General features: G+C 30.6%; 51 protein-coding genes and 1 pseudogene. 36 read left to right on the forward strand and 16 right to left on the reverse strand.

All coding sequences use genetic code 11. The features are described from left to right. Positions 1–74 precede the first annotated feature (74 nt). The 4 genes from GFJ99_RS12290 to GFJ99_RS12305 form a co-directional block, all read right to left on the reverse strand. Positions 75–377: a cytochrome c gene (locus GFJ99_RS12290; protein ID WP_153209195.1), complete on the reverse strand. Its 303-nt coding sequence runs from the start codon at positions 375–377 to the stop codon at positions 75–77. Between the two features lie 86 nt (positions 378–463). Further along, entirely contained in the window at positions 464–1,189 is a 726-nt protein-coding gene (locus tag GFJ99_RS12295; RefSeq protein ID WP_153209198.1) for a carboxypeptidase-like regulatory domain-containing protein, read from the reverse strand. Between the two features lie 16 nt (positions 1,190–1,205). Beyond that, on the reverse strand, positions 1,206–1,823 hold the full coding sequence (locus GFJ99_RS12300; protein ID WP_153209200.1) for a hypothetical protein: 618 nt from the start codon (positions 1,821–1,823) through the stop codon (positions 1,206–1,208). A 139-nt stretch (positions 1,824–1,962) separates the two neighbouring features. Next, positions 1,963–2,895: a peptidylprolyl isomerase gene (locus GFJ99_RS12305; RefSeq protein ID WP_153209202.1), complete on the reverse strand. Its 933-nt coding sequence runs from the start codon at positions 2,893–2,895 to the stop codon at positions 1,963–1,965. A 73-nt stretch (positions 2,896–2,968) separates the two neighbouring features. Here GFJ99_RS12305 and GFJ99_RS12310 point away from each other — a divergent pair, with 73 nt between their 5' ends. The 4 genes from GFJ99_RS12310 to GFJ99_RS12325 all read left to right on the forward strand — a co-directional run bounded on the left by GFJ99_RS12310 (position 2,969) and on the right by GFJ99_RS12325 (position 7,344). Then, entirely contained in the window at positions 2,969–3,778 is an 810-nt protein-coding gene (locus GFJ99_RS12310) for a class I SAM-dependent methyltransferase (protein WP_162523975.1), read from the forward strand. Positions 3,779–3,795: 17 nt separating this feature from the next. Continuing rightward, positions 3,796–4,473: a tRNA (guanosine(37)-N1)-methyltransferase TrmD gene (gene trmD, locus GFJ99_RS12315; RefSeq protein ID WP_153209206.1), complete on the forward strand. Its 678-nt coding sequence runs from the start codon at positions 3,796–3,798 to the stop codon at positions 4,471–4,473. A gap of 136 nt (positions 4,474–4,609) precedes the next feature. After that, a complete protein-coding gene (gene rplS, locus GFJ99_RS12320) occupies positions 4,610–4,966 on the forward strand; it encodes a 50S ribosomal protein L19 (protein ID WP_153209208.1) in 357 nt (118 codons plus the stop codon). A 155-nt stretch (positions 4,967–5,121) separates the two neighbouring features. After that, complete coding sequence (locus tag GFJ99_RS12325; RefSeq protein ID WP_153209210.1) at positions 5,122–7,344, forward strand: NADP-dependent isocitrate dehydrogenase; 2,223 nt, start codon at positions 5,122–5,124, stop codon at positions 7,342–7,344. Between the two features lie 53 nt (positions 7,345–7,397). On the opposite strand, the gene GFJ99_RS12330 is transcribed toward GFJ99_RS12325, so the two are convergent. Then, positions 7,398–8,060: a hypothetical protein gene (locus tag GFJ99_RS12330; RefSeq protein WP_153209212.1), complete on the reverse strand. Its 663-nt coding sequence runs from the start codon at positions 8,058–8,060 to the stop codon at positions 7,398–7,400. A gap of 126 nt (positions 8,061–8,186) precedes the next feature. Between GFJ99_RS12330 and GFJ99_RS12335 the strand changes: the two genes are divergently transcribed. The 7 genes from GFJ99_RS12335 (at position 8,187) to GFJ99_RS12365 (ending at position 15,311) form a co-directional block, all read left to right on the forward strand. Beyond that, positions 8,187–10,556, forward strand: a complete 2,370-nt coding sequence (locus tag GFJ99_RS12335) for a TonB-dependent receptor (RefSeq protein ID WP_153209214.1) — start codon at positions 8,187–8,189, stop codon at positions 10,554–10,556. 2 nt (positions 10,557–10,558) lie between these two features. Further along, complete coding sequence (locus GFJ99_RS12340; protein ID WP_153209216.1) at positions 10,559–11,398, forward strand: DUF4249 domain-containing protein; 840 nt, start codon at positions 10,559–10,561, stop codon at positions 11,396–11,398. Positions 11,399–11,435: 37 nt separating this feature from the next. Next, the gene (locus GFJ99_RS12345; RefSeq protein WP_153209218.1) at positions 11,436–12,098 is read left to right on the forward strand and encodes a thiamine diphosphokinase; all 663 of its coding nucleotides are present in this window, start codon (positions 11,436–11,438) and stop codon (positions 12,096–12,098) included. 32 nt (positions 12,099–12,130) lie between these two features. After that, entirely contained in the window at positions 12,131–12,361 is a 231-nt protein-coding gene (locus tag GFJ99_RS12350; RefSeq protein ID WP_153209219.1) for a hypothetical protein, read from the forward strand. Further along, positions 12,346–12,642, forward strand: coding sequence for a type II toxin-antitoxin system RelE/ParE family toxin (locus GFJ99_RS12355; RefSeq protein ID WP_153209222.1), 297 nt, complete (start codon positions 12,346–12,348; stop codon positions 12,640–12,642). The genes GFJ99_RS12350 and GFJ99_RS12355 overlap by 16 nt, the downstream gene beginning before the upstream one ends. Continuing rightward, positions 12,643–14,631: an excinuclease ABC subunit UvrB gene (gene uvrB / locus GFJ99_RS12360; protein ID WP_153209224.1), complete on the forward strand. Its 1,989-nt coding sequence runs from the start codon at positions 12,643–12,645 to the stop codon at positions 14,629–14,631. It abuts the gene before it with no gap. Positions 14,632–14,840: 209 nt separating this feature from the next. Further along, positions 14,841–15,311: a DUF4375 domain-containing protein gene (locus GFJ99_RS12365; RefSeq protein WP_008256988.1), complete on the forward strand. Its 471-nt coding sequence runs from the start codon at positions 14,841–14,843 to the stop codon at positions 15,309–15,311. Here GFJ99_RS12365 and GFJ99_RS12370 read toward each other — a convergent pair whose 3' ends face one another. Beyond that, positions 15,312–15,713 carry a hypothetical protein gene (locus GFJ99_RS12370; protein WP_008256986.1) on the reverse strand — a complete coding sequence of 134 codons (402 nt, stop codon included), beginning with the start codon at positions 15,711–15,713 and terminating at the stop codon, positions 15,312–15,314. It lies immediately after the preceding gene. 43 nt (positions 15,714–15,756) lie between these two features. Here GFJ99_RS12370 and GFJ99_RS12375 point away from each other — a divergent pair, with 43 nt between their 5' ends. From GFJ99_RS12375 to GFJ99_RS13475, 3 genes are all read left to right on the forward strand, one after another. Beyond that, positions 15,757–16,545, forward strand: coding sequence for an alpha/beta hydrolase (locus tag GFJ99_RS12375; protein WP_153209225.1), 789 nt, complete (start codon positions 15,757–15,759; stop codon positions 16,543–16,545). An 82-nt stretch (positions 16,546–16,627) separates the two neighbouring features. Beyond that, entirely contained in the window at positions 16,628–17,077 is a 450-nt protein-coding gene (locus tag GFJ99_RS12380; RefSeq protein WP_153209227.1) for a DUF1456 family protein, read from the forward strand. A gap of 106 nt (positions 17,078–17,183) precedes the next feature. Further along, the gene (locus GFJ99_RS13475; protein ID WP_008256981.1) at positions 17,184–17,639 is read left to right on the forward strand and encodes a hypothetical protein; all 456 of its coding nucleotides are present in this window, start codon (positions 17,184–17,186) and stop codon (positions 17,637–17,639) included. A 96-nt stretch (positions 17,640–17,735) separates the two neighbouring features. Here GFJ99_RS13475 and GFJ99_RS12385 read toward each other — a convergent pair whose 3' ends face one another. The 5 genes from GFJ99_RS12385 to prfA form a co-directional block, all read right to left on the reverse strand. Further along, entirely contained in the window at positions 17,736–18,518 is a 783-nt protein-coding gene (locus GFJ99_RS12385; RefSeq protein WP_008256978.1) for an alpha/beta fold hydrolase, read from the reverse strand. Positions 18,519–18,574: 56 nt separating this feature from the next. After that, positions 18,575–19,375, reverse strand: a complete 801-nt coding sequence (locus GFJ99_RS12390) for a helical backbone metal receptor (RefSeq protein WP_162523974.1) — start codon at positions 19,373–19,375, stop codon at positions 18,575–18,577. A 3-nt stretch (positions 19,376–19,378) separates the two neighbouring features. Continuing rightward, positions 19,379–19,774 (reverse strand): hypothetical protein, encoded by a 396-nt coding sequence (locus GFJ99_RS12395; protein ID WP_153209229.1) that lies wholly within the window; start codon positions 19,772–19,774, stop codon positions 19,379–19,381. A 106-nt stretch (positions 19,775–19,880) separates the two neighbouring features. Beyond that, positions 19,881–20,696, reverse strand: a complete 816-nt coding sequence (gene pyrF, locus GFJ99_RS12400) for an orotidine-5'-phosphate decarboxylase (protein WP_153209231.1) — start codon at positions 20,694–20,696, stop codon at positions 19,881–19,883. An 80-nt stretch (positions 20,697–20,776) separates the two neighbouring features. Further along, positions 20,777–21,850, reverse strand: a complete 1,074-nt coding sequence (gene prfA, locus GFJ99_RS12405; RefSeq protein ID WP_153209233.1) for a peptide chain release factor 1 — start codon at positions 21,848–21,850, stop codon at positions 20,777–20,779. Positions 21,851–22,047: 197 nt separating this feature from the next. Here prfA and GFJ99_RS12410 point away from each other — a divergent pair, with 197 nt between their 5' ends. The 5 genes from GFJ99_RS12410 to GFJ99_RS12430 all read left to right on the forward strand — a co-directional run bounded on the left by GFJ99_RS12410 (position 22,048) and on the right by GFJ99_RS12430 (position 27,081). After that, on the forward strand, positions 22,048–24,216 hold the full coding sequence (locus tag GFJ99_RS12410) for a TonB-dependent siderophore receptor (RefSeq protein WP_153209235.1): 2,169 nt from the start codon (positions 22,048–22,050) through the stop codon (positions 24,214–24,216). Positions 24,217–24,222: 6 nt separating this feature from the next. Next, the gene (locus GFJ99_RS12415) at positions 24,223–24,774 is read left to right on the forward strand and encodes a PepSY-associated TM helix domain-containing protein (protein WP_153209237.1); all 552 of its coding nucleotides are present in this window, start codon (positions 24,223–24,225) and stop codon (positions 24,772–24,774) included. Between the two features lie 100 nt (positions 24,775–24,874). After that, positions 24,875–25,327 (forward strand): hypothetical protein, encoded by a 453-nt coding sequence (locus GFJ99_RS12420; protein WP_153209239.1) that lies wholly within the window; start codon positions 24,875–24,877, stop codon positions 25,325–25,327. Positions 25,328–25,427: 100 nt separating this feature from the next. Beyond that, the gene (locus GFJ99_RS12425) at positions 25,428–26,048 is read left to right on the forward strand and encodes a hypothetical protein (protein ID WP_153209241.1); all 621 of its coding nucleotides are present in this window, start codon (positions 25,428–25,430) and stop codon (positions 26,046–26,048) included. A 61-nt stretch (positions 26,049–26,109) separates the two neighbouring features. Beyond that, complete coding sequence (locus GFJ99_RS12430; protein ID WP_153209243.1) at positions 26,110–27,081, forward strand: hypothetical protein; 972 nt, start codon at positions 26,110–26,112, stop codon at positions 27,079–27,081. A gap of 151 nt (positions 27,082–27,232) precedes the next feature. Here GFJ99_RS12430 and GFJ99_RS12435 read toward each other — a convergent pair whose 3' ends face one another. Both GFJ99_RS12435 and GFJ99_RS12440 read right to left on the reverse strand, forming a co-directional pair. Continuing rightward, positions 27,233–28,699 (reverse strand): aminoacyl-histidine dipeptidase, encoded by a 1,467-nt coding sequence (locus GFJ99_RS12435; protein WP_153209245.1) that lies wholly within the window; start codon positions 28,697–28,699, stop codon positions 27,233–27,235. A 63-nt stretch (positions 28,700–28,762) separates the two neighbouring features. Further along, positions 28,763–28,963, reverse strand: a complete 201-nt coding sequence (locus GFJ99_RS12440) for a hypothetical protein (protein WP_153209247.1) — start codon at positions 28,961–28,963, stop codon at positions 28,763–28,765. Positions 28,964–29,098: 135 nt separating this feature from the next. On the opposite strand from GFJ99_RS12440, the gene GFJ99_RS12445 reads away from it, so the two are divergent. Beyond that, positions 29,099–30,121, forward strand: a complete 1,023-nt coding sequence (locus tag GFJ99_RS12445; RefSeq protein ID WP_162523973.1) for a DUF3810 domain-containing protein — start codon at positions 29,099–29,101, stop codon at positions 30,119–30,121. A 52-nt stretch (positions 30,122–30,173) separates the two neighbouring features. Here GFJ99_RS12445 and GFJ99_RS12450 read toward each other — a convergent pair whose 3' ends face one another. Further along, positions 30,174–31,478, reverse strand: a complete 1,305-nt coding sequence (locus tag GFJ99_RS12450) for an NAD(P)/FAD-dependent oxidoreductase (protein WP_153209249.1) — start codon at positions 31,476–31,478, stop codon at positions 30,174–30,176. Between the two features lie 337 nt (positions 31,479–31,815). On the opposite strand from GFJ99_RS12450, the gene GFJ99_RS12455 reads away from it, so the two are divergent. Genes GFJ99_RS12455 through GFJ99_RS12465 form a run of 3 tightly spaced genes read left to right on the forward strand, consistent with a single transcriptional unit; the run spans position 31,816 to position 33,785 of the window. Then, positions 31,816–32,310, forward strand: a complete 495-nt coding sequence (locus tag GFJ99_RS12455; RefSeq protein WP_008256960.1) for an RNA polymerase sigma factor — start codon at positions 31,816–31,818, stop codon at positions 32,308–32,310. Positions 32,311–32,313: 3 nt separating this feature from the next. After that, positions 32,314–32,931 (forward strand): hypothetical protein, encoded by a 618-nt coding sequence (locus GFJ99_RS12460; RefSeq protein WP_008256957.1) that lies wholly within the window; start codon positions 32,314–32,316, stop codon positions 32,929–32,931. Further along, the gene (locus tag GFJ99_RS12465) at positions 32,931–33,785 is read left to right on the forward strand and encodes a TraB/GumN family protein (protein ID WP_153209251.1); all 855 of its coding nucleotides are present in this window, start codon (positions 32,931–32,933) and stop codon (positions 33,783–33,785) included. The genes GFJ99_RS12460 and GFJ99_RS12465 overlap by 1 nt, the downstream gene beginning before the upstream one ends. Positions 33,786–33,811: 26 nt before the next feature. Here the strand turns inward: GFJ99_RS12465 and GFJ99_RS12470 are convergent, their stop codons facing one another. Next, positions 33,812–34,621: a 1-acyl-sn-glycerol-3-phosphate acyltransferase gene (locus tag GFJ99_RS12470; RefSeq protein ID WP_153199792.1), complete on the reverse strand. Its 810-nt coding sequence runs from the start codon at positions 34,619–34,621 to the stop codon at positions 33,812–33,814. Between the two features lie 95 nt (positions 34,622–34,716). Next, complete coding sequence (locus tag GFJ99_RS12475) at positions 34,717–35,358, reverse strand: CoA pyrophosphatase (RefSeq protein ID WP_153209253.1); 642 nt, start codon at positions 35,356–35,358, stop codon at positions 34,717–34,719. A gap of 68 nt (positions 35,359–35,426) precedes the next feature. Here GFJ99_RS12475 and GFJ99_RS12480 point away from each other — a divergent pair, with 68 nt between their 5' ends. The 13 genes and pseudogenes from GFJ99_RS12480 to GFJ99_RS12540 all read left to right on the forward strand — a co-directional run bounded on the left by GFJ99_RS12480 (position 35,427) and on the right by GFJ99_RS12540 (position 48,951). Further along, positions 35,427–35,870 carry a DUF4268 domain-containing protein gene (locus tag GFJ99_RS12480; protein ID WP_153209254.1) on the forward strand — a complete coding sequence of 148 codons (444 nt, stop codon included), beginning with the start codon at positions 35,427–35,429 and terminating at the stop codon, positions 35,868–35,870. A 5-nt stretch (positions 35,871–35,875) separates the two neighbouring features. Further along, the gene (locus tag GFJ99_RS12485) at positions 35,876–36,574 is read left to right on the forward strand and encodes a Crp/Fnr family transcriptional regulator (protein ID WP_153209267.1); all 699 of its coding nucleotides are present in this window, start codon (positions 35,876–35,878) and stop codon (positions 36,572–36,574) included. A 60-nt stretch (positions 36,575–36,634) separates the two neighbouring features. Beyond that, positions 36,635–37,096, forward strand: coding sequence for a YHS domain-containing (seleno)protein (locus tag GFJ99_RS12490; RefSeq protein WP_153209269.1), 462 nt, complete (start codon positions 36,635–36,637; stop codon positions 37,094–37,096). 3 nt (positions 37,097–37,099) lie between these two features. Next, positions 37,100–37,507: a DoxX family protein gene (locus GFJ99_RS12495; protein ID WP_153209271.1), complete on the forward strand. Its 408-nt coding sequence runs from the start codon at positions 37,100–37,102 to the stop codon at positions 37,505–37,507. Then, positions 37,504–37,980, forward strand: coding sequence for a peptide-methionine (R)-S-oxide reductase MsrB (gene msrB, locus GFJ99_RS12500; RefSeq protein ID WP_203228793.1), 477 nt, complete (start codon positions 37,504–37,506; stop codon positions 37,978–37,980). Before GFJ99_RS12495 ends, msrB begins: the two co-directional genes overlap by 4 nt. 4 nt (positions 37,981–37,984) lie before the next feature. Next, a complete protein-coding gene (locus GFJ99_RS12505) occupies positions 37,985–38,473 on the forward strand; it encodes a DinB family protein (protein ID WP_153199786.1) in 489 nt (162 codons plus the stop codon). Further along, the gene (locus tag GFJ99_RS12510; protein ID WP_153209273.1) at positions 38,461–39,135 is read left to right on the forward strand and encodes an NRDE family protein; all 675 of its coding nucleotides are present in this window, start codon (positions 38,461–38,463) and stop codon (positions 39,133–39,135) included. The genes GFJ99_RS12505 and GFJ99_RS12510 overlap by 13 nt, the downstream gene beginning before the upstream one ends. Positions 39,136–39,139: 4 nt before the next feature. Then, on the forward strand, positions 39,140–40,180 hold the full coding sequence (locus GFJ99_RS12515; protein ID WP_153209275.1) for a D-alanine--D-alanine ligase: 1,041 nt from the start codon (positions 39,140–39,142) through the stop codon (positions 40,178–40,180). 91 nt (positions 40,181–40,271) lie between these two features. Continuing rightward, complete coding sequence (locus GFJ99_RS12520) at positions 40,272–43,532, forward strand: toxin-antitoxin system YwqK family antitoxin (protein WP_153209278.1); 3,261 nt, start codon at positions 40,272–40,274, stop codon at positions 43,530–43,532. Beyond that, a complete protein-coding gene (locus GFJ99_RS12525; RefSeq protein ID WP_153209280.1) occupies positions 43,507–45,441 on the forward strand; it encodes a DUF3857 domain-containing protein in 1,935 nt (644 codons plus the stop codon). The genes GFJ99_RS12520 and GFJ99_RS12525 overlap by 26 nt, the downstream gene beginning before the upstream one ends. A 13-nt stretch (positions 45,442–45,454) precedes the next feature. Then, positions 45,455–47,422 (forward strand): DUF3857 domain-containing protein, encoded by a 1,968-nt coding sequence (locus tag GFJ99_RS12530; RefSeq protein WP_153209281.1) that lies wholly within the window; start codon positions 45,455–45,457, stop codon positions 47,420–47,422. A gap of 176 nt (positions 47,423–47,598) precedes the next feature. After that, positions 47,599–48,429 (forward strand): annotated as a pseudogene (locus GFJ99_RS13915) (RHS repeat-associated core domain-containing protein); the annotation flags it as partial. A 3-nt stretch (positions 48,430–48,432) separates the two neighbouring features. Then, a complete protein-coding gene (locus GFJ99_RS12540; RefSeq protein ID WP_008256931.1) occupies positions 48,433–48,951 on the forward strand; it encodes a hypothetical protein in 519 nt (172 codons plus the stop codon). The last annotated feature ends 426 nt before the right edge of the window (positions 48,952–49,377 follow it).

Below are 49,377 nucleotides of genomic sequence, written 5' to 3' on the forward strand. Positions count from 1 at the left end.
TTCTACTCCTTAAATTATTGCAATTATTATTTAAAGGAACTTTTTCAGTGCCCTCCATATGACGGATACTTTTTTTATTTTGTCAGATAAGCGTAAATCATTTCTCTTTCTTCATCTGAAATTTTAGCTTCTTTTTGCATTCTTAACATGATAGGCTTCCATTGTTCTGCATTAAAATCTTTAGGACTATATAAATCGTGACATTTAGCACAATTGCTTTCAAAAAGGAGTTTGCCTTCTGCTAATTCAGCCGTTAGAGGCGCTTCAATAACAATAGGAGCATCATCAACTTTTGGTACTTCTGGTTGAATAACTTTTGGCGAACAAGCATAAAAAACAGCTAAAACAAAAGCAATTGAAAATAATTTAATCTTCATAATTTGTTGTGTTAATTTGAGTTTAAGATTATTTTTGAAGCCATATTTACTATATATTCAGAAATATCGTTTTTTAAATTTAATTTTTAAGGAACTACAAAGGAAACCGCATTTGCAGAAACCGTATTTAGATTTGGGAATACTTTTTTATTCAAATTAACATCTAAATATTCATTACTCCAATAGGATTCTCCGTAAGCTTTTACGTAAACTGTTTGCCCAGAAGTAAATCCAGCATTAATTAACTCAGTTTGTGTTAAAGTTGATTGATATGGATTGATTTGAGAAATAAAAGTTAGAGAATGGTACATGTAATTTGAATTACTAACTGTAGCACTGGTTGATAAAAAATATCTAACATATCTTCTGTTTGAATTATTTCCAGCTGGACTAGTTGTAATAGAAAAAACTACTTGTCCATTAACTATATTAACTAGTAAATCTGTTATCTCTGTGGAAGATGTTTTTCCTAAAGAAGGTATTTCTGTTATTGCATTTGCATTACCTTGATGGCTAAAATTAAACTTTTTAAAAACACCATATTGTGCTTTTTCATATTCAATAGTATACGTTCCAAATGGTACGTCTTCTAACACAAACTGTCCGTTACTATTTGTTAATGCTGTAATTAATGGATTTGTTCCAACCACTTTTACCAACATATTCGATTCATCTAAAAGCGTTGTTCCTTCGTCATATAAATTAACAGAACCTGTAATATTTGCTTTGGTGATAGGATCATTATTTGAATCATCACTACTGCATGATACCGTTGCAATCGCAAGGATAAACATTAAAATTTTAAATTTCATATCTTACTATTTTAATTTATTTTACAACAATACTTTCTTCATCAAATAATGGTGCCTCTTGTCCAACTTCAACAAAAATAGCTTTATTCTTATTGCTTTCATGAATTTCAAAATACCTAATTCCGCTATTCCCTGAACCCCAAATAGCACACGTATGGGTAACAGGACCTTCTTCTGTTTGTTTCTGATAAGCAGCAAGTGATTCTCCAGAAGGTCTTAATTCATAGCGCGTTACCCCTTTTCGATTACATGCAATCTTATGAAAAATACATTTATCCGTTTGTTTCCAATTTTCATCATCTTGCAATGCTTCAAATACATCTTCAATTTTTTGATTTTTTAAATGAAATACTTGAATAACAAGACCTAAAGCAACCGGACTTCCGTCTACTTGTTTTTCTATAAATGCACCAGGCAAAGTTTCACTTATTCCAATACTAAATTCTTTACTTCTTTGAGCCCAAAACTCAATACCTGCACCAGAAACTTTTTCCCAAACAAAACCGGAATACGCTTCTCTTGTTGGCTTATAAACGGATGTTTGAGTATTTTTAATTTCTTCTTTAGAAATATTTGTTGTTTTACAACTAGATAAAAACGAAAGTAAAAATAAAAAGAGACCGATTTTTTTCATGGCTGTAAATTGATTTTCAACTATTAAATATCAAATTTATTGATTTTATTGTAAAAAAAATAATTATTTTTTGATAATTGAATGGACAAAAAAAATCCTGAAACAATGTTTCAGGATTTCTATTATTTATTTTGGTGTTTTATTTTACATCCATTAATTCAACGTCAAACACTAAAGTTGCATCTGGTGGAATTACTCCTCCAGCACCTCTAGAACCGTATCCTAAATAAGAAGGAATCACAAAACGAGCTTTGTCTCCCACTTTTAATAAAGCAATACCTTCGTCCCATCCTTCAATAACTTGCCCAACTCCTAATTGAAATTCAATAGGTTGTTTTCTTTTATAAGATGAATCAAAAACTTGTCCGTTTTCTAAAGCTCCTTGGTAGTGAACAGATACTTTTTTACCTTTTTCAGCTTGTTTACCACTACCTTTTTGAATGATTTGGTAACGTAATCCACTTTCAGTCTTTTGAAAACCAGCGGCTAATTTTTCCAAAGCTTCCTCTGCCATTTTTTTTTGCTCAGCAATTCTTTTCGCTCTAGAACCTTCAAATGTTCTGAAAGCTTCCACTGCATTCCATTTTTGTGCCTCTTCACCTACTCTAATGATTTCAATAGTTTCCAAAGCATCGTCACCTTCAACAGCATCAACAACCTCTTGTCCTTCAATTACATGACCAAAAACAGTGTGCTTTCCATCTAACCAATTCGTAGGAACGTGAGTAATAAAAAATTGAGAACCATTTGTTCCAGGCCCAGCATTAGCCATAGATAAAACACCTGGTTTTTCGTGTTTTAAACTTGGGTGAAACTCATCGTCAAAGTTGTAACCAGGACCACCTGTTCCTTGCCCTTGAGGACAACCACCTTGTATCATAAAATCAGGAATAACACGGTGAAATTTTAATCCATCATAATAAGGTTTTCCCATTGGACGAGCCGAATTTTCTAATTGACCTTCTGCTAATCCTACAAAGTTACCTACTGTACCTGGTGTTAAATCGTGTGTTAATTTTACTAAAATAGCACCTTTAGCCGTGTTAAATTTAGCGTATATTCCGTTTTCCATTGTTTTGTTTTTTAATTTGAAAGTGCAAAATTACAAAATAAATAGTAGATTTGATATACAAAAATTGAATACTGTGGAAGCGAAAGATTACATCAACATCAACAAAGAAACATGGAACAACAAAGTCGATGTGCATATTGACTCCGATTTTTATGATATGGAGGGTTTTCTGAACGGAAAATCAACCTTAAATGCTATAGAATTGGAATTACTTGGCGATGTAAAAGGAAAAAAGATTTTACACTTACAATGTCATTTTGGTCAAGACACCATGACATTTTCAAGAATGGGCGCAAAAGCAACAGGAGTTGATTTATCAGATAAAGCTGTTGAAAGAGCAAGAGAAATCAATGAAAAATTAAATTTAGATACCACGTTCGTTTGTTGTGATATTTATGACGCTCCCAATCATTTAGATGAAAAATTTGATATTGTTTTTACCAGTTATGGAACCATTGGTTGGTTACCCAATCTAGATCAATGGGCTAAGGTAATTTCACACTTTTTAAAACTAGGCGGAAAATTTGTTATGGCTGATTTTCACCCCGTAGTTTGGATGTTTGATAATGATTTCAAAGAAGTTTTTTATAATTATTTCAATACCGAAGAAATTATTGAAGATGAATCGGGCACATACGCAAATAGAGAAGCTGAAATTTCAACACAAACCATTACTTGGAATCATCCCACCTCAGAACTTTTAAACGCCTTGATTACAAATGGCTTGGAACTAAATTGCTATAACGAATTCGATTATTCTCCTTATAATTGTTTCAACCAAACGGAAGAATTTGATTCCGAAGGTTCGGGAAAAAAATTTCGAATTAAACATTTGGAAAACAAAATTCCAATGGTGTATTCCCTTTCGGCAACTAAAAAATAATCTATTATCTTTGCACCATGCGAATTGATATTATTACAGTTTTACCCGAATTAATGCGAAGTCCGTTTGAGGCTTCTATTATGAAACGTGCCATTGAAAAAGGTTTGGTCGAAGTTCATTTTCATAATTTAAGAGACTACACTACCAACAAACAAAGGAGTGTAGACGATTATCAGTTTGGTGGCGGTGCCGGAATGGTGATGTCTGTACAACCCATTGACGCTTGTATTTCGAAACTAAAAAACGAAAGAACCTACGACGAAATCATCTACATGACGCCAGATGGAGAAACCTTAAACCAAAAAATGGCCAATTCGATTTCGATGTATGAGAACATAATAATTTTATGTGGACATTATAAAGGTGTCGATCAACGTGTTCGTGATATGCATATTACCCGAGAAATTTCAATTGGCGATTATGTGTTAAGTGGTGGCGAAATTGGTGCTATTGTATTTTGCGATGCGATTATTAGATTGATTCCCGGTGTTTTGAGTGATGAAACTTCGGCGTTGACAGATAGTTTTCAAGACAATTTATTATCTCCACCTATTTATACACGTCCTGCAGATTACAACGGGATTAAAGTTCCTGAAATTTTATTGAGTGGTAATTTTCCTAAAATTGAAAAATGGCGTGAGGATATGGCATATGAACACACTAAAAACAGAAGACCTGACTTATTGGATGAATAAATTTAGTTTTAAACTTAAAAAAAATAATTATTAAATTGTTAATTATTAATTTTTTACTACTTTTGCATCCACTTTGAATCAACCTCTGGCGATAGACGTGTATGTTGCTTTGAATCAAACATTTATAATAAAGACTATGTCAAATTTAGTTGATTTCGTTAATAGCGAATTTGTTACAAAAAAAGATTTCCCTGCATTCGGAGCTGGTGATACTATCACTGTTTACTACGAAATTAAAGAGGGTGAAAAAACTAGAACTCAGTTCTTCAAAGGAGTTGTAATCCAAAGAAGAGGTACTGGAGCTACTGAAACTTTTACAATTCGTAAAATGTCAGGTGCTGTTGGTGTTGAGCGTATCTTCCCAATCAACTTACCAGCTTTACAAAAAGTTGAAGTGAACCAAAGAGGTAAAGTTCGTAGAGCTCGTATCTACTACTTTAGAGATCTTACTGGTAAAAAAGCAAAAATCAAAGAAAGAAGATACAAAAACTAATTTGTACTTTCTCAAGTATAAAAAGCCACGACAATGTTGTGGCTTTTTTATTGAATTTTATGCAAGATTTAAGCAATTATCCTAAATTATTTCTTTCAAAATCCCTATATTTGGCAGATTTAACAAACTATATTCAAACATAATACATAACATTCATGTCTAATCAGTCTAAAATAATGTATACCATTACGGATGAAGCGCCAATGCTGGCAACACATTCGTTTTTACCTATTGTAAAAGCCTTTACAAAGCCTGCGAATATTGCTATAGAAACTAGAGATATTTCATTAGCAGGTAGAATTTTATCTAACTTTCCTGAATTCTTAAAAGAAGATCAAAAAATTGGTGATGCTTTATCTGAATTAGGACAATTAGCTACTACTCCTGAAGCAAATATTATTAAATTACCCAATATTTCAGCCTCTGTTCCTCAATTAAAAGAAGTAATTGCTGAACTTCAATCGCAAGGATATAACATTCCAAACTTCCCAGAAGAAGCTACTACAGAGGAAGAAAAAGCGGTTAAAGCAAAATATGCAAAAGTTTTAGGCTCTGCAGTAAACCCCGTTTTACGTGAAGGAAATTCTGACAGAAGAGCACCAAAAGCAGTTAAGAATTACGCAAAAAACAACCCACATTCTATGGGCGCTTGGTCTGCTGATTCTAAAACTGAAGTTGCTCACATGACAGATGGCGACTTTTATGGCAGTGAAAAATCGGTTACAATTACCGAAGCTTCTCAATTTGTAATTGAATTTGTTGCTGATAACGGAACTTCATCTATTTTAAAAGCAGCTTCTCCATTAAAAGCGGGTGAAATTATTGACTCATCTGTAATGAGCTTAAATGCTTTAAAAACATATGCGGCAAAAGAAATTGCTGATGCAAAAGCAAAAGGATTATTACTATCAGTTCATTTAAAAGCAACAATGATGAAGGTTTCGGACCCAATCATTTTTAGCGCAATTGTAAATGTTTTCTTTGCCGATGTATTTGCAAAATATGCTGATTTATTTGCAGAATTAAACGTAGATACCAAAAACGGATTAGGAGATGTTTATGCTAAAATTGCTGGACATCCTATGCAAACCGAAGTTGAAGCTGCTTTAAATGAAGCATTTGCTAACGGACCTGCAGTAGCCATGGTAAATTCTGAAAAAGGAATTACTAATTTCCAAATCCCTTCTGATGTTATTGTTGACGCTTCAATGCCTGCAATGATTAGAACTTCTGGTCAAATGTGGAATGCAGCCGGAAAACAACAAGATACTAAAGCATTAATTCCAGACAGATGTTATGCTGGTTTATATGTTGCAACTATTGATTTCTGCAAGAAAAATGGAGCTTTTGACCCAAAAACAATGGGAAGCGTTCCAAACGTAGGTTTAATGGCTCAAAAAGCTGAAGAATATGGTTCACACGATAAAACGTTCCAAATGTCTGCTAATGGTACTGTAAAAGTTACTGATGCCAATGGAAAAGTTTTTATGGAACAAAAGGTTAAAGCTGGCGATATTTTTAGAATGTGCCAAGTAAAAGATGCTCCTATTCAAGACTGGGTAAAATTAGCTGTTAACAGAGCAAGATTATCAAATACTCCTGCTGTTTTTTGGTTAGACGAAAACAGAGCACATGATAGAGAAGTAACTAAAAAAGTAACAACCTATTTAAAAGATTTTGACACTACCAGCTTAGATATTAGAATCTTAAATCCAATTGCTGCTACTCATTTTACTTTAGAAAGATTAAAAGCAGGTTTAGATACTATTTCAGTGACTGGAAACGTATTGCGTGATTATTTAACTGATTTATTCCCTATTTTAGAATTAGGAACTTCTGCTAAAATGTTGTCAATTGTTCCTTTAATGAATGGTGGCGGATTGTTTGAAACTGGCGCTGGAGGTTCTGCTCCAAAGCATGTGGAACAATTTATTGAAGAAGGTTATTTACGTTGGGATTCTTTAGGAGAAATTTTAGCTTTAGGAGTTTCATTAGAACATTTAGGTCAAACATTAAACAATGCTAAAGCCATAATTTTATCTGAAACATTAGACGAAGCAACTGAAAAGTTTTTAGCTAATGATAAATCTCCAGCAAGAAAAATTGGTCAATTAGACAATAGAGGTTCTCATTTTTACATTGCATTGTATTGGGCTCAAGCATTAGCTGCTCAGGACAAAGATTCCGAATTAAAAACAATCTTTACTCCTATTGCAACTGAGTTAACAGCAAACGAAGCAAAAATTAATGAAGAGTTAATTGCAGCGCAAGGAAAACCACAAAATATTGGTGGTTATTATCATCCAAACTTTGAATTAACAGACAAAGCAATGCGTCCGAGTACAACTTTAAATACTATTTTAGCAAAATTGAGTTAAATCTTAGTAACAAGTTTAAAAATAAAATAAGCGACCAAATTTGGTCGCTTATTTTATTTTTTATCCATAGGTTTAATATATTCTATAGTAAATTTTGCAGATACTCCTGTATTTAGATTCCAATCATTTGTTGTTATCAAATTGTCGTTTTCATCATAAATAGCAAAAGTAGCCGTATTAGGCCCTGCTAATCCTTGGTTTAAAGCCAAAATATCGATGTTATTTTCTCCTTCTCTTAATTCAATGTAACTTGTTTTAAAATTAGACTCTAAATAAATCATATTAAAGGCAACTGCACCATTAAGTAATATTCTTATTTTATCTCCGTCAGGATCCATATGATCCCTTGTCATTATTTTTAAAACCGGAGAAGTGACTTTAAATCTTCCAAAAAAAATATCTTCCCAACTTCCTTTTTGAACTTCTTTATTCAATCTTTTTTGAACTTCCTCACCAGGATTTTTAAATTCTGACTTTTTAATCATTACACTTTCTTCCCCTTTTTTCTGATTCAAAATTGAATATCTTTTTAAATAATCATCATTTTTATCAAAAATACTTTTATAGGGTAAGGTTATAGTTTTGGATTCCGTGTCTACTTTTGCAGGCTCATCCCAATTCAACTTCAATTTAGAATTTTTAAAAGGATTATCCTTTTGTGCCATTACCGACACAAATTGAAAAAGAAAAAGGAATGCAAATAATTTAAATTTCATTAATAATCTTTTGAAAGTTGTAAAATTAAAACAATAATTGATTTTTAATTATAAATTAACATATGTTTTAAACTTTTACTTATATTTTTTGTGAAATTTGTATTACAAAATCTATACCAAAAAATAATGCTAAAACAAAAACTTTACTGGTGTTTATTCTTTTTTTCTTTATTAGGATTTGGACAAGAAAAAGTAATTTTAAGTGGAGTTGCTTCAGATACCTACAATAACGAAACTTTAATTGGAGTCTCTGTCTACATTTCTGAACTTAATATAGGAACTTATACTAACGAGTATGGCTTCTATTCTATTTCTGTACCTCAAGGTAATTATACAGTTCAAGTAAGTTATGTAGGATTTGAAACTATTTTAGAAAAAATAGAAATCAATCAAAATGTAAAAAAGAACTTTAGTTTAAAAGAAAGTAATCAAGAACTAAAAGAAGTTGTAATAACAAAAAACATATACAGAACGAACATAAAAAAACCAGAAATGAGTGTTAATAAACTTTCTATTAACACCATCAAACAAATGCCTGCAATTCTAGGAGAAACCGATGTTATAAAATCGATTTTAACATTACCTGGTGTTACAAATGCCGGAGAAGGACAATCTGGATTTAATGTTCGTGGCGGTTCTGCAGATCAAAATTTAGTTTTACTTGACGAAGCTACGATATACAATACATCGCATTTATTTGGTTTCTTTTCTGTATTTAACACTGACGCAATTAAAGATCTTAAACTCTACAAAGGTGGCATCCCATCTCGTTTTGGAGGTCGAGTTGCTTCTGTGTTAGAAATTTATCAAAAGGACGGGAATAATACTGATTTTCATATGAATGGAGGTATTGGTATTATTTCTAGTAGATTATTAGTTGAAGGACCAATTGTGAAAAACAAAGGATCGTTCTTGTTTGCAGGAAGAAGTTCTTATGCGCATTTGTTTTTAAAACTTACCGATAATAAAAATTCGGCTTATTTTTATGATTTAAACACCAAATTAAGTTATAAACTTAATGAAAACAACAACTTATATGCTTCTGGATATTTCGGAAGAGATGTTTTTAGTTTAAATGAAAGTTTTGTAAATACGTATGGAAATTCGGTATTTAATTTAAGATGGAATCATTTATTTTCAAATAAGCTTTTTTCAAACCTATCCTTAATATATAGTGATTATTACTATGGGTTAACATTAGATTTCATAGGATTTAATTGGGATAGCGGAATTAAAAATTACAACTTAAAATATGATTTTAAGCATTACCTTTCAGATAAAGTAAAATTATTTTATGGCGCCAATGCTATTTATCATGATTTTAATCCTGGAAAAATTGAACCAACAAATGATACTTCGGGAATTAACCCTGATCAATTGGCTAAAAAATATGCATTTGAACCTTCTGTATATATTGATGTTGAGCAGCAAATTACAAATAAATTAGCAATCAATTATGGTTTACGTTACAGTAAATTTTATCGCTTAGGAGACGAAGAAATTAATTTATATGCAAACAATCAGGCGGTTGTTTATAATGAAGATTTTCAAATTTATGAAAAAGCTACTCCTATAGGCTCAGAATATTTTGGAAAAAACAAAACAATTGCACAATTTGGCAATCTAGAACCTCGTGTTTCAATTGCATACACTTTAAACGAAAGCAGTTCAATTAAAGCAAGTTATAACAGAATGTCGCAATATTTGCATTTAATTTCCAATACACAATCTCCAACTCCGCTAGATGTTTGGGCGCCAAGTGATGATTATTTAAAACCACAAATTTTAGATCAAGTGGCATTTGGTTATTTTAAAAACTTCCAAAATGATGATTATACACTTGAAGTTGAAACTTTCTTTAAAAAACTTAAAAACAGACTTGATTATATAGATGGAGCCGATTTAATTGCAAATGACGATATTGAGCAAGTAGTTTTAAACGGAGAAGCAAGAGCGTATGGTTTAGAAATTTTAGCTCGTAAAAATAATGGAAAACTTAATGGATGGATTTCCTATACTCTTTCTCGTTCCGAACAAAGAACACCAGGAAGAACAGCCGTGGAAACCGGAATCAATAATGGAGAATGGTATAAAACAGGTTGGGATAAACTACACAATATTGCTATTACTAGCATGTATAAACTAAATGAAAAATGGAGTTTTAGTAGCATTTTTTCACTTCAGTCTGGGCAACCAGTTACGTATCCAAATGGACAATATCAATATCAAGGAATTAGCGTTCCTACGTATGGATTACGTAATGAAAACCGATTACCAACTTACCATCGTTTAGATATATCGGCAACTTTAGTTCCTGAAAAAAATAAAACCAGAAACTGGCATGGTGAATGGGTTTTTGGAATTTACAATGTGTATAGTCGGAAAAATGCTGCTTCAATTAGTTTTAGACAAAATCAAGATTCTGGAAATAACGAAGCGGTTCGATTGTCTATTTTTGGTATCGTACCAAGTGTAACCTATAATTTTAAATTTTAGTTATGGCAAATAAATTATTAAAAATAGTATCGTTATTTCTTATAACATTCATAACTTCATTTACATTTATCAGTTGTGAAGATGTCGTTGAGATTGACTTACCAACCGCAGCACCAAGATTAGTAATTGATGCTTCTATAAAATGGCAAAAAGGAACGCTAGGAAATGAGCAAACCATAAAATTAAGCACAACTACCGATTTTTATTCTTCAACAATTCCAACTGTTAGTGGAGCTACTGTTTATATTACTGATGGAAATGCAATTCAATATGACTTCAATGAAATTCCTGGCACAGGTAATTATGTATGCACAAATTTTAATCCAGAAATTAGACAATCTTATACTTTAACTGTTATTTATGACAGTCAAATATATATGGCTACAGAAGCATTAATAGAAGTTCCAACCATTGATTCTGTGGAACAAACCGAAGATGGAGGCTTTACCGGAAATGAAAAAGAGGTAAAATTCTTTTATCAAGACAATGGATTAGTTTCTAATTTTTATTTAGAAGAATATAATTCGTCTTTTACAACGTTACCAGAATATGATGTTATAGATGACAGCTTTTTTCAAGGAAATCAAATGTTTGGCTTGTACACTAATGAAGACATGAAAACAGATGACACTTTGCAATTTACACTCCACGGAATTTCGGAAACCTATTACAATTATATGAATATTTTATTAGGTATTGCTGGAGGAAATGGTGGTAGTCCATTTCAAACTCCACCTGCAACGGTTAGAGGTAATATCGTTAATCAAACTAATTTTAATAATTTTGCATTAGGATTTTTCAGATTATCAGAAATTGATACTATGAATTATATTGTTGAATAATTTTATATAAATTCGTAATCCTTAATTCTAAAACTAAATGTCTTCACATCACATTGTTCGCGACGATCAAGAACCTGCTTTAATTATTGCTAATGGAGCAGCCTGTAGTGAAGAACTAATAGGACAATTACTAGAATGGTCGCCATTAGTGATTGTTTTAGATGCTGCAATTGAACGCGTACTAGAACTTGGCATAAAAGTAGATGTTTTATTAGGTGATTTTGACAGAGGATTTAATCCTGAATATTATTTAGAAAAACAATATCCATTAAAAATTGTTCATACACCCAATCAAGATAAAACAGATTTAGAAAAAGCTTTTGATTACCTCATAGAAGAAGGTCATAAAGCTGTAAATGTTGTTTGGGCCACCGGAAAACGTGCCGATCATACGATAACTAACATTACGAATATAGTAGCTTATCGAGATAAGTTGAAAATTGTAGTACTCGATGACTATTCTAAAGTTTTTTTACTGCCTGTAAAATACAATAAATGGTATTTAGCTAATACCGTGTTATCATTAATTCCGATTGGAAAAGTAAGCGGAATTACAACAAAAAACTTATTTTATCCACTAAATAATGAAGAATTAACTATCGGTTATCGCACCGGAAGCAGCAATCATGTAACCGAAGACGGCATTGTTTCAATTGAACACATTAAAGGTGATTTATTGCTAATGGAATGTTGGGATTAACTTTTTTCGTATCTTCGTAAAAATGTTTAATTATGAATACATTGGAACTAAAAAACATTCTAAAATTTAAAATTGACCGCATAAACGATAAAAAGTTTTTAGAGGCATTAACTATTTTGATAGAATCTAAAACTGACCCAATTATGTCGCTATCCAATGAACAAAAAAACAAATTAGAAGAATCTAGAAATGAATATCTTTTAGGGAATTTTGAGAACAACAATGTTGTTAACGAAGAAATGGAAAAATGGCTGAAAGAATAATTGTTTGGTCTTCAAAAGCAAAAATTGATTTAATAAACCTTTATGAATTTTACAACTATCGAAATAAAAGCAAAACCTATTCTCTTAAATTACATAGAAAAATTCAAAAAGAAATTAAACTATTGCTTAAACAACCCGAAATTGGTAAAAAAACAAATAAAATTAGAGTTAGAGGCTTATTAATTGACAACCATTACCTTTTCTACGAGATTTTTCAAGAACATATTGTTGTTTTAGCCGTATGGGAAAACAGCCAAAACCCTTCAAAATTAAAGCTTTAAATGAAATTCCAAGTTGTTTCAGAATACAAACCTACAGGTGACCAACCACAAGCCATTGAAAAACTTTCAAAAGGCATTGTAAATGGAGAAAAATATCAAACTTTACTTGGTGTTACAGGTTCTGGAAAAACATTTACGGTTGCTAATGTAGTTCAGGAAGTACAAAAACCTACTTTAGTTTTAGCACATAATAAAACTTTAGCGGCTCAATTATACTCGGAATTCAAGCAATTTTTTCCAAATAATTCGGTGCAGTATTTTGTATCGTATTACGATTATTATCAACCCGAAGCCTTTATTCCTGTTACAGGAACCTATATTGAAAAAGATTTATCTATTAACGAAGAATTAGAAAAATTGCGTTTAAGTACTACTTCTGCCCTACTTTCGGGACGTAGAGATATTATCGTAATTTCTTCTGTATCTTGTTTATACGGAATAGGAAATCCCGTTGAGTTTCAGAAAAATGTGGTGAATTTAGAAACTGGTCAGCAAATTTCTCGAACCAAATTATTACATCAATTGGTGCAAAGTTTATATTCGAGAACCGAAGCCGATTTCAATCCTGGAAATTTTAGAATTAAAGGCGATATCGTGGAAATTTTTCCAAGTTATGGCGACGAACCTTTCCGAATTCACTTTTTTGGAGACGAAATTGAAGAAATTGAAGCATTTGATGCTCGAACAGCGCAGGTTTTAGAACGCTATGAAAAACTAACGATATATCCGGCAAATATGTTTGTGACTTCGCCAGATGTATTACAAAATGCTATTTGGGCTATCCAACAAGATTTAGTAAAACAAGTCGATTATTTTAAAGAAATTGGAAAACATTTAGAAGCCAAACGATTGGAAGAACGAACTAATTTCGACTTAGAAATGATTCGCGAATTAGGCTATTGTTCAGGAATTGAAAACTATTCGCGTTATTTAGATGGAAGAGAACCTGGAACAAGACCTTTCTGCTTATTAGATTATTTTCCAGATGATTTTTTAATGGTTGTGGATGAAAGTCACGTTACGATTTCGCAAGTGCATGCCATGTATGGAGGTGATAGAAGCAGAAAAGAGAACTTAGTAGAATATGGTTTTAGATTGCCTGCTGCCATGGACAATCGTCCGTTGAAGTTTGAAGAATTTGAAGCTTTACAAAATCAAGTAATTTATGTATCAGCAACGCCTGCCGACTATGAATTAGAAAAAACAGAAGGCGTTTATGTAGAACAAGTAATTCGTCCTACTGGATTATTAGATCCAATTATAGAAATTCGCCCTAGCGCCAATCAAATTGATGATTTAATTGAAGAAATTCAATTGCGCTGTGAAGCAGACGAACGCGTTTTAGTGACTACTTTAACCAAAAGAATGGCAGAAGAATTGGCCAAATACCTTACCAAAGTAGCCATTAGATGTCGTTATATTCATTCTGATGTAGATACATTAGAGCGTGTAGAAATCATGCAAGATTTAAGAAAAGGTGTATTTGATGTGCTAATTGGTGTCAACTTACTTCGTGAAGGTTTAGATTTACCTGAAGTTTCACTGGTAGCTATTTTAGATGCCGATAAAGAAGGTTTTTTACGTAGTCATCGTTCATTAACGCAAACTGTAGGTCGTGCTGCACGTAATGTAAACGGAAAAGCCATTATGTATGCTGATAAAATTACAAAAAGCATGCAAAAAACAATAGATGAAACCACCTACAGAAGAGAAAAACAAACTAAATACAACACCAAACACGGATTGGAACCAAAGGCTTTGAACAAAAGTTTAGGAAGTGCTTTAAGTGGTAATTCGGTTTCAACAGGCTATTTTGAAAAAGAAGCATTGAAAGCCGCAGAGCCAGAAAGTTTGTATTTATCAAAACCGGAAATAGAAAAGAAAATAAGAGACATGCGTAAACTAATGGAAAAAGCCGCTAAAGAATTAGACTTTATGCAAGCTGCCAAATTACGCGATGATATAAAAGCATTGCAGGATAAATTGTAATTGAATGACTAATAAACGAAACGTCACTTCGAGTGATTTTATGTTTTAAAAACCCTAGTTTTTGGAATATAAAATTGTATCGAGAAATACAGAAACGAATTTTTCTTCTACAGTTCTCGATACATTTTTTATAAAATAGTTCAGACAATTTTATAAAAAAAACTCGAAGTGACGAAGATGATAAAATTAAAACCAGTAATAAAAAACATATGAGCAAAATTAACAACATTTTAAAACTAGAAGACGAAGTAGCCATCATTGAAGCTGTTGGGACATTAATTTGGGATAAAAAAGAAGAAACTGAAGACTTTTCATCATTAACAGATGAAGAAAAAGTATTTGTTTTTATCGATATTTTTGAAGGTGCTATGGGAGAAGGCGGATTTGAATTCTTCTTTTCTTCAGAATCTGGAAATTTTGTTGAAGAAATAATTACTTCTTATCAAGAAATAAAAGCGATTAAAACGGCTGAATTAATTTCAAATGCAGTTAAAATTTTTCCAAAAGGATACGATACTAACCTAGAAAATCGTATTGCTGCCATAGAAAAAGCTGATGAAAACACAATTTCTGGTTGGGAAGATTTAGACGAACTTTTCTTTACCAATGAAACTGAAGAAGATGTGGTTACACTTATTGTAAATTATATTAAAGACAACGAAAATCAGTTTGGAAACTAACTAATTATGTTGCTCACTAAAAACAGATAATAAAACTTCGGCAGGAACCATTCTTTCTGGCGAAGTTTTCATTAAATGCAATACACGTTTCATAGCAAATGGATTTAATCCCATATTAATACCAATTTCATTGATTTTAATTTGCTCTCTTTCGTGTAATACACCATCACAATGCATTAACAAAGCCAAACGATAGAACTGACAAATTCTATTGAATTCGTCTTTAATAACCACTGTTTTGTTACTAGTTTGAAACAATTTCAAAAACGTTTCCTTTTCTATTTCAAGTTCTTGAGATACAATTTCTAAGAAATCATACTCTCTGTCGTGCAATTCGCCATCTATTAATGCAAACGCAATCATTTCTTGCAATAAACTTATTTTTTCTTGGTAACTGTCCATCAAAATAGTAATTTTATGTCTTAGATATATTTCAAATATAAAAATGAAAAAGCACTATTTACTTGTTTCTGTCTTTTTTTTATTAACATACTATTGTGGATGGTCGCAAGGCAGCATTTCTACTTTTGAAATAAAAGCACCACAATTACAGACTTCAAAGAAAATTTGGGTGTATTTACCCTACAATTACGAGTCGTCGCAAAAGAAATTTCCAGTTATTTATATGCACGATGCGCAAAATCTGTTTGATGCCAAAACTTCTTATGCTGGAGAATGGCGTGTAGATGAAACTTTAGATAGTTTAAAAGCCGAAGTAATTATAATAGGTATTGAACACGGAAATGAAAAACGAATAAACGAACTTACTCCTTTTACCCATACAGAATATGGCGGAGGAAATGCCGATGCTTATTTAGATTTTATAGTAACCACATTAAAGCCTTATGTTGAAACAACATACAGAACTAAAACCGGAAAATACAATACAGCAATTGCAGGAAGCTCATTAGGTGGACTTGTTTCCTATTATGCCATTTTAAAATACCCAAAAGTGTTCGGAAAAGCAGCCGTTTTTTCGCCTTCATTTTGGATTAATCCCGAATTGTATACCCTTACAGAAAAGACGAAAAAAATAAACACTAAACTGTATTTTATGTGTGGCACATCAGAAAGTGAAACCATGGAGTCAGATATGGATAAAATGATAGCTCTAGTAAACGCAACTCGTTGTTCATGCTTGCACTTAACAAAAACTCAAAAAGTGAGTAACGGAAAGCATAACGAAAATTTATGGGCTAAAGAATTTGGAAAAGCGTACCTTTGGCTGTTTTAAAATTAGAATTTAGAATTTTTGAACTTGAACTTGAAATTGAAATTGAAATTGAAATTGAACTAGAATAATAAAATAGATACAAATGAATAATAACGATATTTTTAAAAAGTTACGCGTGGCGTTGCAATTAAGAGATGACCAAATTATTGAAATAGTAAACTTGGTTAATTTTAGAATTTCTAAGGGTGAATTAGCAGATATTTTTAGAAGCGAAGACCATCCTAATTACATGGAATGTGGCGATCAATTGTTGCGTAATTTTTTAAACGGATTAATTATTCATTTGCGTGGCACTAAAGAAGAGCCCAAAAACCCTAGAGAAGTACTGAGCGAAATTGCAAAGAACAAAACTTCGTTGTTTAAAGAAGATAAAAAGTCCGATTTTAAGAAAGAAGGCGAAAAAAAAACATTTAAACCCAAAGGCGCACCTGCTAAAAAACCTTTTGGACAAGGAAAACCATCTGACAAAAAACAAAAACCAGAAAGCCCAGTAGAACGCTTTAAGTTTAACTCAGGTAAAACTAAAAAGTAAACAGAATCCTCAAGCAATTGGGGGTTTTTTTTGTAGGAATTTTATATTTATTTTATATATATTTGACAAATGCAACTCTATTGCGCATATAAATTAGACAATAATTATGAAAATCAGATTATTAAATATATTAATCTTATTATTAACCTCTAAATTGGTGTTTTCGCAATCCATTTCAAATAAAGAATTCAGAAAGTCAGAGTGGTTTATTTCTAATAAAGACAGTGTTTTCTTTAAATCTGATACTCTAAAATTTATAAAGTATTCAAATCCAATAAAAGGATTTAACAATTTATATGAGGAGTCAGATTATTTTGATGATACTGAATCAATTATTTTAAAATTTACACAAAAAAAGTATTTGAATTTTTACGATAAAAAATTTCATTTGTATTCTCTTTCTTTAGAGAAATGGAACTTGAACAAAAAAGATTCAATTTTGAAAATAAGTAACAAAAAAGAAAATGACCTGGTATTTAAGATTATTAAAATTAAAAAAATACTTTACAAAAAAGGCCAAAAGGAATTTGAAACGACCGAAATGTTAGTTGTAAAAAAATAACTAATAACAATTCAGATTCATTGCTTATGACATTACTTGTGGAAAATCCTCATAATTTTTTTTATAAAGAAGCCAAAGCCTAAAATTTCAACTATCCTACCTCCTCTTCAAATACCCAATCACTGTTTCATTAAATATAGCCGGTTGTTCTACATTAACAACATGTCCACAGTTTTGAACAATGAAAAGTTCGGCCGTTTTTACATGATTGGCTACAACTTGCTTTACCGATGGTAAAAACATATAATCTTCTTCGCCCATTACGTAAAGCGTGGGGATATTTAATTCTTTTTGTCTAAACCAACGAAGAATCGGATTTATTTCTGCAGTTAGCTTAAACCATTTAATAAACTCTTTTTGGTATAATTTCTTGGCTTCGTTAATAAAAAGTAAGCGCGATTGTTTGTGGTTCTTTTTTGGCATTATCACAAAAGCAAAAAACTTGTACAAAACCAAATAGGGCAACACATATTTAAATGTATTTCCTAATCGCATTAAAACTTGTGAACGAAAGTTCATTTTTAAAATAGCGCCGCCTAAAATCATGCTTTTTACACGATTGGGGTGCATTTCTGCCAATTGACGAATAACTATAGAACCTAAAGAAATTCCAACAAAATGAGACGATTCGATTTTTAAGTGCTCAATAACCTCAACAATATCTTCGGCAATAGCTTTAAACGTATATTTTTGCTTGAATGCCGCTTTTAATGGTTCTTTTGAATCTCCATGACCTCGTAAATCTAACAGTAATACATTAAAATGCTTTTGAAAATCGCGAATTTGTTTGAACCACACAGACGAACTTCCTCCTGCTCCATGAACAAAAGTAACCCATTCTGAACTCGATTCGTTTTTATAAATTGTATAGGAAATCAAAGCTTTATTTTTGCCAAATGTACTGCTTTTCAGAAGACTTACAAGTTGAACAAAATTTAAATTTTAGTATGCAGTAATTTAAAATAATCAAAGGCTTTTAATAATCGGCTTCCGTACCATGAAAACATTTCGCCATCTACAAAAACAGTTTTCGCATGATGTGTAAAACGGCCTATTTCAAAGGCATGTTCGTCTTTAAACGGAAAAGGTTCTGAGGATAAAAATACATAATCGGGATCGCCTTCTAATCGTATTTTCTTCAACTCAATTTCAGGATAACGTTCTTCTTTTTCTTTGTAAATATTCTCAAAACGATTCAATTGCAACAATTCGTTGATAAATGTACTATTTCCGGCCACCATGTGCGGATTTGCCCAAATGAAATAAGCGGCTTTTTTAATCGGTTTATCTTTGATAAATTGATTAAAATCTTGGTAAGCAAAATTAATTTTATCAATCCATTTTTGTGCTTCAGTACGTTTATTAAACAATTGACCAAAATCATGAATCATTTGTAAATTATCTTCAATCGTTATAATATCAGTTACCCAAACAGGACAAATAGCGCTTAATTCATCCACAATTTCTTTGGTATTTTCTTCTTTATTGCAAATGATAATATCGGGTTGAAGTGCTTTTATTTTATCAAATTTTATATTTTTTGTACCTCCAACAATGGCTTTAGTCGATTTAAAATGAACAGGATGCACACAGAATTTGGTAATTCCAATGATGTTGTCTTCTAAACCTAAATCATAAAGTAATTCGGTTTGCGAAGGCACTAATGAAACAATTCGAAATGGTGAAAATTCAAAAGTGTGTTGGATTCCTAACTGGTCTGAGTAAGTTTTAGCCACGAGTTAATTTTTATCTAAAAATTTAGCTATTGATTTGCAATTAGAAATAATCAAATAGCCAAAAAGGTGGTTAAGAAATCGTACTCCGAACCAAAAATAATCAACTTCATGACCTTCCATATATTGATAGGATGATTTAAATTTAAATTCATTTAAAATATCCATCAAAAACTGAGGAAAATTATCTACAATCATAAAACCACCAATTAAAATTATAGAGATTTTAAAAATAGCTTGATTATTTAAATTCCCAAGAACTATGCTTTCTTCATCAAATCCTTTGTCTAATTTTAGAAAATCGATAATTTTATCAGTAAATTTTACCATAAAAACTGAAAATGCAACAAGTACTAAAACGCATCCTACAAAAACTAGACTTAATGAAATATTATCTAACATTTGATTAAATGAAAGTAATTGCGGAAACAAAGTAAATATTGATATTATTACAGAATATAGAGTAAAAACTTTGATTAATATTCGAAAAAAATCTCTTTTAGTCATATTATTTATTTAAAATTTGCTCCATTTCTTGTTGCAATTTTAATGCTTCTTCCCTAGCCTTTTCAGCAAAATCAGTTCCGTTTGAAGCATAAATTATACCTCGAGAAGAATTAATTAAAAGTCCAACATTATCGCTCATCCCATATTTACAAACCTCAGCTAAACTTCCGCCTTGAGCGCCAACTCCCGGAACTAATAAAAAACTATTGGGAACAATTTTTCTAATTTCAGTGAAATATTCGGCTTTTGTTGCCCCAACTACATACATTAAATTCTCTGAATTTTTCCATGATTTTGATGTTTCTAAAACCACTTTGTATAATTCTTGTCCGTTAATATTTTGCGTCTGAAAATCAAATGCTCCTTCGTTTGAAGTTAATGCTAACATTATGGTATGCTTATTTTTAAAAGCCAAGAAAGGTTCTACTGAATCTTTTCCCATATAAGGAGCCACAGTAACCGAATTAAAGTTTAAATCTTCAAAAAAAGCTTTTGCGTACATAGATGATGTATTCCCTATATCGCCTCGTTTTGCATCGGCGATGGTGAAAATTTCTGGATACTTTTCGTTGATGTAAATAATTGTTTTTTCAAGCGATTGCCAACCTTTTATTCCGTAAGCTTCATAAAATGCGGTGTTTGGTTTGTAGGAAACACACAAATCGTGAGTAGCATCTATAATGGCTTTATTGAATTCAAAAATAGGATCTTCAAATGCTAATAAATGTTGTGGAATTTTAGTTAAATCGACATCTAATCCAATACATAGAAATGATTTTTTAGCTTGGATTTGTTCTTGTAGTTGTTGTGTTGTCATGGTATTGTCGTTTGTCGCAAATTTGCGAAATATTTTTGATTTAAGATATAAAAAAAGCCTCAATAAATGAGGCTTATATTTTAGAAAACTTCGTTCTCTTTTAATTTTTCCATGTTGTTTACCAACTGAAGTTCGTCAACAAATTTTTGAATTTTACCATTCATAACACCATCCATATCAAAAACGTCTAAACCAATTCTATGATCAGTCACACGACCTTGCGAATAGTTATAAGTTCTAATTTTTGCCGAACGGTCACCTGAACTTACTTGTGAAGTACGCTTAACCGCATCTTCTGCTTGTTTTATTGCTAATTCTTTTTCATACAAACGAGAACGCAATACATCCAATGCTTTGTCTTTATTTTTATGTTGCGATTTTTGATCCTGACATTGCGCCACTAAACCTGTTGGAATGTGCGTTAAACGAACCGCAGACTTTGTTGTATTTACCGACTGACCTCCAGGACCAGACGAACAGAAAAAGTCCACACGAACATCATTCATATCAATTTGCACATCAAATTCTTCTGCTTCAGGTAAAACCATTACCGTTGCTGCCGAAGTATGCACACGACCTTGTGTTTCGGTTTGAGGAACACGTTGCACACGGTGAACGCCTGCTTCAAATTTTAATGTTCCGTATACATCTTCACCTGTAACTTCAAAAATTACCTCTTTAAAACCACCAGATGTTCCTTCACTAATATCAACCACAGAAGTTCTCCAACCACGAGCTTCGCAATATTTCGTATACATACGGAATAAATCTCCTGCAAAAATAGAAGCTTCATCTCCACCCGTACCCGCACGAATTTCCACCATAACGTTTTTCGCATCTTCTGGATCTTTAGGAATCAACATAAATTTGATTTCTTCTTCTAGTTGCGGTAAACGGTCTTTAGCTTCGTCTAATTGCATTTTGGCCATTTCAACCATTTCAGCATCAGAACCATCCGCTATAATTTCGTTTGCTTCTTTTATATTTCCGTCAAGAGTTATATATTCTTCACGCTTTTCAACCAAACCTTTTAGGTCTTTGTATTCTTTGTTTAATTGTACGTAACGCTTTTGATCGGCAATTACATCAGGCTGAATAATTAAGTCTGAAATTTCGTCAAAACGTTGTTTTACATATTGTAATCTATCTAACATAGCTGTTATTTATTTTGGAGTGCAAAGTTACAATTTTAGTTTAAAGTTTAAAAATTTAAGTTCTGAAACTTCGGAATAAAAGTTTTACCTGAAAATCAATTCTTTATAAATATTATTTAAAATAAGTCTAAATAAATTTTGTAGTTTCATTTCGACTTGATATTTTTGCATCGTTATTTTAATTAAATCTAAATAAGATGTATAAAAACATATTCAAATCTATAGTAATACTGTTTTCATTAGAAGCTGCAGCACAACAAAATCTAAATGACATAAGCTTAAATGAAAACTATTTAACAGAAAACGATACTGTTAAAAGATTAAAAGAAGTAGTGATACAGGGAAATCCTTCAAATACTATACCTAGTGCTGGTAAAGGAGGAATAAAAGCAATGGATTTACCACAAGCAACTACCGTAATTTCTAAAGAAGAATTAAAAAACCAACAAGTGGCATCTGTTTCTGATATTTTAAAAAATGCCAATGGAGTTTACATTATGGGCGCTACCGGAGGATATCAGGAGGAAATTGCATCTAGAGGTTTTTCATTATCAAGTAATAATACTTTTAAAAATGGAATTCGTTATTATAACGGAATGATGCTTGAAACCAGCGGATTAGAAAAAGTAGAATTCTTAAAAGGTAGTGCAGCTATGTTGTATGGTAATGTTTCGCCAGGCGGAATTTTAAATATGGTGACTAAAAAACCACGTTATGAATTTGGTGGCGAAATAGGTTTTACAAATGCTAGTTTTAACACCTACAAACCAACTTTTGATGTTTATGGAAGCCTAAACAAGTCAAAAACTATTGGATTTCGATTTAATGGTACTTATGAAAATGCAGCTAGTTTTAGAAACAATGTAAACTCGGAACGTTATTATTTTAATCCGTCTTTTGAATTTCAATTGGGAAAAAATACCGATTTATTAATTGAAACTGATTTTACTAACGATAGTAGAACACCTGATTTTGGAGCTGGAATTATTGATTATAAAATTGTTTCTATACCTAGAAATCGATTTTTAGGAGTAAGTTGGGGGCATTATGACAGCGAACAATTATCGAATACTATTACAGTTTCCCATCGTATTAATTCCAATTGGAACCTTAAATTCGTGAATGGAATTCGTTATTATACTACTGATTTGTTTTCAAATACACGACCAAACTCGGGCTCAAATGGAGCTGTGCAATCAAATGGAGATTGGAACAGAAGCATACAACGTACTGACGCAAAAGACAATTACTTTATTCAGCAATTAGATTTAACTGGTGAGTTTGAAACAGGTAAAATAGAACATAAAGTCTTATTTGGTGGCGATGTTGAAAACTTTAAAACACAAACAACAGCTTACAATCAGTTTGCAAATTACGACACTGTAAATATATTTGAAGATTATGATGCAGCAGCAGAACCTGCAATTCCTACTTTAAGCAAAAACACCTTAACAACTGCGCCTATTAGCCGTTTTGGAATTTATGCTCAAGATTTAATTTCATTCTCTGAAAATTGGAAAGCATTGGCGGGAATTCGTTATAGTTACCAAGATACAGAAAGTAATGTATATAAATATTCAGATGGTTCTAATACCTTAACTGTAAATCATGACGGTGCATTTTCGCCAAGAATTGGAATTATTTATCAACCTACAACTAATCATACTTTATTTGCAACGTATTCCAATTCATTTGAGTTAAACTCGGGTCAAGATGAAAGTGGAGCCGGATTAAACCCTTCAATTATTGATCAATATGAAGTGGGATTAAAAAATATTTTATTCAAAAATAAATTATTCTTAAATCTTACGCTGTACCAAATATCGAATGATAAATTTTACCAACAATCGCTTTCAAACGGAAACACCTATTCTTACATTAAAGTATTGGCTGGAGAGGTTACGAGTAAAGGAGTTGAGATTGACATTACTGCAAATCCAATAAACGGACTAACTATTATTGCTGGTTATAGTTTTAATGAAACTAAATTTGGTTCTAGTGAATATTATATTTCGGGAAGTCAGTTGCGTTATAATCCTAAAAACACGGCCAACTTAAGTGCTAATTATCAAATTAAAACCGGACGATTCAAAAATCTAAACTTTGGCATCATCAACACGTATTTTGGAGAACGTTATGCAGGAAGATCGACACGTGCACAGGTTGCTAATGATAGTAGACAATTGATTTATTTAACCGATTTTTTTCAAACTGATATAACTTTAAGTTACTCCTTTAATAAATTTACATTACGTTCTAAATTAAGTAATATTTTTAACGAATTAAATTACAATGTACATGATGATAATAGTGTAAATCCAATTGCGCCAAGAAACTATTCCTTGTCTTTAAACTATAATTTTTAAAACACCATGAAACAACAAAAATTAGTTAGAGATTTACATCGCGATTTTGGCTACTTCTATGTAGGATTGATTATTTCGTTTGCATTTTCAGGAATTTTAATGAACCACAGAGAACATTGGCATCCTGAAAAATACACGGTTGAAACAAAAAAAATTGAAGTACAGCTTCCGGAAGAAAACCAAATTACAGAAGAATTTGCTGAAAATTTAGGAAAACAATTGGGCATCGACGATAAAATGCGTCGCCACAACGTTAAGAAAGGCACATTCAAAATTTCGTATGAAAAACACGATGTAGAAATCGATATGAAAACAGGGAAAGGAGAAATTGTTGCTTTCAATAAAACCCCAATTATTAGCCAAGCGATGAAATTACACAAAAACACCTCGAACTGGTGGATTTACTATTCTGACATTTTTGGAATTTCATTAATTGTAATTGCTATAACAGGAACTATGATGCTTACCCACGGCAAATACACTTTTAAACGCAGAGGTTGGAAACTGGCCTTAGCTGGAATTATTTTTCCACTTTTAGTTTTACTGATTTTGAGTTAATAAAGGAGAAGGTTCACGAAAGTGAGCCTTTTTTGTTTATAAATTATATGGGGTGTAATAATGTTTTGGTATTTTTGGCAAATATTTAAAATTAAAATTCATGAAGTTAAACATTCTTTTATTGCTTTTGATATCATCATTATTTTCCTCATGTGCATTAAAACCTATACAATCAGAATTCAAATTACAAAGAACGTTTTCTGATCCAGTAATAATTGGAGAATTTGATAATGGAAAAATATTAATATATAATGGAGCAGGATTTAATCATAAAATAGATAACTCATCATTTATAAATGTATGGATTAACAATAAACCTCTAGGGCAACTTATGTCAAATGAATTTGCCGTAATTTATTTATTACCTGGGAAATATGAATTCAAATTAGTTCACAAAGACATTAAAAATTTCACATCTATACATACAATTGAAATAGATAACGACACCAAAATAATTTGCGTAAAACCAACAATAACTTCAAACAAAGCTGAAATAACAAATATTATTCCTAATAACTTTCATTTATTTAGAAATATAATTAGACAAAAATAGCTATAAAAGGTTCGCGAAAGTGAGCTTTTTTTGTTTAAATCAATAATTTCAAAATAGATTAAAATAGTATATTTGAAGCAAGAAACATCAATTCATAAAAATGAAATTATTCACTCTTAAACTATTTTTTTTCCTGCTCCTAAACAACTTTTTTGCATTTTCTCAAGACCAAGAATGTATTATATACTTTAAAGATGGAACTTCTCTTGAAGGATATGGAATGCTAAAAATTGTAAATATTTTAGATCCTAAAGAGAAAATTAAATTTAGATTAACAAAAGAAGAAAAAGGTGATTTTTGGGATTTCGAAGACATTTCTAAAATTACATTTATTGGCTTTGAAATGACTAAAACATTTGAATATATAAAAACAAGCAAGTACGAATATCCTAAATTACTAGAAATTTTAGTTGATGGCGAAGTAAAACTTTATAGAAGCCCTGAAACTATAACCTATAGATTATATTTTGATAATAATGATCTAAGTAAAAACCCTTTTCCTAAAACTTCTGAAAAAATTATACAAAACAATTATTTAAAAAGAGATAAAGAAGAAATTGCAACTTGTATTGATTGCTATCCTTTAAAAAGTTGGGCAAAACAAGTTTCTGAATATTTTTCCGATTGTGAAACATTAGTATATGACCTCAAAAAACACAAATACACTTTTGCAGAACTTGAAGATGCTATTATTTTTTACAATGATTTTTGTTCGGAATAAAACAAAAAAGGTTCACTTAAGTAAACCTTTTTTGTTTAAATTTGAAAATAAAAATAATAAAATGCGTTATCTATTTATCATTTTAATAACTTCTATTTCCTTTGGACAATTAAAACCAAAAGATTTGACCCAATTAGAATTACTTCACAATTATGAAGAAATGATTGTTTCAACTTGTAATTATATTGGCGGAGTTAAAAACCTTGCAGAGTTCTGTTGTAACATTGATAAAGCAATCAAAGCAAACAGCAATAATGAAACTACTGTAAAAAAATTATATGAAATTTTTTTTAAAGCAAAAAAATGGGAAAAGAGAGAAATAAATGATAGAAGTTATCTAGGTGATGGTTACATAGAAAACCGATATATTATAACATACAATGCATTCAAAGATACTATTTATACATCAAAAAAAAATAGGAGTATTATTTACAAAGGTGGTTTATTTGAATATATAGATGAAAAACAAGAAATTAATAATGCTCTCGATGATGAATTAAAAGCATTTTTTAAAAGCAATTTTATTGAAAAAAAAGCAATTGTTGAAAATCTTAAAAATGATAGTTTAGATGTTTCATTAGTCTTATTGAACAATAAAAATTTATATAAAATTAAAATAAATGACTTTGAAAATAATTTTAAAAACTTTACTAATTACATAACAGATTCTACTTTACCATATTTCTCTGAAGAAGAATATTCAATTGAGAAAACATACAGATATTTCGATACAAATTTTTATTTTCGGGATGAAGAAAAGTTAAAATATTTTTCAATAAAAGACAAGATTGATGAAGATAAATTAAAGATTACAATCGACAATACAGCCCTTCAAATTGGAGATTCTTTAGAAAAATTCGAAGCTCACTTTAAGAATTCTATTCAAAAAGAAAAAGAAACAAAAAAACTTTATAACACTAGTAAATATGAAAATTATGATGTACTCATAACTTTTAAAAACAATAAAGGTTATTTGTTTTTAATTTTCTCTCCAAAAAATGAATTAATTGAAATTAACGTTTCATATAATTGAAAAAAATCTCACGTGAACATCTTGACCCGATAGCGAGGAATTGCATTGCGAGCCCTTCTAGCGCTAGCGTCATACCCGTGAACACAATGTAAAGCTGATAAAAAATCCCGAGTTTCCTCGGGATTTCCTCTTTATTCTATTTTCTAATTTCTTATTTCTTCTCTGGAATATTCTCTAAAATTTCCAAAACAAACTTCCAAAATTTCTGAGACGATTTAATCGATGCTCTTTCATCTGGACTGTGTGCGCCGTGAATGGTTGGTCCAAAAGAAATCATGTCCATGTTTGGATAATTCGTTCCTAAAATACCACATTCTAATCCGGCATGACACGCAACTACTTTTGGTTTTTCACCGTTTTGTTTTTCGTAAATTGAAGTTAAAACATCTAAAATTTCTGAGTTTACGTTTGGTGTCCAACCTGGATAACTTCCTCCAAATTCTACTTCGCAACCAAACAACTCATAAGCCGAACGCAAGCTATTTGCTAAATCCATTTTAGAACTTTCTACAGACGAACGCGTTAAATTCTGAATAGAAATTTGTCCTTCTTTTACAATTACGCGTGCAATATTATTTGAAGTTTCTACCAAGTCTTCCATGTCAGCCGACATTCTGTAAACGCCGTTGTGTGCTGCATAAATAGCTCGTAACAAACCTTCTTGTACGCCTAAATCCATTACTTTCGCTGGAACAGTATCGTTTTTAACAATCTCAATCGTTAAATTTGGTTCCATCGTTTTGAATTCGGTTTTGATGTCTCCAATTACTTCTTGCATGTCAAAAACAAAGGCTTCGTCATACATTTCAGCAATAATAACTTTCGCTACACTTTCTCTCGGAATCGCATTACGCAAACTTCCACCTGAAATTTCGGCAATTTGTAAACCAAAATTCTCAAATCCGTCAAATAACAAACGGTTCATGATTTTGTTTGCATTTCCTAATCCTTTATGAATATCCATTCCCGAGTGACCACCTTGTAAACCTCTCACAGTAATGGTGTAACCTACAGAAGCTTCTGGTGTTTCTTCTTCGTTGTAACCTCTTGTAGCGGTTACGTCAATTCCTCCCGCACAACCGATATCGATTTCATCATCTTCTTCGGTATCCATATTCAACAAGATTTCACCTTGTAACACACCGCCTTTTAAGTTCAAAGCACCTGTCATTCCGGTTTCTTCATCGATGGTAAACAAAGCCTCAATTGCTGGATGTTTAATATCTGTAGACTCTAAAATCGCCATAATCATCGCAACTCCTAGCCCATTGTCGGCGCCAAGTGTCGTTCCTTTTGCACGAACCCAATCGCCATCGACATACATATCGATTCCTTGTGTATCAAAATCAAAATTAGTGTCGTTATTTTTTTGGTGTACCATATCCAAATGTCCTTGAAGAACAATTGGTTTGCGGTTTTCCATTCCTGGCGTTGCTGGTTTGCGAATGATTACGTTTCTGATTTCGTCTTCAAACGTTTCTAATCCTAAACTGGTTCCGAAGTTTTTCATGAATTCAATCACACGCTCTTCTTTTTTAGATGGACGTGGTACCGCATTCAAATCGGCAAATTTATTCCAAAGTGGCTTTGGTTCCAGATTTCTAATTTCTTGGCTCATTATGTTAGTTTGTGTATTTTTTTGTTTCAGGTTTAAAGTTTCAGATTCAAGAAATGAAGTTTATTAACAGTTAATCTGCTTTTTTGCTTCTTCCCAAGGAACAAAATTTTCCATTTTTGAAGACGCTCTTCTTTCATCTAAAACAACTTTCATCTCTTCAGAAACGGAGATATCATTAACTACTGTTTCGTAATTAAACTTTTCAATCAATTTCATAAAGAAAGTCAATTCGTTATCCGGAATATTTAAAGTTATTTTTGTCATTATTCCTAATTTAAACAACAAATTTACAAAAAAAGAAATGCGCTATTCTATATTATTAGTTAATTTTATGGCAAATATAAATTCGTGAAAAGAAAATTCATCCTTCCCCTATTTTTATTAATCCAAATCATCGTTGTGAAAACGATTGGTTTGTTTCCTGATTTTGTAGAAAATTGGTACAGCAAAGGTTTTTATCCTAAATTGGCTTTCTTGTCGAGAAAAGCATTAGGTTGGTTACAATTTTCTTTTGGCGATGTAATCTATTTTATACTAATTTTACTCTTATTTCGATGGATTTGGAAGCACCGAATTGGTTTTTTCAAAGAATGGAAAAATAACGGATTGACGGTTTTGAGTTGGGTTTCTGTGTTTTATTTTTTCTTTCATATTCTTTGGGGTATGAACTATTACCGTATTCCACTACATGAAAAACTACAGATTGAAAAAGAATATTCGAAACAACAATTGGAGGTTTTTATTGAAAAAATGTTGATGAAAACCAATGCATTACAACTGCAAATCACTAAAAATGATTCGGTTGCGGTTGTGATTCCGTATTCGGATGAAGAAATTTACAATTTAGCTTTAAAAGGCTATAAAAAACTTCCAAACGATTTACAAGAATTTAATTATGCAAACAAAAGTATTAAATCTTCGCTGTTTAGTTATCCGTTGAGTTATATGGGATTTGGTGGTTATTTGAATCCGTTTACCAATGAAGCGCAAGTGAATTATTTAAAACCAAAATACACTTCACCTTTAACCACTTGCCACGAAATGGCGCATCAAACAGGAATTGGAAGTGAAAGCGAATGTAATTTCATCGGATTTGTAACGGCTTCAAAAAATGAAGATTTATATTTTCAATATTCGGCATACAGTTTTGCGTTGCGTTATGCGCTTAATAATTTGGAAGCCTTACAAGAAGGAAGTTCGAAGTCTTATGTGGAAAAAATTAATAAAGGTGTTTTGAAAAATTATCATGAAAATGAAATCTTTTGGGACCAATATCAAACACCAATCAACACTTTTTTTGAATATTTTTACGACAATTTCCTAAAAGCCAACCAACAAAAAGATGGCATGCAAGGCTATAGTAAATTTGTGGGATTAGCGATAGGTTATGAAAGAGGCAGTCTCAGTGATCAGTCACAGTAGTTCTCTATACTTTCTAATACTCGAACTGAAAACTGCGACTGCGACTGAACACTTATAACTCATCACTCGTAAAACTCACTTGATTTCTCTTTTTATACGGACGCATAATCAAACGTGCTTCTCTGTCAAAACGGATGTAATTGTACACCCAATTTAAGAAAACGACTGCTTTATTTTTGAATCCAATTAGCGAAAACAAATGCACAAACATCCACACAAACCAAGCAAAAACACCACTGAATTTGAATTTTGGTAAATCGACAACCGCTTTGTTTCTTCCTATGGTTGCCATCGAACCTTTATCTTTGTAAACAAAAGGTTTCAATTCTTTTTTATCTAATAATCGAACTAAATTTTCGGCTAACAATGTTCCTTGTTGCATTGCAGGTTGTGCCATCATAGGATGTCCTTGTGGATATTCATTTGAAGTCATTACCGCAATATCGCCAATCGCAAAAAGTTTATCATACCCTTCCACTTGATTGTATTGATTGACTTTAATTCTGTCTACATTTTTGATAAAACTATCCGCTTTTAAACCTTGAGGCAAAGCACCTTGCACGCCAGCTGTCCAAATTACAGTAGCCGAATCAAAGGATAAATCTGAATTGGTCGTCACTGTTTTTCCATCATAACCAGTTACACGAACATTTTTCCAAACGCTAACACCTAAATCCAACAGAAACTTTTCTGCTTTTTCTGAAGCATTTTCGCTCATCGTATTCAGAATTCTATCACCACTTTGAACGAGATTGATTTCCATTTTTCGAACATCTAAATCGGGATAATCTTTTGGAAGAATCGCTTTTTTCATTTCGGCTAAAGCTCCAGCAAGTTCCACTCCTGTTGGACCTCCACCTACTAAAACAAAATTCATCAAACTATGACGTTCGTCGATATCATTTGTTAATAAGGCTTGTTCAAAATTCTCCAAAATTAAACTACGAATATTCAACGATTGCGGAATGGTTTTCATTGCCATACTGTTGCGCTCAATTTCCTTATTCCCAAAATAATTGGTTTTGGAACCCGTTGCAATGACGAGATAATCATACTTTAATTCACCAATATCTGCAATTACTTTGTTGTTACTTGTATCAATTTCTCGCACTTCGGCCAATCTAAAATAAACATCTTTATATTCTTGAACAACTTTTCTAATTGGATAAGCAATTGAATCGGGTTCTAAACCACCAGTTGCTACTTGGTACATTAAAGGTTGGAAATTATGATAATTGTGTTTGTCTAATAAAACAACTTGCACATTTTTATTACGAAGTTTTTTTGCTAATGAAATTCCGGCAAAACCACCACCTATAATTACTATTCTTGGAAAACTACTACGAGGTATGTTCATTGTTACTTTTCTAGTCTTTCAAAGGTAAGAAATTTCAAGGTCAAGAACAAAAATCAATTGCAAAAATCAAATACAAGTTCAAGTATAATTACAAGTGCAACTACAAGTGCAAAATTGTATCATTTTAAAATTATTTTTTGAATATGCTTTAAACTTGAATTTTGAGTTTGCTCTTGTTATTGATTTTTAAACTTGCTCTTGTATTTGATTTTTGAGTTTGCTCTTGACATTGATTTTTGAATTTGCCCTTGCACTTGATTTTTGAATTTGCTCTTGTACTTGAATTTCATTTTCACTAAACTTGTAACAAATTATCCAAAACAACTACTTATTAATTATGAAATCAGAATCGGAAGCACTTTTTGTTCAACAACTCAAAGAAAATCAGAATATAATCCACAAAATTTGTCGATTGTATACTACTGATTCAGATGCGCATAACGATTTGTTTCAGGAAATTACGATTCAATTATGGAAAGCTTTTCCAAACTTCAGAGGGGATTCTAAATTTTCAACTTGGGCTTATCGAGTAGGACTTAATACTGCCATTACTTTATATCGAAAAAAGAAACGAAGCATTGATACCATTGAGTTTGATAGTACTTTTCATAAAGTAACACAAGACGATTATAACTTTGAAGAAGAAGAAAAATTAAAGCTTTTGTATAATGCCATTAGCGAATTGAATGATATTGAAAAAGCCTTAGTTTTCTTGTATTTAGAAGATAAAGATTATACAGAAATTTCTGAAACATTGGGAATTAGTGAAGTGAATGCACGGGTAAAAATGAACCGTGTAAAAGGGAAATTAAAAAAAATATTAAATCCGTAACTCATGGATGAATTAGATATATTAAAAAAAGACTGGAAAAAACAAGAAAGTTCGTTCCAACAAATAGGCGAAAAAGAAATTTACGGTATGCTACACAAAGGCTCTTCGTCTATTGTGAAGTGGATTTTGATTATAAGCATTTTAGAGTTTTTGATTTTAAGAATTTTAGATCTTTCCATTTTTTTAGATAATGATTATTCTAAAAGAATGAAAGAAAACCATATTTACGATTTTGAAAAAATTGTTACCATTTTTAATTTTGCAATTCTTCTTGTTTTTATATATTTTTTCTATCAAAATTTAAAAACAATAAATTCTTCTTCTTCCGTAAAAAAATTAATGCAAGACATCATTAATACTCGAAAAATTGTTAAGTATTATGTTTGGTATAATCTTGTATTGGTTGGTTTTACAAGTGCTATAGTGATTTATTTTCAATTCATGTACGATAAAAACATTAATCAATTATATGATAAATATGAGATGTTTTTTATCTTAGGTGGTTTTTTATTTGTATTAACCATATTGTTTCTATTTTGGCTATTCTACAAATTACTTTATGGAATTTTATTACGAAGACTTCAAAAAAATTACAACGAACTTAAAAAAATTGATTACTAATGAAAAAGCTATTCATTTCTCTTTTGACCTTACTTACAGGTTTGTCATTTTCTCAAGAATTAGAAAAAAGTTTACTTTGGAAAATATCGGGTAATGGGTTAAAACAAGATTCTTTCTTGTATGGAACAATTCATATTACTTGCGATGCTTCTTTAGACAAGAACACTTTAAATGCATTAGAAAAAACAGAACAATTGTGTTTAGAACTCGATATGGATGACAAATCGATGCAAATGCAAATGATGAAGCATATGATGATGAAAGATGGTGTTAAATTATCTGCTTTATTAAATGAAGAAGATTTTAAAGTGGTTGATGCCTTTTTGAAAAAAAACTTAAATATGTCTGCAAAGATGTTTGATGGCTTTAAACCTTTCATAGTGACTACAATGCTTTATCCTAAAATGCTAGATTGTTCTTTTCAATCGGTTGAAAGTGAGTTAATGAAAATAAGTAACGAACAAAAGGAAGAAGTTTTTGGATTGGAAACAGTAGAGGATCAAATGGAAGTTTTTGATAATATTTCCTATGAAATACAAGCTGCCGAATTAGTAAAAATGGCTAAAAGTGATTTACAAAAAGATAAAGACGAATTGAGCAAAATGATGAAAATCTATCAAAGTAAGGATATTGAAGGAATGCTTAAAATGATGGATGATTCTGACAATAAAATAACATCAGACAACCAAGATGTTCTGTTAACCAATAGAAACAAAAATTGGATTTCAAAAATGTCTGAAATAATGATGCAAAAACCAACATTCTTTGGCGTAGGTGCTGCGCATTTAGCTGGAGAAGAAGGCGTAATAAAACTATTACGAAAAAAAGGATATAAAGTAGAAGCCGTTCAATAAAAAAAGAGGCAATGCCTCTTTTTTTATTAGTATTTCCACATTCTTTCTCTGTCTAATTTTGCTTCTTCTTCTAAAACTTCGGCAGGAATAACTTTTAATAAAGAAGGATGTTGTTCAATTGCAAATTCAATCATTTCTACCACTTCATCTACCGTTGCTGTTTCGTAATCAATTTTTAAAGGTTCTTTAATTACCATAGATTGTAAAATACCTTTCTTCTTAATCATCAATCCTTTTCGGTCAAAAGAACGACGGAAACCATCAATTACAATTGGAACTACAATAGGTTTATGTTGTAAAATAATATGTGCTGTTCCTTTTCTTACAGGTTTAAAAGAACGCGTTGTTCCTTGCGGGAAAGTAATTACCCAACCATCTTCTAAAGCAATCTTAATATTTTCTGTATCGTTTGGATTAACTTCTTTTTTTTCTGTCACATCTTTTCCTTTAGCTCTCCATGTACGCTCTACAGTAATTGCTCCTGCATAGGCTAAGATTCTAGGCAACAAACCTTCTTGCATGGTTTCTTTTGCTGCAACATAATACATGTTTAGTTTAGGATTCCACAAATAAAATACATTTTTAATGTTATTCTCTCTTCCTTTTAGACTTGCATTAAACACATGAAACATGGCTACAACATCAGCAAAATAAGTTTGATGATTCGATATAAATAACACATTAGTATCTGGCAAACTTCTAATAATTTCAGATCCTTCGATTTGCAATTGATTAAAATTTCGATAACGTCTGTGTGTTAAAAAACCCGCTATTCGAATTAGCCAAGTCTTTAAAAACAATATATGTCCAAAAGGATTTCTCTTAAATAATCCCATAATTATGATCTTTTTTTATCAAAACAAGAAAGCAAAAGTAGTAAAATAGTGCATTTTAAAAAGAAAAAAGAGTAAAAACATAATTAAAAATAAATCTAAAGTAAAGCGCTTTTAATAGTTTCCTTTAATTCGCTCATCATCATGGCAGTTGCTCCCCATACAATATATTTATCCACCATAAACGCAGGAACCTCTATATCAACAGCATATGAAGTTGACATTCTTGTTTTAGTAATACTTTTTTCGTCTAAAAAGTCGGCAACAGGAAATTCTAACACTCTTTTAACTTCTTCTAAATCAGGAATAAAAATTAATTCTTCATGAGAAATTCCCATAAAAGGTGCTACAAGAAAATTACTTGGAGGAATGTAAATTTCGCTAAAAGTCTTAATAATTTGAACTTTATTAGGATGCACGCCTACTTCTTCATGTGTTTCCCTTAGAGCAGTTTGCTTTAAATCAATATCATATTCTTCAACTTTTCCTCCAGGAAAACCAATTTGGGAAGAATGAACCCCAGGATAAGTATTCCTGACAATTAAAGCTAAATGTGCAATACTATTTTTAGGATAAAAAAGCATTAAAACAGCTGCTTTTCTTGGATTATTATTTATATAATTTTCCTCTTTTAAATAAGAAATTCGTTCTAAAGGAGCCATTTTTGCATGCGCATCTGTAGAAAGCAGTTTTTCTTTTTCTATCTTTGGAATATATTTAATAAAATCTGTAAAAAGCATTTTAATTAATTTAATCAAACTTAAAGGTAATTAAAATTTTACAAGAAACTCACATTCATCAAAATTATATGTTTAGTAAAGAAGAAGCACTTCAAATAAAAAAAGATTTTTGGATCGCATTTGCAGAAGAATATCCAAGAAAATGGTTATTATACAACACTAAAATTAAAGATGTTACTTTTAAATTTTATGTAGACAATAAAAAAGCACAAGTTTTATTAGATATAGAACCAAAAGACGAAGAAAAACGTAAGATATATTATGAGAAAGTGGAATCGTTAAAAAACATTTTAATAGAAGATTATCTAGAAGATGCAATTTTTGAGCGCAATTTTTATTTAGAAAACGGAAAAATTATTAGTCGTGTTTGGGTTGAAAAAACAGGAATAAGCATTAATAATAAAAATACATGGAATAGTGTTTTTGAGTTCTTTGAAGCAAAAATGGACGCTTTTGAACGTTTTTTCTATGAAAATGAAGACTATATTAAAGATTTGGAAATTAATACCTAAAACTAATGAGTTCTCAATTAAAATATTGGTTTTTACACGATCACAAACTTTTTAAAAGTCTAAGCTTTTCAGAAATTGATGCATTGTGTATTCTTAAAAAATTTCAAAAATCTAAAAAGTCAGAAATAATTGAATTACCACAAAGCGATAAAGAGAGAATTTTCTTTTTAAAAAAAGGCTCTCTAAAATTAATTCGATTAACCGAAGAAGGTGATGAAATTTTACAAGACATCATACAAAAAGGGGATATTTTTGGTGAAATTGGCTTAGAAAAAAACAATGCAGAATCAGAATTTATTAAAGTAGTTTCTGAAGAAGCAATACTATGTACTTTTTACAGAGATAAACTGGAAGAAATCATGCTTCAAAAACCGGATTTTGCACTTACCTATATTAAATTTATGGGTTTTCAATTCAATAAAATTCAAAATAGTTACAAGAATATTTTTTTTAAAGATGCAAAGTCTCGATTGATATTATTTTTAGTTTCATTAATTGAAAAAGAAGAAAAAGTATCAAAATCTTTCGTTATTCCGAACTTTTTAACTCAAAAAGATATTGCTCAATTGATTTGTACTACAAGACAAACAGTAATTTCATTAATGAATGAACTGCACAAAGAACAGTTAATTGAATACATTGATAAAAACATTATAATTTCTGATGTAGAAAAAATAAAAAAGTTAGCTGAAAATGTAAAATAGCTTACATTTTACTTCTTTGAACCACAATACATTTGTCGAATAAACTTAAATTATTCAACAATGAAAAAATTCTTATACGTATTCGTATTATTAGTCGTTCATATTTCACTTTATTCGCAAAATCAATCTGAAAGAATAAAACACTTCAATTTAGAGAACGGAATTGCAATCAAAGGCTATGATCCTGTTTCCTATTTTTTAAATGATGTTAAAATGGGCGACAAAAAAATTTCAGTAAAACATCAAGGTGCCACCTATTATTTTTCATCACAAAAAAACAAAGAATTATTTTTAAAATCACCAAGCAAATACGAGCCTCAATATGGAGGTTGGTGCTCTTTTGCAATGGGAGATTATGGAGAAAAAGTGGAAATTGATCCCAAAACATTTAAAATTTTAGACGGAAAATTATATCTTTTTTACAATGCTTATTTCAACAATACACTAAAAAGTTGGAACAAAAATGAAAAGAATTTAAAAAGCAAAGCAGATCTAAATTGGGCTGAAACTCTAAAAAAATAACTTATGAAAACCCTAAAAAGAATTTCTTGGACATTACGCATTACGATAGCAATTATATTTTTGCAAACACTTTACTTTAAATTTACAGCTCATCCAGATTCTGTTCATATTTTTTCAAGTTTAGGTTTAGAACCATACGGACGTATTGGCGTTGGAGTATTTGAATTAATTACGGCACTACTACTTTTGATAAATAGTACAAAAATAATGGGAATGGTTTTGTCGTTAAGTGTAATATTTGGGGCCGTTATATCACACTTATTGGTAATTGGAACAGAGGTTAAAGGTGATGGCGGAAGTTTATTTCTTTTGGCAATTATTGTTTTCATTGGAAGTTTAATTTTACTAATTTTACACAAAACAGAATTAAATGAGCAATTAAAAAAAATACTAAAAAAGAAAAACCAATGAAAAAAATATTTTTATTACTTATTGCAGTTACACTTCAGTCGTGTCAATCACAAAACAAAGAAACTAAACCTATGAATTCAAATTCAAAAAAAACAGATGCTGAATGGAAAGCAGAACTAACTCCAGAACAATATGAAGTTTTAAGAAAAAAAGGGACAGAAAGAGCCTTTACTGGTGAATATTATGACCATTTTGAAAAAGGAAAATACGTTTGTGCCGGTTGCGGAAATGATTTATTTACCTCTGACACAAAATTTGATTCGCACTGTGGCTGGCCATCATTTGACAAAGCTATTAAAGGTTCTGTTGTTTATGTTCAGGATTTGAGCTATGGAATGGTAAGAACTGAGGTTTTATGTGCTAAATGTGACGGCCATTTAGGTCATATTTTTGATGATGGTCCGAAAGAAACTACAGGTCAGCGTTTTTGTATGAATTCTGTTTCTATAAAATTTGTTCCAGAAACAAAGTAAGAACATGTTGGTAGAAAACATAAAAAATAACCTCTGCGAAAACATCGAATTACTTCGTCAACTTACAAATGACGAATATTCACATAAAAATACTGAATTAAGCAATGCTACCATTGGCGAACACATGCGTCATATTATTGAGTTGTTTGAATGTTTGCTAGATAATTATGACTTTGGATTCGTTAATTACGATAATAGAAAACGTGATTTAATCCTTCAGACCGATGTAAATGAGGCGCTTTCAAAAATTGAAAAAATTCTAGTAGAAATAGACAAGCCAAATAAATCGCTTTCATTAGTTCATAATTGTTACAGCACTTCTGAAACATTATCCACTAATTATTTTAGAGAATTGGTTTATAATTTAGAACACAGTATTCATCATCAGGCTTTAATAAAAGTTGTAGTACTTCGATTACCGCATATTAAAGTTGCCAGTTCCTTTGGAATAGCACCATCAACACTTGAATATCGAAGACAATGTGCACAGTAACATATATTCCAACAAAAAACGGATGTATTATTACTTCTAACAGAGATGAGAAAATTGCACGAGAAAAAGCAATTTCTCCTCAAGAATACGAAATTGAAGGCGAAAAAATAATTTTTCCTAAAGACCCAAAAGCTGGCGGAACTTGGATGGCGCATACTAATAGTAAAATTATTGTTTTACTTAATGGTGCAAAAGAAAAGCATATTTCTAAGAGCAATTATAAGAAAAGTAGAGGTTTAATTGTAATTGAATTAATGACTTCAAAAAACACTTTAAACCATTGGCAAACAATAGATTTAAAAGATATTGAACCTTTCACAATTGTATTATTTGAAAACAATAATTTAATACAATTACAATGGGACGAAATAGAAAAAAGCAAAGAATTAATCAATGAAAATGAATTTCATATTTGGTCTTCTTCTACGCTATATTCTAAAGAAATTAGAGCACAAAGAAAAAATTGGTTTGATAATTTTTTAAAATCAACAAGTAGCCCAAAAGCTAATGAAATTCTAAATTTTCATCAATTTACAGAGTCGGAAAATAAAGAATTTGGATTGCAAATTAATCGAAATAACCAACTAAAAACAGTTAGTATTACGCAATGTTTGGTTACAAATTCAAAAATAGAAATGACTTATCTGGATTTATTCAATTAAAAGAATGACAAAATTTAATATTTTCCTTCATAAACTAATCAATTGGGAATATTGGCCTTATCAAGTAGTCTATTTTCCGGTGTATTTTCAATATTTATTTTATGCGGCTAAAACGCGCTCTTTTTTTTATTTTAATGCCTCAAATCCAACTATTAAAAATGGTGGCTTTTTTATGGAATCAAAAAAAGAAATTTATGATTTAATTCCACCTACTTTTTACCCAAAAACGATTTTAGTAAATTCTGATGAAAATTTTGAAACTATTGTTCATAAAATTAATTCTGAAAACATCCAATTCCCTTTAATTGCAAAACCAGATATAGGTTTAAGAGGAACAGCCGTAAAAAAAATTCATAACACAAAAGAACTCGAAGCCTATTTTCAAAAAGCAAAATTTAATATTTTAATTCAAGACTTAATTCCGTACGAAAATGAAATTGGTCTGTTTTATGTAAAATTACCTAATCAACCTGGAAAAATAACCGGAATCGTATCTAAAGAATTTATGATTGTAACTGGAAATGGAAAAAATACAATTCGCGAATTATTACATCAAGATAAACGGTATTTATTGCAATTAGAAACGTTAGAAGAAGAATACAAAGACAAATTAAACACGGTTTTAAAAGACCAAGAAAGTATTAATTTAGTTCCTTACGGAAATCATTGCAGAGGAACAAAATTTGTTGATGCTAGTCATGAAATTACAGCAGAAATGACGGCTAATTTTAATACCATTTGTAACCAAATTGAAGGTTTTTATTTTGGAAGAATGGATATTATGTTTTCTAATTTTATCGACTTAGCAAAAGGGATAAACTTTCAAATTGTAGAAATTAACGGAGCTATTAGCGAGCCAACCCATATGTACGACCCTAAACACAGTCTGTTTTTTGGTTGGAAAGAACTTACACGTCATTTTCATTACATGTATCTTATTAGTAAAGAAAACAGAAAAAATGGAGCTAAATTCCTAACCTTCAAAGAAGGCGTTTCTGAATTTAAAAAGCATCATAAACATTACGATACTATTTTAGATTTTTAATTTTTTTAAAATGTTAAAAAACAATTATTTTTAAGAAAATAAGGACAAAAAATAGAAATAAAATTTATATTTGATTAAATTTTATTTCCACATGAAAAACTTATTTTTATCGCTTTTAATCATTGGATGTTCCAATGTTTTTTCTCAGTCAAAAAGAGACTATTCTTTTGCTTATTCAACTGATTCAATTATTAGCACCGCATTTGGATATTACCAAAAAGAACAATACAGCAATGCTATAACTGAATTTAAGAAAATCGCAAAAACCGATCCTAAATATTTAGTTGCGCAATATGAAATAGCACTTGCGTTATTTTCTGACAATAAAAAGGAAGAACTTTTAAATCATTTAGAAACGTTATATAAAGAGGACAAGATGAAAGATTATCCTTCATTATATACCCTATTTGGTACTTATTATAGCGATGAAAAAGAATACGATAAAGCAGAAAAAATATTTAACGAAGGAGCTCAATATTTAAGTAATTCATCGAATTTCTTATACAACCAAGCTATTTTATATTTAAGAAAAGAAGACAATCAAAAAAGTGCAGATATCTTAAAAAAAGCCATAACAATTAATCCTAATTTAGCCTCTGGACATTATTTTTTAGGTGCTATTGCACTAGAAAACGGTAACATTGTAGAAGGTAGTATGGCGTTATTAAGTTATTTAGCTATTGCTCCTAACGGAAAATTTGCACAAGAAGCCATTTTAAAATTAAATAAAAAATTTGGCGAAAATTATCTAATAAAAGGAAATGTTGTTTTTTCTAAAAGTGGTGATAATTATGAAGAATTAGAAACCATTTTAAGAAATCAATTACCATTAAGAAAAGCGTACAAACTTAAAACGGATATTGACGATGTAATTATGCGCCAAATGCAAGCCGTTATGGAGTATAGTTTAGAACACAAAATGGGAAATGGCTTTTTTGAAACTACCTACATGCCTTGGATTAAAGATGTTGTAATTAAAAAACAATTCGTTGGCTTTAGTTATTACATGCTTATTGGACTTGAAGAACAATTAGGAAAAGAAATTAGTAAACACAAAAAAGAAATTACAACTTTCTACGAAAAGTACTACATGGTCGATTTTTGGAATCAGTTTGCAAAAAGAAATGTAGAGCATTTTGGTAAAACCGAAGAAGTTGTAGTTTACTTAAATGACGGAAAACCATTCATTTTAGGTCCTGTTGTAAACAATAAAAAAGAAGGAAAATTTAAACTTTTAGGTGAAAATGGTAATATTGAAGGCGAGTTAAATCTAAAGAATGATGAATTAGATGGGTTGCAGAAATATTTCGATGAAAAGGGTAACCTTGAAATGGAAAAAATGTATGCTGCAGGAAAATTAAATGGAGAAAAAAAAGAATACTATTCTAATGGAAACATAAGCGTTATTGAAAACTATAAAGATGACGTTCTTCACGGACTAAGCAGCACTTTCCATGTGAACGGAGGAAAAAATTGCGAACTTAACTTTACAAATGGCGAAAGAGATGGTGCTTTAACATGTTATTATCCTAACGGAACTAAAAGTAGCGTAATTACTTATGCAAATGGAGAATTAAACGGTTCTTATATATTATACAACGAGCTTGGTGATATTACGGTTTCAACAACATACAAAAATGGTGAAATTGATGGAAAATATATGCAATATTTTGACGGTAAAATTGTAAAAGCTGAAGGAAATTACGCTAATGGTAAAATTTTAGGTAGCTATAAAAAATACTATTCAAATAACAAATTAGAATTTGAAAGTTTTTATATCAATGGAAAAATTTCAAAAACTATTAACTATTTCTACAATGGCTTAACCTCTTCTGAATTACTATTTAACGATAAAGAAGAATTAGAATCATACAGTTATTTTAATCCAAAAGGAGAAAAATACTTTGAAGAAAAATACAAAGGAGGCGAATTAAAATCAGGCCTTCAATATTCTGCTACAAATCCTAAACCTGTTGAAATAAATTTAACTAAAAAAGCGTTTACTATTTCTAGCTTAGAAAATAACAAACAAATAACGGGTTTCTTTGAAAAAGGCAAAAAAACAGGCGAATGGAATTACTTCTTTACAAATGGAAATTTAAAATATAAAGAAAGCTATTCAAATGGAAATCAAACAGGATTAGCTTATGCTTACAATTATAGAGGCCAATTACGATCGATTTCAAACTATGAAAATGACGCGTTAAATGGCGTTTATGAAATTTATGATAGTGGCGTTTTAAATGAAGTATCTTATTATTCAAACGGAACACAAAACGGACCATATCAAACTTTTTATGCAGATGGAACGTTAAAAGTAGACGGTTTTATTGTTGACAACGAGGTCAATTACTCTAAAACAACCTACAGACAATCTGGAAAGCTTTCTCAGATTTCTAAATTCATCGAAGGTGAAATTATTTATACAGAAAGCTACGATAGTAATGGCAAAAAAGAATTTGAATTAGATTATAAAAATAAAACGGGTAAAGTAAATTTAAATCTTAGCAACGGTGCTACGACTCAGGAATTCGAAATGGTGAATGGAAATTACAATGGAAAATTTACTTCAAAAGATAAATTAGGTAATATAATTTCAGATTTTCAATATGTTAACGGAAGAATTAATAATAATTACAAACACTACAGTCCATTCGGAACTTTAATGTTTGAAAGAAATTACTATTGTGGTTTAATTAATGGTATCGATTCTCAATATGATTTAGTAGGTAATTTAAGAATTACTAGCGAATATTCATTTGGAAATGAAAACGGAAAAACAATTCGATACTACCACAACAAGGCTAAAATGTTTGAATATAATGAATTAGATGGTCTAACAGATGGTGAATACATCTACTATAATCAAAAAGGGGAACCAATTTTAAAAGTAGATTATGAAAGCAATGCTTTAGTAAGTTATGCTACTTTAAATAAAACAGGTGGATTTTCAGAAAAAATAAAAACACCTACTGAAAGTGCCGACATAACGTCAACGTATTCAAATGGTAAAACAGCTATAAAAGTTAACTTTGTAAAAGGTGTTCCTCATGGAAAATTATCGGTATTTAATGCGGAAGGAAAAGTAGAATACGAAGCAAATTACAAAAATGGTTTGTTTGAAGGAGAAAGAACAGAGTATTATACAAATGGTAAAGTATACAAAAAAGAGAATTTGAAAAATGGTGATTTTGAGGGCACTCACACTTACTTTAAAGAAGACGGAAAACCATGGTTAACAGCAAATTATAAAAATGATGAGCTTCATGGCGACTTATTAATTTATACAAACGGTGTTTTAACACTAACTAAAAAATACGATTCAGATGAATTGGTTGAAATCATTAAATAAAAAAGCAGTTGCTTGTATGCTTATCGGATTATCTTCGATAGGCGTGCATGCACAACTCACTTTTGAAGACTACAAAAAAGAATATCCCGACTTTAACGAAGTTGTACTTCTAGATTATCAAGGGTATGATATTTCTATTGAAAACAAAAAGTTAAAAATCATTCAAAATACTTCTTTTGAATCGATGATACTTTCACAAAACGGAATTCACAATAACGAGGAATCTTTTACTTATTCTGAATTGGTTAAATTGCTAGAATATGATGCTTTTTCTATTGTAAATTCGAAAGGAAAAGAGAAAAAAATTAAGGTAACTCAATCAACTGAAAAAAACTCTAGTAGCCGATCTGTTTTTTATGACGACATTAAAGAAAGACAACTTATTTTTCCAAATTTAGAAACCGGAGCAAAAAAAGTTTACAATTACAAACGCGAATTTGTTGACCCTTTTCTACTTCACAAATACATGTTCATTGGTGGATTTCCTATAAAAAACGCAACATTTGAAGTAAAAACCGATAAAAATGTAAATATTGGCTATAAAATCTTTAACGATCCAAATAATACAATTGAATTTAAGAAAACGGAAGTAAAAGGTAAAACTGTTTACACCTGGACATTAAGAGATGTAAAAGCATTCAAATTTGAATCAAATAGTCCTGGCATATTACATTCCGCACCACATATAGACATATATGTTAAAGATTACACCATAAACAATAACAAAACCGTTGTTTTAGACGATATTGCTTTATTGCATAAATACTATCAAGGTTTTGTAAACCAACTGAATAAAAAAGAATGCATCGATTTAAAAAAAATCACTAAAGAAATCACAAAAGATAAAAATTCAGATGAAGAAAAAATTAAGAGCATATTTTATTGGGTAAAAGACAACATTAAATATGTAGCTTTTGAAAATGGTTATGAAGGTTTTATTCCAAGAGAAGCATCATTGGTTTTCGAAAGAAAATTTGGTGACTGTAAAGACATGGCCAATATAATTGTTTCAATGGCAGAATATGCTAACATTAAAGATGTAAACTTATGTTGGATTGGAACAAGAGAAATACCTTATTCCTATACAGAATTAGCTACACCTGCAGTTGACAATCATATGATTGCTTCTTATAAAAAAGGAGACGAATATATTTTTTTAGATGCTACCGATAGAGAAACTCGCTACGGAATTCCAACTTCTTTCATACAAGGTAAAGAAGCGCTAATTAACAACGGAACAGAATTTAAAATTGTAAAAGTTCCGGTTGTAGCTGCTGTTAAAAATCAAGTAGACGACATTGTTAAAGTTCAAATTAAAGATGGAAAGTTAATAGGTAGCGGAAGAATGGAATTTAATGGTTTTAATAGAAGTATGACTTTAATGCAAATTGGAGATGCATCTGGCAAAACCCGTTTCGAAATGATCAAAAGTTTGGTTTTAAAAGGAAATAATAAATTCAATCTAAATTCATATACCGAAGAAAATATTAGCAATCGCGATTTACCATATAATGTAAATTACGAATTTGAATTAGATAACTATTTAATTAAAGTGGATAAAGAACTATACCTAAATCCATTTTTACACAAAATATTCGAAAAAAATCCAATCCAAAAAGACCGAAATACAGGATATGATTTTGAAATCGTTTCTTTCTTTAATTCAGAATTCGAATTTGAAATTCCTGCTAATTACAAAGTAAAGTACATTCCTAATAATTTTGAATTAGATAACGAGCTACTAAAAGTAGGAACTGTTTTCACTGAAAACAATAATAAAATGGTAGTCAAATTTACATTTGAAGTTAAAAAATTGGTAATAGAACCAAGCGATTTTGAATTGTGGGATGAAAGCATCAAAAAAATGAAAAGCAATTATAGCGAAACTTTAATTTTAACCGAAAAATAATAATCCAATTCAAATGAGAAATCTAATAACTAAAAGCATTCTTGTTTTATTTCTGTGTCAAATTAATACTATTTTAGCACAAGACTATACCTTTAAAGATTACCAATGGGAACAAAAACCAGCAGCCTTTTTGGCACCAGAACAATATAAAAATGAAAACGAACTAATTGTAAGTCGTACTATTAAAATTGAAGTGGTTACAGATAAAAACGGACCTAAACAATACTACTTACTTCACGATAAAATCTTTATTAATTCTGACGATGCTATAGAAAAAAACAACAAAATATACTTACCCTTTAGTCTAAATGAAAGTGTTGTTAAAAATGAAGCGCGTGTTATTTTAAAAAGTGGTAAAATAATTACTTTAGACAAAAAAGACATAAAAGAAGAAGTAGATGAAGAACGTGGAGTTAAATACAATTATTTTGCAATTAACGGATTAGAAAAAGGAGCCGTAATTGAAAAAATATTCGTTTTAGAAGAATCACCAGAACTAAATGGTAAAACATTTAGAATGCAAGATGATTTACCTATTATGGATATTAATTTCGAATTAATTCATCCAAATCATTTGGTATTTAAAACAAAAGGATACAATAATTTATCAGGAGCAGTAATAGACGATAAAATATTTAAAGATAAAATATCTATTTCCGTAAAAGAAACAAATGTTCCTAAATTAGAAGATGACGAAAAATATTCTAACTGGAAAGCCAATATTAAACACTTTAGATACAAATTAGATGCAAATTTATACAATGGCTCTAAAAATTTATACAACTACAAAGAATTTGCTTCTAACGTATTCGAAAGATTCAACACGGAATTAGACAAAAAAAGTCAAAAAGCTGTTGATGAATTTTGTAAAACAATTCCAAAATCTAATGATTTACAAGAACAAATTTGGAATATCGAAAACAAGGTCAAAAAAACAATTCCTTACAACCGTTATTTTGATACAAAAGAAAATTTAGCAGAAGTTATTAAAACCAAGCAAGCCAATCAAACCGAAACATTAGCTCTTTACTTAGCTATTTTCAAATATTTTAAAATTGAAAACCAAATTGTATTTGCTTCAAATCGTTATGATATTGCATTTGATCCTGAATTTGAAAGTTATGAAAATTTAGATGAGTTATTATTCTTTTTCCCATCTATAAACAAATTTATGACACCTACAGAAATTGAATACAGAATTCCATTAATTCCAAACATATTAGCAAACAATTATGGTCTTTTCATAAAAGGAAAAGAATTTGCAGGCGTTAAAATGGGGATTGGAGAAGTTAACTTTATTCCAATACCAGGTGTTGAAATAACACACGATGTTATGAATATCACAATCGATTTTACAAAAGATATTGAAAACCCTACCATTACAGACGAAATATCGTTTGGAGGTTATGCTGCATTAAATTTCCAACCAATTAAAGACTTTGCCCCTGCAGAACAATATAAAGAAATTTTAAAAAGTATAGCAGAAAACTATACCATTCAAGAAGAATACACTTCGTTAACAACTGAAAACGATGGAACAGAATTCATAGGAAAAAAACCTTTCGTTTTAAAAGCAACTTTTGAAGGAAAAGATTTAGTACAAAAAGCGGGAGAAAATTATTTATTCTCAGTAGGTAAAACAATTGGTTCACAAATGGAATTATATCAAGAAAACAAACGTATGATGCCGGTAGAAATCGATTATCCTCACTCCTATTTACGTAAAATTAAAATAATATTACCAAAAGGAGTAACAGTTAAAAATTTAGAGAAATTTAACATGAGCCATAAAACAGACATTAATGGCAAAACAGAAGCTACCTTTGTAAGCAATTACAAGACAGATGGAGATGAAATTCTAATTGAGAATACAGAATTCTATAATATTATTAATTATCCTTTAGAACACTTCGATTCGTACAAAGCAGTTGTCAATGCTGCCGCCGACTTCAACAAAATAGTCATCGTACTAAATAAGTAAAACATGAAATCCGACTTCACAAGAGTCGGATTTTTTTATATCTAAAAGTGATTATACCTATGACCATTTCCCACTATTGAAAATAAAATGAGTAAATCATTACAATTATGATAGCAATACAATCGTTATTTTTATTATTTTCGTGATGAAATGAAGTTTTATACAAGTATAAATACAATGGTAAAGAATACCAAGACGAGTTAGGGCTTAACATGTACGATTACGGAGCGAGGAATTATGACCCTGCGTTAGGTAGATGGATGAACATTGACCCTCTGGCGGAGAAATATAATAATTTTAGCCCTTATGTTTATGTGTACAATAGTCCATTAAAATTTATAGACCCTGATGGAAAAGAAGGTATCGTTATTTCAGGTTCTCCTGGAAATCATGGAAATGAAAAACATTTTTTAATTAATGGGTTAGATAGAGCTAAAGCAGCTAAAGGCAAAACACAAAGTGAAGACGAGAAAGTTACTTGGATAGTTTATAATGACCCTAAAGGTGGTTTTAGTAAAGAAATAATTTCTGAGTATAGTAAAAAAGCAAGTAAACTTGGTATAGAATTTAAAGTTGTTTCGAGTTCTGATGATATAGTTGACTATATAAACAATAAAACTGGGGGTGATAGTCGTTCTAAAGATAAGATTACAAGTTTTTATTATCTTGGTCACGCTACTCCAGGGGACTTAGATGTAGGTTATGCTGGTTCGGGTGATTACTTAGAGCCAGGTGATGATTTTAACAGTGAAGCTTTTTCTAGCGGTGCGTGGATTAATGTTGTAGGTGGTTGTAGAACTGCTGTCGATGGAAATCTAATTGGTGAGCCATCTGTTGTCGACCAGTTTGTCGGATTAGTTGATTCTAAATCTACTGTTAATGGCTCAAGTGTAAAAGTTGATTACCCTGCAGGAGTTCGAACTGATACCCAATTAGTAAACTATACAGATGAAAATGGAAAAAAAGTGGAAGGTGAAATTATAACAAAAAAAGGAACTAAAAATTAAGTCATGTCAAAAATCAAAATTTTACTCATATTCTTGTTTATATTAACTGTATCATTAGTTTATTTTTGTTTTAATCCAATTGTCATTGACAATAGAAATTATAATATTAGTTATATTAATCAATATTTAGTTTTTGAAGAAAATGTTAAAATTTTAAAAAACATTGATTTTTCAAAAAAAGAAATAAAAGCAATTTTGTTGATTAAAGATGATATTAATTTATCTAATAAAATTAAAAAAGGCAAAGTTCTTGTTACTAATGATATTGAAATTATTAAACAAATTAAAAATAATTGGAATTTCACAAAAACTAATGGAGATATTTCTACAGTTGAAAATGAGCTATTTATTTACGAAAATGAAAAATTAATTTTAAGAACATTTATTGTGCTTGATGATAGTGTTGATAGTAATATCAATGGTATTCAAAATACTGAGTTGGGTTGGCTATCATCAAATTATGATATTATAGAGCAATGTAGTAAATTTAAAAGAGTATATTTTCCAATCATATTGTTGTAAATGAGATAATTAAAAGGGTAATGTCCCGATCGCTCGGATATGTTCAACGGTCGATAGCGCGGAAATGCTTTCCGTGCCCACAAAGTAATTAAAATAGAATTAGTTAATTAGTTCGCAAAAAAATAAACGGCAATTGCTATATGATTCAGAAATACCGTTTTTGTAATAGTAAAAACAAAAAAACCAGACCGTTCGGATATATCAATGCAACGATTGCGCGGAAATGCTTTCCGTGCCCACAAAGTAATTAAAATAGGATTAGTTAATTGGTTCGCAAAAAAAAAACGGCATTGCTATATGATTCAGAAATGCCGTTTTTTTTAATAGTAAAAACAATAACCACCTCTAATAGAGGTGGTTATTGTTTTTAGTCCCATCGAGACGATATATTGAAAACAAAAAAGCCTGTCTAAATTAGACAGGCTT

The sequence above is a fragment of the Flavobacterium sp. LMO6 genome (assembly GCF_009495795.1).
Taxonomy (GTDB): domain Bacteria; phylum Bacteroidota; class Bacteroidia; order Flavobacteriales; family Flavobacteriaceae; genus Flavobacterium.

Excerpts from the sequence above, each read along its gene's own strand:
- GFJ99_RS12475 (WP_153209253.1), bottom strand. The coding sequence starts at position 35,358 with ATGCTTTTTACAGATTTTATTAAATATATTCCAAAGATAGAAAAAGAA.
- GFJ99_RS12510 (WP_153209273.1), top strand. The coding sequence starts at position 38,461 with ATGTGCACAGTAACATATATTCCAACAAAAAACGGATGTATTATTACT.
- GFJ99_RS12530 (WP_153209281.1), top strand. The coding sequence starts at position 45,455 with ATGAGAAATCTAATAACTAAAAGCATTCTTGTTTTATTTCTGTGTCAA.
- prfA (WP_153209233.1), bottom strand. The coding sequence starts at position 21,850 with ATGTTAGATAGATTACAATATGTAAAACAACGTTTTGACGAAATTTCA.
- GFJ99_RS12465 (WP_153209251.1), top strand. The coding sequence starts at position 32,931 with ATGAAAAAGCTATTCATTTCTCTTTTGACCTTACTTACAGGTTTGTCA.
- GFJ99_RS12450 (WP_153209249.1), bottom strand. The coding sequence starts at position 31,478 with ATGAACATACCTCGTAGTAGTTTTCCAAGAATAGTAATTATAGGTGGT.
- GFJ99_RS12440 (WP_153209247.1), bottom strand. The coding sequence starts at position 28,963 with ATGACAAAAATAACTTTAAATATTCCGGATAACGAATTGACTTTCTTT.
- GFJ99_RS12370 (WP_008256986.1), bottom strand. The coding sequence starts at position 15,713 with ATGGACAGTTACCAAGAAAAAATAAGTTTATTGCAAGAAATGATTGCG.
- GFJ99_RS12505 (WP_153199786.1), top strand. The coding sequence starts at position 37,985 with ATGTTGGTAGAAAACATAAAAAATAACCTCTGCGAAAACATCGAATTA.
- GFJ99_RS12345 (WP_153209218.1), top strand. The coding sequence starts at position 11,436 with ATGTCTTCACATCACATTGTTCGCGACGATCAAGAACCTGCTTTAATT.
- GFJ99_RS12490 (WP_153209269.1), top strand. The coding sequence starts at position 36,635 with ATGAAAAAATTCTTATACGTATTCGTATTATTAGTCGTTCATATTTCA.
- GFJ99_RS12460 (WP_008256957.1), top strand. The coding sequence starts at position 32,314 with ATGGATGAATTAGATATATTAAAAAAAGACTGGAAAAAACAAGAAAGT.
- GFJ99_RS12435 (WP_153209245.1), bottom strand. The coding sequence starts at position 28,699 with ATGAGCCAAGAAATTAGAAATCTGGAACCAAAGCCACTTTGGAATAAA.
- GFJ99_RS12470 (WP_153199792.1), bottom strand. The coding sequence starts at position 34,621 with ATGGGATTATTTAAGAGAAATCCTTTTGGACATATATTGTTTTTAAAG.
- GFJ99_RS12495 (WP_153209271.1), top strand. The coding sequence starts at position 37,100 with ATGAAAACCCTAAAAAGAATTTCTTGGACATTACGCATTACGATAGCA.
- GFJ99_RS12300 (WP_153209200.1), bottom strand. The coding sequence starts at position 1,823 with ATGAAAAAAATCGGTCTCTTTTTATTTTTACTTTCGTTTTTATCTAGT.
- msrB (WP_203228793.1), top strand. The coding sequence starts at position 37,504 with ATGAAAAAAATATTTTTATTACTTATTGCAGTTACACTTCAGTCGTGT.
- GFJ99_RS12335 (WP_153209214.1), top strand. The coding sequence starts at position 8,187 with ATGCTAAAACAAAAACTTTACTGGTGTTTATTCTTTTTTTCTTTATTA.
- GFJ99_RS12365 (WP_008256988.1), top strand. The coding sequence starts at position 14,841 with ATGAGCAAAATTAACAACATTTTAAAACTAGAAGACGAAGTAGCCATC.
- GFJ99_RS12485 (WP_153209267.1), top strand. The coding sequence starts at position 35,876 with ATGAGTTCTCAATTAAAATATTGGTTTTTACACGATCACAAACTTTTT.
- GFJ99_RS12425 (WP_153209241.1), top strand. The coding sequence starts at position 25,428 with ATGAAATTATTCACTCTTAAACTATTTTTTTTCCTGCTCCTAAACAAC.
- GFJ99_RS12540 (WP_008256931.1), top strand. The coding sequence starts at position 48,433 with ATGTCAAAAATCAAAATTTTACTCATATTCTTGTTTATATTAACTGTA.
- GFJ99_RS12350 (WP_153209219.1), top strand. The coding sequence starts at position 12,131 with ATGAATACATTGGAACTAAAAAACATTCTAAAATTTAAAATTGACCGC.
- GFJ99_RS12525 (WP_153209280.1), top strand. The coding sequence starts at position 43,507 with ATGAATTGGTTGAAATCATTAAATAAAAAAGCAGTTGCTTGTATGCTT.
- GFJ99_RS12380 (WP_153209227.1), top strand. The coding sequence starts at position 16,628 with ATGAATAATAACGATATTTTTAAAAAGTTACGCGTGGCGTTGCAATTA.
- GFJ99_RS12305 (WP_153209202.1), bottom strand. The coding sequence starts at position 2,895 with ATGGAAAACGGAATATACGCTAAATTTAACACGGCTAAAGGTGCTATT.
- rplS (WP_153209208.1), top strand. The coding sequence starts at position 4,610 with ATGTCAAATTTAGTTGATTTCGTTAATAGCGAATTTGTTACAAAAAAA.
- GFJ99_RS12325 (WP_153209210.1), top strand. The coding sequence starts at position 5,122 with ATGTCTAATCAGTCTAAAATAATGTATACCATTACGGATGAAGCGCCA.
- GFJ99_RS13475 (WP_008256981.1), top strand. The coding sequence starts at position 17,184 with ATGAAAATCAGATTATTAAATATATTAATCTTATTATTAACCTCTAAA.
- uvrB (WP_153209224.1), top strand. The coding sequence starts at position 12,643 with ATGAAATTCCAAGTTGTTTCAGAATACAAACCTACAGGTGACCAACCA.
- GFJ99_RS12395 (WP_153209229.1), bottom strand. The coding sequence starts at position 19,774 with ATGTTAGATAATATTTCATTAAGTCTAGTTTTTGTAGGATGCGTTTTA.
- GFJ99_RS12340 (WP_153209216.1), top strand. The coding sequence starts at position 10,559 with ATGGCAAATAAATTATTAAAAATAGTATCGTTATTTCTTATAACATTC.
- trmD (WP_153209206.1), top strand. The coding sequence starts at position 3,796 with ATGCGAATTGATATTATTACAGTTTTACCCGAATTAATGCGAAGTCCG.
- GFJ99_RS12430 (WP_153209243.1), top strand. The coding sequence starts at position 26,110 with ATGCGTTATCTATTTATCATTTTAATAACTTCTATTTCCTTTGGACAA.
- GFJ99_RS12410 (WP_153209235.1), top strand. The coding sequence starts at position 22,048 with ATGTATAAAAACATATTCAAATCTATAGTAATACTGTTTTCATTAGAA.
- GFJ99_RS12355 (WP_153209222.1), top strand. The coding sequence starts at position 12,346 with ATGGCTGAAAGAATAATTGTTTGGTCTTCAAAAGCAAAAATTGATTTA.
- GFJ99_RS12515 (WP_153209275.1), top strand. The coding sequence starts at position 39,140 with ATGACAAAATTTAATATTTTCCTTCATAAACTAATCAATTGGGAATAT.
- GFJ99_RS12375 (WP_153209225.1), top strand. The coding sequence starts at position 15,757 with ATGAAAAAGCACTATTTACTTGTTTCTGTCTTTTTTTTATTAACATAC.
- GFJ99_RS12520 (WP_153209278.1), top strand. The coding sequence starts at position 40,272 with ATGAAAAACTTATTTTTATCGCTTTTAATCATTGGATGTTCCAATGTT.
- GFJ99_RS12455 (WP_008256960.1), top strand. The coding sequence starts at position 31,816 with ATGAAATCAGAATCGGAAGCACTTTTTGTTCAACAACTCAAAGAAAAT.
- GFJ99_RS12290 (WP_153209195.1), bottom strand. The coding sequence starts at position 377 with ATGAAGATTAAATTATTTTCAATTGCTTTTGTTTTAGCTGTTTTTTAT.
- GFJ99_RS12330 (WP_153209212.1), bottom strand. The coding sequence starts at position 8,060 with ATGAAATTTAAATTATTTGCATTCCTTTTTCTTTTTCAATTTGTGTCG.
- pyrF (WP_153209231.1), bottom strand. The coding sequence starts at position 20,696 with ATGACAACACAACAACTACAAGAACAAATCCAAGCTAAAAAATCATTT.
- GFJ99_RS12415 (WP_153209237.1), top strand. The coding sequence starts at position 24,223 with ATGAAACAACAAAAATTAGTTAGAGATTTACATCGCGATTTTGGCTAC.
- GFJ99_RS12295 (WP_153209198.1), bottom strand. The coding sequence starts at position 1,189 with ATGAAATTTAAAATTTTAATGTTTATCCTTGCGATTGCAACGGTATCA.
- GFJ99_RS12420 (WP_153209239.1), top strand. The coding sequence starts at position 24,875 with ATGAAGTTAAACATTCTTTTATTGCTTTTGATATCATCATTATTTTCC.
- GFJ99_RS12480 (WP_153209254.1), top strand. The coding sequence starts at position 35,427 with ATGTTTAGTAAAGAAGAAGCACTTCAAATAAAAAAAGATTTTTGGATC.